Genomic DNA, 54443 nt, shown 5'->3' with positions numbered 1-54443 from the left:
CGCCCAGGGGCAGGTCTTGCCCGTCGTCATCGCGGATGGTGATCTCGGTGGACGGGATGGGCAGGCCGATGCTGCCGTTGAAGACGCGCAGGTCCAGCGGGTTGATGGTGGCAGCCGGTGCGGTCTCGGACAGGCCGTAGCCCTCTACCACCGGGCAACCTGTGACCTTGAGCCACTTCTCGGCCGTGGCCTGCTGCACGGCCATGCCGCCACCGTTGGAGATGACGAGCTCGGAGAAGTCCAGCCGTGAGAAGCCCGGCTCGGCGGCCAATGCATTGAACAGCGTGTTGACGGCCGGGAAGATGTGGATCTTGTGGCCGCGCAGCGTCTCGATGAAGCCGGGGATGTCGCGCGGGTTGGGCACCAGCACGTTGAGGTGGCCCATGCGCGCGCCGAGCATGAAGCAGGCCGTCAGCGCGTAGATGTGATACAGCGGCAGCGCGCAGACGTTGGTGAACTGCACGTTGCCGTCGTGATAGCCAGGCACCTTGGCCAGCATCGGCTGGAACCAGGTCTCGACCTGCAGGATGTTGGCGACGATGTTCCGGTGCAGCAGCGTGGCGCCCTTGGACACGCCGGTCGTGCCGCCGGTGTACTGCAGGAAGGCGACGTCTTCCGGGCCCAGCTCGGGCTTCTTCAGGTGCAGGCGGTCGCCGTGGCTCAACGCCTCGTTGAAACGCACGACGGTGCGGCCTTCGCCGCCCTTGGTCATCAGCTGCAGGCGGAACTCCGGCACCATCTTCTTTAGGTGGCGCACGGCGAAGTTGATCAGCGGGCCCTTCCACCAGTTCAGCAGGTCGCCCATGGACGCAAGGATGACGTGGTGCACGTCGGTCGCGTCGATGACCTCCGCCAGCGTGTGCGCGAAGTTCTCCAGCACGATGATGGCGCGCGCGCCGGAGTCCTTGAGCTGGTGCTCCAGCTCGCGCGGCGTGTACAGCGGGTTCACGTTCACGACGACGAAGCCCGCGCGCAGGATGGCCGCAATGGCCACGCCGTACTGCAGCAGGTTGGGCATCATGATGGCGACGCGGTCGCCCGGTTTCAGCCCCTGCGCCTGCAGCCAGGCGCCGAGCTGCGTCGAGAGCTGGTCCATCTCGTCGAAGCGCATGCGCTGGCCCATGCAGATGGCCGCGTCGCGCCGGGCATGGGTGCGGAAGGCTTCGTTGAGCAGGTCCACCAGCGAGCGGTAGGCGCCCGTGTCGATCTGCGCCGGCACACCGGCCGGATAGCTGGCCAGCCAGGGCTTGGCGCGGGATGTCACTTGGGGGACTTCAGCAAGAACGGCGGTCATCGGCGGGCCCTTTATCGGCTTTTGGCTGCTTCGCGTGAAGCCAGCGATGGTGGGACTGCCGGTTACATCAAGCTAGGGGAGTTGCCCTAGCACGGAGGCATCTCCTCGAAACAAAGCGCTTGCGAGTGTGTCCTCGCGGTGTCGCACAGTGGACAGGAACTCGGCCGCGCCGCGCATCGCGCGGAAGGTGTCGAAGCCGGTTTCAAGAAAGCTCTGCAGCGCACCCAGGCCCGCCATCTGCGCCGGGCCGCGCATCAGCCGCAGCGATTGGCGCAGCAGCGGCCGGCGCGTGAGCTTGTCGAGGGATTCGCCAACGGCCATCGTCAGCTCGACCTGCAGCCGGCGTGCGTCCGGGCCGTCGCAGGCGCGCCAGGCGATGGCGTATTCCGCGGCCGTGATGCCGGCCGACATCAGGTGCTCGCCCATGCGCGTGTCCAGCCGTTCAGACAACGCATGCAGCCGCGCCAGTTTGGCGACGGTGTCGACCACCTCTTGCGGGAAAAGCCGGGTCAGCGCCGGCACGACGCGGGCGAACTGGGCGTCGCGCTGGCGGTAGTCGCCGGGGCCGTAGAGCTCGTGCAGGAAGAAGCGCGTGGCCGCCTCGTAGCGTGGGTTGGCGAGCAGGTCGGCATAGGTCGCGGCGAAGCGCCGCTGCTGGTAGGCCTTGAGGGCCTGCACGCGCGCCGCCAGTTCGGGATCGGCGGCGCGGCGGGCGCGCTCGGCGTCCACGGCACGCAGTTCGGTCAGCAGGGATTCGGCGCTGAGGGCATCCATTGGTCGTGCCGATTTTGCCTTCCTACACTCAGCCCATGAATGCGCGATTGCAGAGGATCTGGGTGTTGCTGCGGCTGGCGGTGGCGCTGCTCGTCGGCTGGCGCTTCGGCTGGGGCTGGGGCCTGTTGACGCTGGGCGCGCACGCCGCCGTGCTGGCGCTGGGCTTTGTGCAGCTCCGCTGGGTCAACCGGCCGGCGCCGGGCTGGGGTCAGCTCTTGCGTGCCTGGGGCCATGAGGTCGTCGCCAGCGAACTGGCGTTCTCGTGGCGCCAGCCCTGGCGCGAGTGGGCTGAGGCCGATCACCTGCCGGCGGGCGCGCAGACCGGCGTGCTGCTCGTGCACGGCTTCGGTTGCAACCGCGGGCGTTGGAACGGCTGGATGAAAAAGCTGCGCGCGCAGGGCACGGCTTTTGTCGCGCCGTCCATGGAGCCGGCCTTCGGCAGCATCGATGCCTATGCCGACGAGATCGAGGCCGGCGTGCGCAAGCTGGAGGCGCTAACCGGCCGCACGCCGGTGCTGTGCGCGCACAGCATGGGTGGCCTCGCGCTGCGGGCCTGGTGGCGCAAGTACGGCACCGGGCATGCGGCGCCGCCGCGCGTCATCACGCTGGGCTCGCCGCACGGTGGCACGCGCATGGCGCGCTTCGGGCAGGGGCGCAACGCGAAGCAGATGCGCCTGCGCAGCCCCTGGCTGGCGGAGTTGCCGGCGGTGACGGATGTCGACTGCTTCTGGACGCCGTGTGACCAGATCGTCAACCCGGCCGAGACGGCCATCCTGCCGGGATCACGCGCGCACCGCGTGGATGGCGTGGGCCACATGGGCCTTGTCCACTCGGACGCGGCGTGGCGGTGTCTTCAGACGGCCCTGACGGATTCGTCCTTCAGCACGCCGCGCCGGATCTGATCCAGCTCGATGCTCTCGAACAGCGCCTTGAAGTTGCCTTCGCCGAAGCCCTCGTTGCCCTTGCGCTGAATCAGCTCGAAGAAGATCGGGCCGATCACTTCCTTCGTGAAGATCTGCAGCAGCAGTTCGTCGTCCACACCCATGTGCGTGGCGCCGTCGATGAGGATGCGCAAGCGGCGCAGTTCGGCGAGGTTCTCCCCGTGGCCCGGCAGGCGCTTGTCGATCAGGTCGAAGTAGGTCTCGATGGTGTCCTGGAAGGCCACGCCCGTGCCCTTCATGCCCTCGACGGAGCGGTAGATGTCCGTCGTGCCCAGCGCCACGTGCTGGATGCCCTCGCCGTGATACAGGTCCAGGTACTCGGCGATCTGGCTCTTGTCGTCGCTGCTCTCGTTGATCGGGATGCGGATCTTGCCGCAGGGGCTGGTCATGGCCTTGGACTTGAGGCCGGTCAGCTTGCCTTCGATGTCGAAGTAGCGCACCTCGCGGAAGTCGAAGAAGCGCTCGTAGAACTCCGACCATTCCTTCATGCGGCCACGGAAGACGTTGTGCGTCAGGTGGTCGATCTCGGTCAGGCCGTGGCCCACCGGGTTGGAGTCGACCGGCTGTCCTTGCGCGTCCAGCACGGGCACGAAGTCGACGTCGTAGATGCTGATGTTGCCGATGGCGCCGGAGGTCGCGCCGCCCTTGCCCTGCCAGCGGTCGACGAAATAGATCAGCGAGTCGCCGATGCCCTTGATGGCCGGGATGTTCAGCTCCATCGGGCCGGCCTTGTTGTCGAAGCCCCAGGCGCCCAGTTCGAGCGCGCGCTTGTAGGCGTGGCCGGCGTCCTGCACGCGGAAGGCGATGGCGCAGATCGACGGGCCATGCAGGCGCGCGAAGCGCTGCGCGAACGAGTCGCTCTCGGCGTTGATGATGAAGTTGACGCCGCCCTGGCGGTAGAGCGTCACGTTCTTGTGCCGATGGCGGGCCACGGCCGCAAAGCCCATCGTCCTGAACAGCGCGCCGAGGCCCGCCGGGTCAGGCGCCGCGAACTCGATGAACTCGAAACCGTCGGTTCCCATCGGGTTGTCCCATGGAGTGAACTTGGCCATGCTTGCCTCGCGAAAAATGCGTTTGAGGCCGAAAATTTTGCGGCGCAAGGCGCGCATGTTTCATGCAATGTCAGGCGCCGGGAGAGAATTCGGCGCATGAAAACTGCGTGAGGCTGGGAATGGACGCCGCCATCGATCTGGATGCCATCGACCGCCGCATCCTGCGGGCCCTGCAGGCCGATGGCCGCTTGACCTACGACGCGCTCGCCGCTGAAGCTGGCCTGTCGTCGTCCGCCGTGCTGCGACGGGTGCGCCGGCTGGAGGAGGTTGGCGTCATCGCCAGCTACGTCGCGCTGGTGGCACCGGAGCGCATCGGCCTGGGCCTGACGGCCTACCTCAACGTGAGGCTGGAGAAGCAGACCGAGAGCCCGCTGCGCAACCCGCGCGACCTCTTTCGCGCCGCCGTGCAGACCTGGCCAGAGGTCGTCGAATGCGCCGCGCTGACCGGCGAGATGGACTACCTGCTGCGCGTGCTGGTGCAGGACATGCAGCACTACGCCCGCTTCATCAGCGACACGCTGTTGATGCACCCCAGCGTGCAGGATTGCAAGACCAGCTTCGTGCTGGAGCGTCTGAAGAACACGACCGCGGTTCCCGTCTAGCGGTTTGAACCTCAGCGGGGCCGGCCGGGATTCACCGGCCATGGCCACCGCCCCGCTGCTGCACCGGACCCGCGCCACTTCGCCCGACCCCGGCGAGGTGCTTGGCTTGCTGGGCTGGATGCCGCGCCTGAACCGCTATGCCCGCGCGCTGCACCGCAACCGCGAGGACGCCGACGACCTCGTGCAAGACACGCTGGAGCGCGCCTGGACGCGCGCCGGGCTGTGGCGGGGCGTGGGCGACATGCGCGGCTGGCTGTTCAGCATCATGCACAACCTGCACGTCGACGCGCTGCGCCGTGGCCGCCTCGATCTGGTCGACCTGGAGCAGCCGCCCGACATCCCCGTCGCCGCCTCCCAGGCCGAGCGCCTGGCGCTGCGCGACCTCGACGCCGCCCTGGCCGCGCTGCCCCATGAGCAGTGCCAGGTGCTGCTGCTCGTCGCCCTCGAAGGCATGGCCTACGCCGAGATCGCCGAGGCGCTGGACATCCCCATCGGCACGGTCATGTCGCGCTTGTCGCGGGGCCGCGAACGCCTGCGTGGCCTGGTGAACGGACGCGCCTCGACTTCTAGGGGGTGGCTGGAATAGCCGCCGCCGTCACTCGTCAACCCCACCGTGGCCTTCCGGCCTCTTCTTTCGACCTCACCAGGAGTTCTGCATGCGTCTTCTTGCCTCTACCGTCGCCGCTCTCGCCCTCGGCCTGCCACTGGCCAGCCATGCGCTGGACGGCATCACCGACCCCAAGGGTGACTTTCTCGCCACCTTTGCCGGCAGCAGCGCCAGCGCCGACCTCGACGTGGTCGCCGCCACCGTCCTCTACAACGCAAGCCTCGATACCTTCTTTCTGAAGGCGACGCTGGACGGCAACGTCGGCAGCACGGCCACCGGCGTCTATGTCTGGGGCGTGAACCGCGGCGCGGGCACGGCCGGCTTCGGCGCCAGTCTCGGCCTCGACGGCGTGCGATTTGACCGCGTCATCCTCGTGCGCCCGGACGGTACCGGCTCGGTGGCCGGCACCAACCTGGCACCCGGCGCCGTCACCATCAGCGGCAAGACCATCACCGCCGCTGTGAGCGGCAGCCTGCTGCCGAGCACCGGCTTCGCCAACAAGCTGGACTACACCTTCAACCTGTGGCCGCGCGACCTCGCCTTTGCCAGTGCAGGCGTCGGCGCCATCTCGGACTTCGCGCCCAACAACGCCAACTTCACCGCCACGATCACGACCGTGCCGGAGCCGGCGAGCGCCGCACTGCTGCTCGGCGGGCTCGGCCTGGTGGCGGTCTACCGCCGCCGTCAGTCGAATTCGTGAAGTAGCTTGAGGGCGTGGGCTTGGCTGAGGTTCAACAGTTCAGCGATGTCGTGCAGGTCGTCCGGCACGGCCGCGTCGTCCCAGCCCCGGGCCGTGTGCCGCGCCAGCCGCACGGCCAGGTGCACGCAGCGCACCTGCGGGTCGCGCTCGTGTTTGTTCCCGGTGATGCGCATCAGCAGCTCGGGCAGCTGCCAGCGCTTCATCAGCGCCTGCTCCAGGTCGGCCAGCTCAATGCCCAGCACCTGGCGTTGCGCCACACTGCTGCGCAGCGCACGGTCGGCCTCCTGCAGCGTGGTGATCTGCAAGGCCAGGTCGGGTGCGTGCGCCCAGAGCAGCATCTCGGCAAAGTCGTGGAGCAGCGCGGCGCTGTGGATGACGGCGGCGTCCGGGTCGGCCCGGTGGGCCGCGAACGCCAGCGCGTAGCGTGATGCACGTTCGGCGCGCTGCATGACGCGCGACAGGCCTAGCAGCGCCTCGTCGTGACCAGCCAGCACCTCCTCCATCGTCGGCTGCGGGCCGAAGGCGCGGAAGAAGGGCGTGATGCCCATCAGCACCAACGCCGCCGTCACCGTCTCGGGCGCGGCCCGCAAGCCGGCGCTGCGGCTGCGTTTGAGCTCGCTGGCCAGCGCCAGCACCTTCAGCGACATCAGCGGGTCCGTGGCGATCATTTCGCCCAGGCCGTTGGCATCCACGTCGTCTTCCGTCGCGCGCATCTGCTCCAACGCCTCGGCCGTCTCGGTCAGCACGGGAATCTCGGCCTTCGCAAAGGCTTCCACCCAGGCATCGAGGCTGGGCAGCGGGGCGTTCAAGCGCAGGCGGTCAGACATCGTTCGATGCTAGGCCTGGGAGGGGTCGCATGGTCTGTCCATGCGACCCCGTTTTGAGCCTCAATTCACAGCCTGCGGATGCCGTCCAGCTGGGCCGTCAACACGCCATCGACGTAAAGCGCCCCTTCGGGTGCACCGGCTTCGGCGTAGAACTCCAGGTGCTTGTGACGGGCCCGGCGCCGGCGATAGGCGGGTGAGAACACCAGCCGGATGGCGCGGGCCGCGCGCCGGATGCGAACCCAGCGGCGGGCCCAGGCATCGTGGGTTTCGGCGGCGTCGGGGCCGCTCAGCTCGATCAATCTCATGAGGGTCTCCTTGTGGCCCCGGCCCTCATGACATGGATGAGAGGGCGTGCGGGCCGGGGGTGTCAGGGGCTTTCGTCCGGGTAGCGGTCGCGCAGCAGGCTGCGCAGTTCAAGCCGGGCTTGCTGGCGTTGCGCGTGGGCGTCGTTGGGGCTTTGATGTCGGCCGGCCTGGCGTTTGTGGGCCGGGGCGACGAGCGGATTGCGCGGTTTGGGCGTGTTGATCCGCATGGGGCGCGGCGAGGTGAACTGGGGCATGGTGGGCTCCGGTGGGTGCCGCGGTGAGCGGCGGGCAATGCAGCGGCTCGCCCGGGATGGGCCAGCATTTGCAAACAAGGTTTGGGGTGCTCGGGGCTTGCGCTCGAGGCAAGCGGGGCCGGGCGGTCAGGGGGCTTGGGGTGGTGCGACCTCGCCGTGTGCGCTGGACTTCAGCAGCACGACTTGCGCAAATGATAAACAAACGTTGCTCTTGCGCAAGCAGCTTTTATCCAACACCCCTAACGTGGAGGGTGGCCGCCGTCCAATGACGACGGCGCATGTCGATCAGCGTTTCTTGGGTTTGAGTGGCGCGATGCGCGACTGCAGCTTGCGCCACTCGTCCAGCTCGGCCTGCGCGCTGGGCGCAGGCTTGGCCACCGGCGCCGGTGCCGGCGTGGCGGTGGGTGTCAGCACTTCGCCGAGCAGGTCCAGCAGCCGCGTGCGAGCGCGCTGCGGGTGGCGGCGGTAGTAGGTCAGCACCAGGCCGACGATGAAGCGTTCGTCGTCGTCCTGAGGCAAGCTGGAGGACACCTCTGCAGGCGCGGGCGCCGCAGTGGCCGGTGCTGCGGCGGACACGGCGCCGTGCTCGATGTCCATCCAGCCCGGTGGCTTGTGGCAAAGCTGCTCGAACTGGCGCGCCAGGCGCTCGCCGATCTGGCGCGAGCGGCCCTTGATCTGGCTCCAGTAGCTGGGCTGGATCTGCAGCCGCTCGGCAAAGCGCCCCTCCAGGCCACGCAGGGTGGCGGCGTCGGGGTGTTTGATGGTGGCGCTGACGAACTCTTCGAACAGGCGCAGCGCGTTGTCCAAACGGATCTGCGCGACGTCGCGATTGGCGCTGGGCATGGTCGGCCATGATAAATGAGTCTTCACCTTTGGGCCGGCCGTAGGAGTGCGCCGACCGGGCTGGGCTGCGACCTCCTACTGACCTCGCTGCGGTCGGCGCCCATAGTCAATCTTTGACCTCTGAAGGAGATCGACATGAGTACCGCAGACAGCACCCTCATCGCCCTGGAAAAGAAGTTCTGGCAGTCCATGGTGGACGAGGACACCGACACCGCGTTGGCCATGCTGGCCGAGCCGTCCGTGATGGTCAGCTCGCACGGCGCGATGGAGTTCAACCACGAGCAGTACCGCGAGATGGCCGAGAAGGGCAGCATGGTGATCAAGTCGTTCAAGCTCAGCGACATGCACGTCACGCACCCCAATGCCGACACCGCCGTGTTGACCTACCGCGTCAAGCAGGCGATGGCGCAGCGCGGCAAGTCCGAAGAAATCGAGCAGGAGATGGCGGACTCGTCCGTCTGGCTGCGCAAGGACGGCGAGTGGCTGTGCGTGATGCACACCGAGACCGAGGTCGAGGCCAAGGCGGCGAAGCCTGCAGCCAAGAAGACCACCGCCAAGCACTGACTCTCAGTCGTTCTCGTCGTGCCCTTTGTAGGCGCCGACGAGGGCAGCCTGGGTGTTCGGCGGTACGGCCTCGTAGTGCGACAGCACGAGCGTGTAGCGCCCCTCGCCAGCGGTGATCGCGTTCAGCCGCGTCTGGTAGCTGGCCAGCTCAGCCAGCGGCGCCAGGCCTTGCACGATGAGGCTGCCCGGCACGGCGGCGCGCGTGCCGTTGACCTGGCCGCGGCGTGAGGCGAGGTCACCGGTGATGTCGCCGATGCCGTGCTCGGGCGCGGTGATCTCGACCTGCACGATGGGCTCCAGCACAAGCGGCCTGCCCTCGCGCACGGCCTCGATCAGCGCGCGGCGGCCGGCGGTGACGAAGGCGATCTCCTTGCTGTCCACCGAGTGGTGCTTGCCGTCGTAGACGACGACGCGCAGGTCGACGAGCGGGTAGCCGGCGACGACGCCGGTGGCAAGGGCCGACCGCACGCCCTTCTCGACGGCGGGCATGAACTGGCCGGGAATCGTGCCGCCCTTCACCGCGTCTACGAACTCGAAGCCCGCGCCGCGTTCCAGCGGCTCCACGCGCAGATAAACCTCGCCGAACTGGCCCGCGCCGCCGCTCTGCTTCTTGTGGCGGAAATGGCCCTCGGCCGCTTGAGAAACCGTCTCGCGGTAGGCGATGCGCGGCGGCTCGGTCAGCACCTCGCCCTTGTAGAGGTCGTGCAGCCGATCCAGCAGCAGACGCAGGTGCAGCTCGCCCAGGCCGTAGACCAACGTCTGGTGCGTTTCACCGGCCTGCTCGATGCGCAGGCAGGGGTCTTCGTCCACCAGCCGCGCCAGCACCTCCCACAGCTTCTGCTCGTCACCGCGCCGCGCGGGGCTGATGGCCAGACCGTGCACGGGCGTCGGAAAGTCCAACGGCTTCAGGTAGATGTGCTCGTCCTCCTGCGCGTCGTGCAGCACGGCGTCGAAGGCCAGGTCGTCCACCTTGGCAATGGCGCAGAGGTCGCCCGGCAGCGCCTCGTCGATCTCCACGTGCTTCGCGCCCTGCAGCATGAAGAGATGGCCCACGCGAATCGGCTTGCGCGCATGGCCGACGAAGATCAGGCCACCCTTGGCGACGCGGCCCTGGTGCACGCGCATGACGCCCATCTTGCCGAGATAGGGATCGGCCACGATCTTGAAGACGTGGGCCAGCACGTGCGCCGCCGGGTCGGGCCGGGCGGGATAGGGCTGTGGCTCGGTGCCCTTGCCTTCAAGAAAGGGTGGCGGGTTGCCTTCGGCCGGGTTGGGCATCAGCAGCTCGATGGCGTTCAGCAGTTCGCCGATGCCCGCGCCGGTCTTGGCCGAGCAGAAGCAGACCGGGATGAGGTGGCCCTCGCGCAGCGCCTGCTCCAGCGGCGCGTGCAGCTCGCGCGGGTCGACGTCGCCGTCGGTCAGGTAGCGGTCGACGAAGGCCGCGTCGACCTCCACGACCTGCTCCACCAGCGCGCGGTGCGCGTCGGCCACTGACGAAAAATCGGCTTCCCCTGACGCCGCGAAGAAGCAATCGGCAACGCGCTGGCTGCCGTCGGCGGGCAGGTTGAGCGGCAGGCACTCCTTGCCGAAGACCTCGCGGATCTGGGCCAGCAGCGCGGGCAGGTCCACTTCCGGGCAGTCGATCTTGTTGACGACGATGAGCCGCGCCAGCCCGCGCTCGCCGGCGGTGGTCAGCAGGCGCTGGGCCATCAGCTCGATGCCGTTCTGCGCATTGATGACGACGATGGCCGTGTCCGCCGCCTCCAGTGCGGGCAGGGCCTGGCCGAAGAAGTCCGGCGCGCCGGGCGTGTCGATGGCGTGGACGCGAATGCCGCCGTGCGTGAAGTGGGCGAGGCTGGACTGCAGGGAATGGCCCAGGCGCTTTTCCAGCGGATCGTGGTCTGAGACGGTGCTGCCGCGCTCGATGCTGCCGGCCTGCGGGATGACGCCGGCATGCGCCAGCAGCGCGTCCAGCAGCAGCGTCTTGCCGGCCGCTGCGGGGCCGACCAGCGCGACCGTTCGGATCGTGCTCACTCGTGGATCCAGGCTCGCGCTCATCGGACTCTCCTCGGTGGTGGGCCAGCGTAGAAGAAGCCGGCCGGCGCGGCAAGTGCAGAATCTTCGCCATGCAAGCTCCACTCGCCGCTCTCATCCTTGCCCTGCTGGCCACCACGGCCCACGCACAAACCCCGCCTGGCGATGAACTGCAGGCCATGCTGGCCGAGGTCAGCCCCGCCCGCATCGAGGCGCGCATTCGCAAGTTGGTCGGCTTCGGCACCCGGCACACGCTGTCGGACATCGCGTCCGACACGCGCGGCATCGGCGCGGCACGGCGCTGGATCACGGCCGAGCTTTCCGCCTGTTCCAAGGCCGCAGGCGGGCGGCTGCAGGTGGAGGAGCAGAGCTTCATCGAACCTGCCGGCAACCGCGTGCCGCAGGCGACCGAGCTGGTCAACATCGTCGCCACGCTGCCCGGGCGGGGTGCCAGCAAGGGCCGCACGCTGGTCGTCAGCGGCCACTACGACTCGCGCAACAGCGACGTGATGGACGTGCTGGGCGAATCGCCCGGCGCCAACGACGACGCGTCCGGCACGGCGGCCGTCATGGAGCTGGCCTGCGTGATGGCCAGCCACTCCTTCGATGCGACCCTCGTGTTCATGGCCGTGCCCGGCGAGGAGCAGGGGCTGCTGGGTGCGGCTCAGTGGGCGCGCGAGGCGCGTGCGGCCGGCCTCAACGTGGAGGCCATGATCACCAACGACATCGTCGGCAGTTCGCGTGGTGATGCCGGGCAATCCGACCCCAAGCGCCTGCGCTTGTTTGCCAACGGGCTGGACCCGCTGATGCGCCTGCTGACCGCCGCCAACGCGAACCGCCTGCCCAGCGATGCCGACGCCAAGTCCATTGCGGCGATGCAAGCCGAACTGCTGCCGCTGCTGCAAGCCGGTGGCGGTGAAGACCTGCCCACCGACCAGCTCGGCCGCCACCTCAAGGCCGCCGCCGAGGCCGCGATGCCCGGCTTCACGGTGCAGCTGATCCAGCGCCGCGACCGCTACCTGCGCGGCGGCGACCACATCCCCTTCCTGGAGCGCGGCTACGCGGCCGTGCGCTTCAGCGAGCCTTTCGAGAACTTCGCGCACCAGCACCAGAACCCGAGGACCGAAAACGGTGTCGTTTACGGCGACCTGCCCGAGTTCGTCGACTTCGCCTACGTCGGCGACGTCGCCCGCGCCAACCTCGCCGGCCTGGCCACGCTGGCCTGGGCGCCAGCGCCGCCCAAGGCCGTCAGGCTGGATGCCAGCGGGCTGACCAACGACACCACGTTGGCGTGGGCGGCCAGCGCCGACCCCGAGGTGGCCGGCTATCGCATCGTCTGGCGCGACACCGACGCAGCGGCCTGGCAGCAGTTCAAGGATGTCGGCCAGACGACACGAGTGACGTTGCCAGTGTCCAAGGACAACGTCGTCTTCGGCGTGCAGGCGGTGTCGAGAAAGGGTTTTGCCAGCCTCGCCAGCTACCCGTTGCCGAAGCGCTGACAGCCGCCTCCTAGCCGCCCAGCACCAGCGAACCTTCGGGGTAGCGAGCCGCCATGAAGTCCACGAACGCCTTCACCTTCGGGCTCGCCAGGCGCCGTGAGGTGTGCAGCACCCAGAGCTGCACAGCCTTGCCGCCCACGACGCCCCACTGCACCAGCGCGCCGCTGGCCAGTTGCTGCCAGACGATGGACTGAGGCACCAGCGTGACGCCGGCGCCGGCCATCGCCGCATCCCGGATCATCAACATCGACGACAACCGCAGCACGGGCACCGGCTCCACTGTGAGGCTGCCGTCGTCGAGGGCCCAGGTGTCGCCGTCGCGGAAGGCATTGACGACGGCATCCATGCGCACCGGCGTCGCGCCGGGTGGAGGCATCGCGATGGACGGCGCGGCCACGACCACCAGCCGGTCCTGCGCAAAGCAGCGCCCGACGAGCGTCGTGTCCGGGCGCGGGTTGGGGCGGATCGCCACGTCGAACTGCTCGTCCACCAGATTCACCACGCGGTCCTCGGCCACCACTTCGATGGTGACGTCGGGGTAGTGGCGCCGGAACTCGGCGGACAGCCTGCCCATCTCGAGCTGCGCGAACAGCACGGGCGCCGCGACGCGCAGCCTGCCGCTGACCTTGCCGGTGCCCTCGCGGGCCGAGGTGATGGCGTCTGCCACCTCGTGCATGGGGCCTTCGGTGCGGCTGAGCAGCAGCTGGCCGGCCGCCGTGAGTTCCAGCCCCTTGGCACTGCGCTCGATGAGCCGCACGCCCAGTTGCTCTTCCAGATCCGCCACGCGGCGGGACAGCGTGGCCTTGGAGCGCCGGCTGGCCCGGCTCGCGCGGCCGAAGCCGCCGTGGGTGGCCACCAGGTGGAAGTCGACCAGCGCATTCAGGTCCATGTGTTTTGAATTCAAGACAGTGAGTCTTGATTTTGGCGTCTGTGTTTATGAAGTGCAACGGCCTATCTTTCGCTCACTCCCCACCGGGAGCTACCCACAGTCTTCATCCACGGAGTTTCAAATGAGCATCCTCGTCATCGGTGCCACCGGCACCATCGGTTCCCTCGTCGTCGAACGTTTGGCCCAGCAGGGGGCAGACGTCACGGCCCTCGTTCGCCAGACCGGCACCCTGTCCCTGCCCGCTGGCGTCAAGGGCGTCGTGGGCGACCTCACCAACGTCGCCTCCATGCGCCAGGCCCTCTCGGGCATCCGCACGCTGTTCCTGTTGAACGCACTGGCGGCCGACGAAGTGACCCAGTCGCTGCAGGCGCTGAACGTGGCCCGCGAGGCCGGCATCCAGCGCATCGTCTACCTGTCGGTCATCAACGCCGATCTGTACACCGACGTGCCCCACTTCACCGGTAAGTACACCGTGGAACGCATGATTGAAAGCCTGGACCTGCCGGCCACCATCCTGCGTCCGGCCTACTTCATGCAGAACGACATCCAGATCCAGCCGCTTGTCCAGAGCTACGGCGTGTTCCCGATGCCCATCGGCGCCAAGGGCTGTGCCATGGTGGACGTGCGAGACATCGCCGACATCGCCGTGGCGGAACTGCTGCGCCGCGACCGCGCCCCGCAGCCGCTGCCCCGCCTGCCGCTGGAAGTGGTGGGCCCCGAAGTCATCAACGGCCCGGCCGCAGCGGCCATCTGGGGCCAGGCGCTGGGCCGCGAGATCCACTATGGCGGTGACGACGTGCAGGCCTTCGAGGCGCAGCTGGCGCAGAACGCGCCAGGCTGGATGGCCTACGACCTGCGCCTGATGATGAGCCGCATCCAGCAGCTCGGTCAGATCGCGGCCGACGGCGCCGCGCAGCAATTGGCGCAGTTGCTCGGCCGCCCGCTGCGTACCTACCAGGCCTTCGTGGCTGAACGCGTCAAGGCGAGCTGACCCAAGCCGGCCGCCTGGGTCGTGCAGGCTGCGCTGTCCGGCCCCAGACGCATAGTGGCTTGTCGCCCGCCCGATCAGTCGCGATGACCATGACCGCGACCGCGACCGCGGTCATGGTCGTGAGGGTGGTGATGCTTCTGCTCGCCATGCCACTCACCGCCGTCGCGGCGCCAGGCACGGTCGTCGTTGCGCTGCACGACGACCGTGCGGCGGTACCAGCCGTCGTCCACGAAGTACACCGGCGCGCCGCAGGCGCCGTATTGGCTGCAGTGGTGCCGCCAGTCACGGCGGTGCTCGGGCGGTGCCCACAGGTAGACCGGCTGCACATCGGCGTAGCGGCCGATGACCACGGGGCGCGGCGCCACCAGCACCGGCTGCGGGTAGCGGCCGATGTCGACGCGGCCATAGACGCCGGGCTGGCTGAAGCCGATGGACACGCCCACGTCGGTGGCGCTCGCGGGCAGGGCGGCCAGCGCGGCCAGACCGAACACGGCCGGGGCGAGACAGCGGGTGAGGGAGGGGTGGGGGTGAGTCATGAGGGGCTCCTTGCTTGTACGTAGCTTGTACGTATTGAACGATTGAACGCGAGCGACCGCCCCACCGTTGGCCGTGCCGCAGTAACAAAGGGCAGACAGGACTTTGTCCTACAAGGCTGCCCCCGTGCCGCCGACGCGGCAGGTGCGGCGTTGGCATCAAGCTTGCCCGTCCTTTGCTTGGAGCAATGATTGATGAGCGACTCCCAGCCCCCGGCTGCCGTCGAGCAGGCGCTGGCGCAGAACGCACGTTTCCTGGAGCGCTGCAGCCGGCTGGCCGGCGTGGGCGCCTGGGAATGGCAGGCCGACACCGAGGCCCTGGTGCTGTCCGACTCCGCCTGCGACCTGCTGGGCCTGCACGCCGGCCGGGTGCCGACGCTGGGCGGCCTGCTGGCCCGCTTCGGGCCCGACGGCGCCGCGATGCTGGACGCCGCGCTGCGCCGGGCGGCGGCCGAGGGCCTGGGCTGGGACATCGAATTGCCTTGCGACGCCGGCGAACGCGGCCCGCGCGTGCTGCGTGTGGTGGGCGGGCTGGACAGCGGGCCGGCCGGCGAGCGCGCGCGCGTGGGCGTCGTCATGCAGGACGTGACAGAGCCGGCCGGCGTGCGCGCGGAACTGGAGCGCACGCTGGAGCGCCTGGACTTGGCCACGCACGGCGGCGGCATCGGCGTGTGGGAGCTGGATTTGCAGCGATCTCGCCACGGCGAGCTGACCTGGGACGACGCCATGTGGCGGCTGCACGGCGAAGCGCCGCACGGCCAACGCATCACGGCCGTCGCCTGGCAGCGGCGCGTGCACCCGCAGGACCGTCGCACCGCGCTGCAGTCGCTGCGCGATGCCCGGGATGGCAATCCGCAGTTCGACGGCGAATGGCGGGTCCTCTGGCCGGATGGCAGCACCCATGTGCTGCGCGGCTCGGGCCGCTTGCTGCGCGACGCCAGCGGCCAGGCGCTGCGCCTGTCGGGCGTCTGCTGGGACGTCAGCGAGGAGCGCGAACTGCAGCAGCAGCTCGAAGAGCAGCACGAGTTGCTGGAGGTGACGCTGCAGTCCATTGCCGATGCGGTGCTGACGACCGACGCCCACGGCCGCGTGACCTGGCTCAACCCCGTGGCGCAGCGGCTGACGGGCTGGACGGCCGAGGAGGCGCGCGGCCAGCCGGCCAGCCGCGTCTTCCAGGCGCGGCGCGAGGACGGCGTCGAACCGCTGCCCGATCCGGTTCAGCAATGCCTGGCGAGCGGCCTGCCGACGCAGCTGCCGCCGGGCACCGTGCTGCAGGGGCGGGACGGCGAGCAACGCGCCGTGGACGACTCGGTCGCGCCCATACGCGGCAAGGGCGGCCGGGTGCTGGGCGCGGTGCTGGTCTTCCGTGACGTGACGCAGCAGCGCCGGCAGTTCGACGAGATCCGCTGGCGCGCCAGCCACGACGGCCTGACCGGTCTCGTCAACCGCGCGGAGTTCGGCCAGCGGCTGGCGCGTGCCTTCGAGCGCGCCAGTCGAGACGGTAGCCAGCACGCGCTGCTGGCGCTGGACCTGGACCGCTTCAAGCTCATCAACGACCACTGCGGCCACGCCGACGGTGACGAGGTGCTGCGCCAGGTTGCCCAGTGCCTGGAGGCTGGTGTGCGCAGCCGCGACACCGTCGCCCGCCTGGGCGGGGACGAGTTCGCGGCCATTCTGGAGAACTGCTCGCTGGAAGAGGCCTTGCACGTCGCGCAGAAGCTCTGCGACACGCTGGACCAGTTCCGCCATGTGCACGGCGAGCAGAGCTTTCGCATCGGCGCCAGCATCGGCGTGGCACCGCTGGACGGCCGCTGGCCCAACGCCGAGGCGGCGCTGCGCGAGGCGGATGCCTGCTGCATGATCGCCAAGGAGCAGGGCCGCAACCGCGTGCAGGTCTGGTCGCCCAACGATGCGACGCTGCGCGCCCACCAGAGCGAGCACCGCTGGGCCACGCGGCTGCAGCAGGCGCTGGACGAGGAGCGCTTCGAGCTCGACCTGCAGCGCGTGCTGCCGGCCCAGGGTGACGAAGACGACGGCCTGCTGCGGGGCGAGTTGCTGCTGCGCCTGCGCGAGCGCGACGGCAGCCGCGTGCCGCCAACGGCCTTCATGCCGGCCGCCGAGCGCTTCCACATTGCCCCGCGCATCGACCGCTGGGTGCTGCGCCAAGCCGTGGCCCTGCTGCAGCGCGAAGGGCCGCCGCAGATTGCCTCGCTGTCGGTCAACCTGTCGGGCCTGACGCTGCAGGACACGGTCTTCCATCAGGAGGCGCGGGCGCTGCTGCTGGAGCTAGGCCCTGAGCGCGCGCGGGCCCTGTGCCTGGAGATCACCGAAACGGCCGTCATCACGCGGCTGACCGACGCGGCGCGCTTCATCACGCAGATGCGGGCGCTCGGCGCGCGCATCGCGCTGGACGACTTCGGCGCGGGTGCGTCGTCGTACAGCTACCTGAAGGCGCTGCCGGTGGACGTGCTCAAGATCGACGGCCAGTTCATCCGCTCGCTGATGAGCGACCCGCTCGACCAGGTGGCCGTGCGCAGCTTCGTCGACGTGGCCCGCACGCTGGGCCTGACGACGGTGGCCGAGTGCGTAGAGACGCCGGAGGTGCTGCTGGAGCTGGTGCGCCTGGGCGTGGGCGAAGTGCAGGGCTTCCTGCTGCACCGGCCCGAGCCGATCGCCGGGCTGCTGGCGGCGGCGCAGGAGCCGGTGACGGTTTAGGGCCTGGCGGGCGCCAACTGGGCGCTGGCCGGCTTGGGTTTCAAGGCGGGTGCTTCCCTGCCGTCGGCCACGGCGCGCAGCGAGACCTGCAGGCCGCGCGACAGCTGCTGTTCCCAGGCTTTCAGCGTCGTACCGGCCTCTCGCATGGCGCTGGCGAGCTGCACGTCGAGCGGGCGGGGATCGTCGGCCATGGCCAGCGCGCTGCTGGCGAGCAGGCCACCGACGACCGCGATGGCGATCAGCACGTTCAGGCCGCGGCGTTCGCGTGACGTGGACAAATGGCTGTCATGCGACCCGAAGTGCAGCTGATGAAGATGGGTGTGCCAGCCCTCGGAATGCGTGGATGTCGGGAACCGCATGGGGGCCTCCTTGCTGAAAGACTCGAGGCCAGTGTGGCGGGCGGCTCTTCGCCGCCCTGTCGGCGCGCGCAGGCTTGGCCTGTAGGACTTCAGGCGGCCGGTTCGGCGGCCGGCTCGATATCCACTTCGGGCTCGGCGCGGCGTGGCAGGCGCGCCAGCACCAGCGTGCCGCGGCCGGGCGCGGACAGCAGCTGCAGCGTGCCGCCCAGGCTCTCGATGCGGTAGCGCATGCCCAGCAGGCCATGGTGGCCGGCGCCCACAGCGTCGGGGTTGAAGCCCTGGCCGTCGTCGCGGATCTGCAGCTGCAGCCAGCCATCGGCCTCGCCGAGCGACACGCGCACGTGCTTGGCCTTGGCATGGCGCAGCACATTGGTCAGCGCCTCCTGCACCAGGCGGTACAGGGCCAGGCGGTCGCCGTCGTCGGTGGGGGGTTCATCCAGCTCCAGGCTGAGCTGCAGGCCGGAGCGTTGGGCGAACTCCTGCGTCAGGATCTCCAGCGCCGGCGTCAGGCCGAGGTTGGACAGCGCCGACGGCCGCAGGTCTTCGATGATGCGGCGCTTCAGCGAAATGCCCTGGTCGAGCAGGGAACTCATGTGCTTGAGGCGTTCGTCGATGTCGGGCGCCGTCTTGGTCATGCGGCGGATGCGGGCGACGTCGAGCTTGGCGGCCGTGAGCAGCGCACCGAGCTCGTCGTGCAGCTCGCGGGCCAGATGGGCGCGCTCGTCCTCGCGCACGGTCTGCAGGTGGCGGGCCAGCTCGGTCAGCTCGGCGGTGCGGCGGGCCACTTCGCCGTCCAGCCGGTCGCGCTCCTGAGCCAACTCGTTGGAGTGTTGCCGGCGCGCCTTGTGCAAGGCCTCGTTGCGGCGCAGGAAGATGGCCAGGCCGAAGAGGCTGAGCACCGTCAGCCCGTGCACGCCGAGGCGCCCGTAGGTCAGGGAGCGGTAGACGGCGTCGCGTTCGAGGGCGATCTGCCCGAGTTCGTGGCGGTCGAGCTGGCTGACGGCATCGCGCACGGCCTGCATCTTTTCGCGGCCGATGTCGGACTCCACCAGCCCCTGCCAGGCCGGCATGTTGCCGTCGCGGTAGAGCTTGATGACCAGCTGCAGCTCGGACAGCTTCTCGTTGGCGCGCCGGCTGGCGTCGGCCACGAGGGCCGCCCAGTCGGAGCTTTCGTACTGGCCGCGCAGCCGCTGCAGCACGGCGGGCAACTCGCGCTCGGCCAGTTGCACGGGGGCCAGGTAGTCGTCCCGGCCGGTCAGCAAGAAACCGCGCTGGGCGGTCTCGGCACTGGTCAGCAGTTCGCGCAAACGCAGGCTGTTGTCGCGCGCGATATGGCGGGCCTGGGACTGCGCGAGGGCTTGATCAGCGCCCCAGTAGGCGGCTTCGCTGACACCCATGACTGCCGCTGCGGCGAGCGCCGCGCACAGTACGGCGATGCCACGGTTGCGGGGCGCGCTTTCCAGCCAGGGGTCGAGATGACGCAGCACCGGGATCAACTGGCTGCGGCAGCGGGGCGTGGGTCCGTGCCTTCGGCCAGCTCGGCGCAGTAGGCGATGAGGTCATCCAGCTCACGGCTCTTGTCGAACACGCGCTCGGCGCCGAGGCTGACGCAGCGCCGCCGCATTTCATCGGTGGCGTAGTTGGTGAGCACCACACGCCGCGCACGCAAACCCAACTTCTGCGCCGCCTGCAGCACGCCCAGGCCGGTGCCGGAGCGCAGGAAGATGTCAACGATGAAGAGATCCGCACTGGCGTCCGGGTCCCGGCTCATCCAGCGAACGGCGCCTGCCTCGTCGGCGACCGACCCGACTACCTCCACCTGGGCCAGCTCTTCGAGCGTGGCGACCAGGTTCTCCAGGATGACCGGGCTGTCTTCGACGATGAAGGCTCTGAGTGCTGGCATGGCCCGACGGCAGCGGTGTGGCGTGAATGGGGTCAAGTATGAACTGCGTGAGCACCGGGCCGGTGGCGCCAGCAGCCCGTCGCGCCGTAGGACTTGTCCTAGCCGCGCGACGGCTTCCTGCTTACTGCTTGACGGCGATGTCGTTGCGCACAGCGACGACCCCCGAGGTCTCCCGCGCCAACTTCTCAGCCATCGACCGTTCATCGGTGCTCTTGGCAAAACCCGACAGCTGCACGGTGCCCTTCATCGTCTCGACGCTGATGGACATGGCGCTGACGGTGGGGTCAGCGGCGAACTTGGCCTTGACGCGCGTCGTCAGGGCGGCATCGTCGACGTAGGCGCCGACGGTTTCCTGATTGCGGGACACGGCACAGCCGCTGGTGGCGCCCAGCGTGGCAACGAGGGCGGCGGCGAGGGCCAGGGTCAGGACGGGTTTCTTAAGCATTTGGAACTCCTTGTGTTGCTGATGGCGGCGCTGGGGCCGTGAAGCGACTATCGGAGCAGCGGCCCTGCGGTGGGATAGTCCCGTGGCGGGGCGGCGTGTAGGACTCGGCTGGCGTCGTTGTAGGACGCCCGCCTCTGCCGCTCGGCCGGGCGCGCTGCTACGCTGACTCACCACCTCCAACAACAGGCCCACCATGATCCGCATCGGCATCGTTGACGACCACGCCATCGTGCGCACCGGACTGCGCCAATTCCTGTCCGACCATGTGGATCTGCGCGTCACCGGCGAAGGCGCCAGCGGCCACGAGGCCCTGGAGATGGCGCGCCGCGGCGATGTCGACGTGCTGTTGCTGGACATCTCCATGCCCGACCAGAGCGGTGTGGACGCACTGGCGGCCATTAAGGCGCGTTTCCCCGAGCTGCCCGTGCTCATCCTCAGCGGCTTCCCGGAGGCGCACTACGCCACGACGCTGCTGCGCCAGGGCGCCAGCGGCTACCTGAACAAGGAATGCGACCCGGACGAGATCGCCAACGCGATCCGGCTCGTGTCACGCGGGCGGCGCTACATCAGCCCGGCCGTGGCCGAGCAACTGGCCGACAGCGTCGTCGGTGGCGCCGCGGGCGGCAGCGGTGCCGACAAGGCGTTGCACGAACTGTTGTCGGAGCGCGAGTTCCAGGTCTTCCTGCGCCTGGCCCAGGGCGAGACCGTGGGCCACATCGCCGAGGCGCTGTTCCTCAGCGTCAAGACCGTCAGCACCTACCGCACCCGCGTGCTGGAGAAGCTCAAGCTGGCCACCAACAGCGACCTGACCTACTACGCGCTGAAGAACGGGTTGATCCAGTAAACACAACGCCCGCGCCGGTCAAGCCGGGGCGGGCGCTTGTGCAGCGTGAGGGCCGATGGCCCGACGGTTGAGCGGCTCAGTCGTAGGCGTTGCCGTCCGGTGCGTCCATCGTCCACGGCAGAGCCGACTCATAGCCCAGCTCCGGGTCGACGGAAGACGACGTTTCGGCGGGTGACCACCAGCGCGTGAGCGACGACAGCAGCATGCGGTTCGTCTGGGTGGCCGTCGTAGCGGTCTCGGAATGGGTGCTCAGCTCGGCCATCGGGTGCTCCAGTAGGTGATGTCGCACCCCGAGGATCGGCGAGCAGCCCTTTGTTTCGCATCGGCGATCAACGCCTCGGCGTGTCGGAGAAGGCCGACACAGCGTCAGCAAACCCTAGCGAAGACTCCGCCGCCGGCCGCGCTGATCAGTCCGCCACACCCGGCTCGGCCATCAATTGCCCGCGCCCGGCGCGCTGGGCTTCGTAGAGCGCCGTCTCGGCGCGGCGCTGCAGGTCGGGCAGGCCGCGGTCGCCGGGGCGCAGCTTGGCCCAGCCGGCACTGAAGGAGAGGTTCATGCCCAGTTCGGCCGGTGCCCGGTCCGCCAGGGCCTTGCGCAGGCGTTGGTCCAGCGCCTGTGGGCCTTCGGGCAGGCAGCGCGCCATCAGCACGCCGAACTGCTCGCCCGCCAGGCGGCCGGCCAGGTCGCCCAGGCGCATCTGGGCCTGCACGCAGGCCGCGAACAGCGCCAGGGCGCGGTCGGCGAAGTCCACGCCGTGTTCGGACTGCAGCGTGGCGAAGTTGTCCAGGTCCAGCGCGACCAGCGCGAGCGGTTCGTCGAAGCGCCGCGCCATGGAGATCATGTCAACCGAGCGTGTCGTGAAGGCGGCGCGGTCGGTGAGGCCGGTCAGGCCGTCGGTCTGGGCCAGGCGGGCCAGCTCGGCCTCGGTCTGGCCGCGCCAGGCCAGCAGCAGCATGGGCAGGGCCAGCAGCAGCGCGAGCTGGCCGGCCAGCGCCAGCAGCAGGTCGGGCCAGGGCGAGGCGTCACCCGGCAGCGCCTGCAGCGTGGCGGCGGCGCGGAAGAGCATGGCCGCCAGCAGCGGCAGCACGGCCGCCAGGCCCAGCAGGCGCCAACGCCGGCTGTTCAGGCCCTGCAGCACGGCGGTGCGGCCGGGCAGGGTCAGCGCCACGCCGAGCCAGACGAGCTGGGCGCCGAGCACGAGGTCCGCCAACGTCTGCGCCGCCGTGCGGTCGGCCCACAGCAGGGCATGGCCGAGCGTCAATGCTGCGGGCACCGCCGCCATGGCCCATAGCCCGGCGCGCGGCGTGAGCCACAGGCCCAGCGCCCACCACAGCGCCGACAGGCCCAGGCTGGTGAGGCCCAGGCCAAGGCTGCGCACGCCATGCGGCACCGTGAAGTGTTGGCCCAGCGCGGGGCTGGACAGCGCCAGACCCAGGCCCAGCGCCACCATGCCCACTTGCGCCCAGCGCCCGCCCGCATTGGCGCCACGCCAGCCCACCAGCGTGATGAGCACCAGCGCGGCGGCCAGCGCCTGCACGGGCATCAGCGCGAACAGGGCGTCGGCGAAGCTCATGCTTGTGGCTCCTGGGTTCCGGGCCGAGCGCCGGGCCTCTCCCAAGCCGGACCGCGCTGGCGATGTGCTCGCGGCTCAATGCTGCGAGCATTGCCGTCCCCCCGGGGGCTGAGGCCGGACACATTGCGCCCAGTGGGCGCGAAGTGCCTGCCGAAGGGCTGTGGCGAGAGCCGCAGCGCGGCCTGCAAGGCCGGCCAAGGTACGCCTTGGGCGAGGGGCTTCATTTCCTGACGGGGATGAGCGTCTCGCGGCCGACCGGCACGGCGGTGACGCTGTTCTTGGGCGAGCCGTCGATGAGGCGGTCGGAGTAGGTCAGGTAGACCAGCGTGTTGCGCGGCGCGTCCACCATGCGCACGATGCGCAGCTTCTTGAACACCAGCGAGATGCGCTCGTTGAAGACCTCTTCCTGCCGAGGCAGCGGCTGGGTGATGACGATGGGGCCGACCTGGCGGCAGGCGATGGAGGCCTCGGCCTTGTCTTCGGCCAGGCCGATGGCGCCGCTGATGCCGCCCGTCTTGGCCCGCGACACATAGCAGGCCACGCCCTGTACCTTGGGGTCGTCGTAGGCGTCGACAACGATCTTGTGATCGGGGCCGATGAGCTTGAAGGCCGTGTCGACGGAGCCGATGGGCTCGGCGGTGGCAACCGCCGTTGTGGCGAGCAGGAGGAGGGCGGGTAGGGCGGCGAGCTTCATCGCCTCAGTCTAGAGCGAACAGGCCCCCGCCGGGCTGGGCACCGCCGTCTGCCGGCCGGTGAAGCGCGGCGCCTCGGGTCGGCTCAGGTCGAAGTGGCTGAGCTGGTCGCTGCGCTGGTTGCACACGTAGAGGTGGGCACCTGCGATGCAGGCGCTGCGCGGGTAGCTGCCGTGCACCCAGTGGTGGTCCAGCAGTCTTGGGCTGCGCGCCTCAGCCAGGGCGATGACGGCCAGGCTGTCGTGCAGGCGGTTGAACGCGTAGAGGTGCCAGCCGCCGGGCGCGACGAGCAGGTCGGAGGCGTAGCTGGTGCCGGCAAAGCCGCTCGGCAGCACGCTGATCTCGTCGACGAGGCGCGGGCCGTCGGGCGTCAGCGCGACGGTGGTCAGCGTCGACGACTCCTCCTGCAGCACATAGACGAGGCCGGCGTCCTGCGGGTGGAAGACAAAGTGGCGCGGGCCCGAGCCGGGGCTGAGGGCCAGTTCGTGCGTTGCGGCGCCCGGCGTGGCGGCGGTGAGCGGCCAGACGAGCAGGCGGTCGCGGCCGAGGTCGGTGCCGAGCAGCCAGCGGCCGTCGGGGCTGGCCTGGATCATGTGCGCGTGCGGCGCGTCGTGGCCGCTGCTGGCCTGGCTGCCGGGCGGGGCCTTGGCGGCGCGCTGCGGGCCGGGCCGGCAATCCGGGCCGACGCAACTGGGCCAGCTCTGCGCAGCGCCGAGGCGGCCGTCGGCCCCCAGCGGCAGCGCGGCGAAGCGGGCGTCGGCGTAGTGCGCCACCCAGACGCGGCCCGCGCTGAGGGACAGCTGCGCGGGGCTGTGGCCGCCGCTGGGTTCGCGCTGCAGCAGGCTCAGACGGCCGGCGTCGTCCTGCGCGTAGACGGCAACGTGGTGGGCGCCTTCCTCGGCGGCGTAGACGCGGCCATTGGCGGCCAGCAGCCAGCTGGGGCTGCCGGCGTTGGCCGTGACGCAGAGGGGCTTCAAGGCGCCGTCGGCGGCGATGGCGAAGCTGTAGACGCCCTGGCCCAGCGGCGCGTAGGTGCCGACGTGCAGGAAGCGCGGCGGCGCGGCGGCAAAGGCGGGCATCGCGGGCATCAGTGTCAAGGCGGGCAGGGTGAGCAGGTTGCGCCGGTTCATCATCACAGGCGCAACCTTAGCCCAGCGCGCAAGACGAGCTTGAGCAGTGGCAGCATCCAGGCGATAAGGAGCAGGGATGCCAACCTACGACCGCGTGCTGGCGGGCGCCGGTGCGGTCCGCTCTTGACCCGCTCGGCCCGCTCCGCGCAAGACCTGGCGCCGTTGCCCGCCCCGCCTGACGTGGGGCCGGCGCCGCTCGTCTACGCCGTCAACTCGCTGATGAAGACGATGCGAGGACTGCTCGGGTGCCCCGGCGCAACGCGCTCACCGAACAGTGGCGATGCCGAGCGAGAGCCCGAGGCTCCCGTCCAGCTCAGCGCATCACGATCAGCTGAACACGCCGGTTCGTGCTGCGGCCATCGCGGGTGTTGTTGTCGGCCAGCGGCGCAGATTCGCCGTAGCTGATCGTTGCCATGCGCGCCAGCGGCAGGCCGGCACGGGCCAGGTGCATGCGCACGGCTTCGGCTCGCTTGAGGCCCAGTTGCTGGTTGATCGCGTCGCTGCCGGTCGCGTCGGTGTGGCCCTGAATTTCGACGAACACCGGCTTGTCGTCGGCCTTGAGCTTGGCGACGAGTTGATCGAGTTCCTGGCCGGCCTGCTCGGTGAGCTGGGCGCGGCCCGAGCTGAACTTGATCTTGTCGTCGGTCAGCACGGTGCTCATCAGCAGGCCGGGAGGCGCGGGCAGATTCATGGCGGCCTGGGCGCGCGCCGCAGCCTCCTGCTCCAGCGTCTGAATGCGCGCGTCGCTGCCTTGCAGCCGGCGATCCACAGCCTTGAGGCTATCGTCATGCGCCTGCACACGGGTGCCGAGGCTGTCCACACTGGTCTGCACCGGAGCGACGGTCTCTCTGACGAAATCCTTGGTGGCGCAAGCGCTCAGCAACAGGACACTGCTGGCGACGATCAGGGGCGAAAGTCTCGACATTGGTGGACTCGTGGAGAAGAAGGAGCCGCGACTTTAGGCAGTCCTTCCAGAGCAAACGTAGCGAGCTGTGAGCAATCCTTGCGCCGTTAACCAGGCTGAACAAAGCCTTACCGTTCTGCGCTTCGGCGCGACGGGCGCTGAGCGGCAAATGCAATGGCACAGATCCGAGGAGCGCTGGGGCAGGAATCCAACGCCTTGACCCGCAAGGCGCGAAGCGGCATTGCAGGCCTGCCCGACTTACTCGCGTCGCTGGAGAAATAGGCCGGCCCCGCTAGCGTTAGCCTCGCTCAGCCGCCCGCGAGGCCGTCGGGCTGAGCCCTTGCGCTGACACGCCTCAAACCGCGACCGGATGAATCTCCCCGGCTCCGCCTGCGCGTCTGCCGGCCTGGGCACCGCCTGCACAAGCCTCGCGGATAGCCAGTTATGACTGCGGCTTGCGCCTTGCAGTTCATCCCAAACCAGGGCGTTCTGCATCACGGGGACTTCTTCGGCGTCGCCTTAGCAACTCTCGTACTTCCAGTTCCGCGACTTGCCCTCGGCCAGCCACGCCACGGCTTGCGCGATGCGCTTGGCGCGCGTGTCCTCGCGCTTGGCCTCCAGCACCCACTCCAGGTAGTCGCGCTGCTTGCTCGGCGCGAAGGCGTCGTAGTGCTGCTGGGCCGCCTTGACCTGGGCGAGCGCGGCGGCGAAATCGGCCGGCATGTCCAGCTGCGCACGCGGCTCGCGGTTGGGCTTTTGCGCGCGCGGTGCGCCGGCCTGTAGTAGCGCGGCGGCTGCCTTGATCTGCTTGCGGAGCTCAGTGCGCGAGGGCAGGTCGGTCGCGCTCTCGATGCGGCCGAAATCGCCCATCGCGCCGGCCTTGCCTTCGGGTGCGCCCTCGCGCTCCCAGAGGCTGAAGGTGCAGTGCGCCTTGAAGGCCGACATGCCGCACAGCAGCTTGTCGTTGAGCATGAAATGAGGCCGGCTCCACTTGATCGTCTCGACGACATCGGGGCAGGCCGCGTGCACGTCCTCGCGCAGGCATTGCAGGATGGGCAACGCGAATGCCGGCACGCCGGCGAGATAGCTGTCGATGCGTGGGTCGAGCGTGGGCATGGGCACTCGCGGCAAAGGGGTGGGTCGCCAGTCTAGACTTTCGGCCCCCGCCTGACCCCTCCGGACCGACCCTTGCGACGCCTGCTGCTGCCCCTGTTTCTTGCCGGCTCTTCGGCCATAGCGCAGCTGCCGCAGCTGACGCTGGAGCAACTGCCCCGCCCCACCATGCCGCCCGGCGAGCGTGGGCCGGTGGTGCCCGCCCAGGTGGAGCGTTGGCGCCACGAGGCCAAGGCGCTGGAGTATGGCGACGGCATGAAGCGCGACGAGGTGGCCGCCGCCAAGCTCTATTGCCGAGCCTCGCGCTACGGCGACGCCGAGGCGCAGTACAGCCTGGGCTGGATGCTGACCAACGCACGCGGCATCCAGCGCAACGATGCCGAGGCGGCCCACATGTTCGCGGCTGCGGCCGAGCAGGGCATGGACCAAGCGCAGAACATGCTCGCCCGCATGGGCGGCACGCCGCTGGGCGACCCGCCGCCCTGCCTGCGCCCACCCGAGACCGACCCGCTGCCCGTCGCTCCGCCGCAGCCCGCGCGCGGCGCCAAGCCCATCTCGTTGTGGGCCACGCTGCCGCTGCCGCCGCAGGCGCCACCGGCCATCGTCAACTACGTGAAGCTGCTGGCGCCCGAGTACCAGCTCGCACCCGCGCTGGTGCTCGCATTGATGGCGCAGGAATCCAACTTCGACCCGCTGGCCGAGTCGCCCAAGAAGGCGCAGGGCCTGATGCAGCTGATGCCCGGCACCGCCGCGCGATTTCGCGTCACGCGCCTCAGCGATCCCGCGCAGAACATACGCGGCGGCATGGCCTATCTGCGCTGGCTGCTGGCCTATTTCGAGGGCGATGTGATGCTGGCGCTGGCCGCGTACAACGCCGGCGAGGGCGCGGTGGACCGCTACCTCGGCGTGCCGCCGTATGCCGAGACGCGGCTGTACGTGCGCAAGATCATGGCGGCGACCGGTGGCCAGCGACTGCATCCCTTCGACGCCAGCGTGGTGGGCGCGTCGCCCATGCTGCTGCGCGTGAAGGCGGCGATGCAGGTGATCCAGTCGCGTTGATGTTCAACCAGCCAGCCAGTCGACAAGCTCGCGAACCGGCAGCACGTCAACGCCGTTCTTGAGTGGGTAGCGCCTGGCCACCGGCGCAACGACCGCCGCGCGCTCGGGCTGCAGGTCGGTCAGCGCCTGCCAGAAGCCCTTGCCCACCTTGGGTGCGGCCGAGAACTTGATCTCCAGCCCCAGCCGGCGACTGCCTTGCTCGATGACGACGTCCAGCTCCGTGCCGGCGGCCGTGCGGTAGTAGCCGAGTTGCGCTTCCGGCATCACCTCGGCAACGGCAGCGGCCACCTGCTCGATGACGAAGCCCTCCCAGGACGCGCCGACGATGGGGTGACCCTGCAGCGCGTCCAGGTCCTGCACGCCCAGCAGCGCATGCACGAGGCCGCTGTCGCGCACATAGACCTTGGGCGACTTGATGAGCCGCTTGCCGAGGTTGGGTAGCACGGGTTCCAGGCGACGCAGCATCAGCGCGTCCACCAGCGTGTCCAGGTAGCGCGCCACCGTCGTGTGCGCCAGCCCGCCGAGCGACGCGCCCAGCGCCGATGCGTTGAATTGCTGCCCCTGCAGATGGGCCTGCATGCGCCAGAAGCGGTGCAGGCTCTCGGCCGCCACCTTGACGCCCATCTGCGCCAGGTCGCGCAGCAGGAAGCTCTCGATGAAGTCCTGCCGCCAGCCGAACGACGCCGCCTCGTCGGGCGCCAGCAGGCTGAGCGGGAAGCCACCACGCAGCCACAGCTGCTGCAGTGCGCCCAAGGAGTCGGGCTGCTCCAGCGCCAGCACCGGCGGCAGCTCCAGGTAGCTGATGCGGCCGGCCAGGCTCTCGCTTTTTTGACGCAGCAGTTCACCGGAGGCCGAGCCCAGCATCAGGAAGCGCCCGGGCCGGCGCAGGGCGTCGATCTCGGGGCGCAGCACGCTGAACAGCTCGGGCATGAGCTGCACCTCGTCGAGCACGACGAGATGGTCGCGGTGGCGGGCGAAGAACAGCTCGGGCTCGGCCAGCTGGGCGCGGTCCGAGGCGCGCTCCAGGTCCAGCATCACCGCGCCGGGCTGGCTGGCCGCCACGGTTTGAGCCAGCGTGCTCTTGCCCACCTGGCGCGGCCCGAGCAGCAGCACGGCCGGCGAGCGCGCCATGCGTTCGGCCAAACGAGCTTCGGTGCGGCGATCAATCATCATTGCATTTTGAGCGACAAGTGCTCAATTAGCAAGGAAGATATCTTGTTCACATGCTGCGCCGGTACTGCCCGCCCACCTCGAACAGCGCGCCGGTGATCTGGCCGAGCGAGCACACGCGCACGGCGTCCATCAGCACGTCGAAGACATTGCGGTTCTCGATGACGGCCTGCTGCAGCCGCGCCAGCATGGCCGGTGCCTCAGCCGCATGGCGGGCCTGGAACTCGGCCAGCCGCGCCAGCTGCGACTGCTTCTCTTCATCCGTCGAGCGTGCCAGCTCGATGTGCTCCGGCACGGTCTCGCCATGCGGGTTGCGGAAGGTGTTGACGCCGATGATGGGGTATTCGCCGGTGTGCTTGAGCATCTCGTAGTGCATCGACTCTTCCTGGATGCGGCCGCGCTGGTAGCCGGTTTCCATCGCGCCGAGCACGCCGCCGCGTTCGCTGATGCGCTCGAACTCTTGCAGCACCGCCTCTTCGACCAGCTCGGTCAGCTCGTCGATGATGAAGGCGCCTTGGCTCGGGTTCTCGTTCTTGGCCAGGCCCCACTCGCGGTTGATGACGAGCTGGATGGCCATCGCGCGGCGCACGCTCTCGTCGGTGGGCGTCGTGATCGCCTCGTCGTAGGCGTTGGTGTGCAGCGAGTTGCAGTTGTCGTAAACGGCGATCAGCGCCTGCAGCGTCGTGCGGATGTCGTTGAAGGCGATCTCCTGCGCGTGCAGGCTGCGGCCCGAGGTTTGCACGTGGTATTTGAGTTTTTGACTCCGCTCATTCGCGCCGTAACGGTCGCGCATGGCGATGGCCCAGATGCGGCGGGCGACGCGGCCGAGCACGGTGTATTCCGGGTCCATTCCGTTGCTGAAGAAGAAGCTCAGGTTGGGCGCGAAGTCGTCGATGTGCATGCCGCGCGCCAGGTAGGCCTCCACGAAGGTGAAGCCGTTCGACAGCGTCAGGGCGAGTTGGCTGATCGGGTTCGCACCCGCCTCGGCGATGTGATACCCCGAGATGCTCACCGAGTAGAAGTTGCGCACGTTGTGATGCACGAAGTACTCGGCGATGTCGCCCATGACCTTCAATGAGAACTCGGTCGAGAAGATGCAGGTGTTCTGGCCCTGGTCTTCCTTCAGGATGTCGGCCTGCACGGTGCCGCGCACATTGGCCAGCACCCAGTCCTTGATCTTGGCGGCTTCGTCTGCGGTGGGCTCACGGCCGTTGTCGGCGCGGAACTTGGCGAGGTTCTGGTCGATGGCGGTGTTCATGAACATCGCCAGGATCGACGGCGCCGGGCCGTTGATCGTCATCGACACCGACGTGGTCGGGCTGCAAAGGTCGAAGCCGTCGTACAGCACCTTCATGTCGTCCAGCGTCGCGATGCTCACGCCGGAGTTGCCCACCTTGCCGTAGATGTCGGGCCGCGGCGCGGGGTCGGCGCCGTACAGCGTGACCGAGTCGAAGGCGGTGGACAGGCGCTTGGCGGGCAGGCCTTCGCTGACCAGCTTGAAGCGGCGGTTGGTGCGGAAGGCATCGCCTTCGCCGGCGAACATGCGGGTCGGGTCCTCGCCCTCGCGCTTGAACGCGAACACGCCGGCCGCGTAGGGGAAGCTGCCAGGCACGTTCTCCAGCATCAGCCACTTCAGCAGCTCGCCGTGGCATTCGTAGCCCGGCAGCACGACCTTGCGGATCTTGGTGCCCGAGAGGCTTTGCGTAACGAGCGCGGTGCGCAGCTCCTTGTCGCGGATCTTCACGACGTACTCGTCGCCCGCGTAGGCCTTCACCATGTCGGGCCACTGTTGAAGCAGCTGGCGCGCGTCGCCGTCCAGCTTGCTGCGGCGCTGCTCGGCCAGGTCACCCAAAGCAGCCCGGGCGCCTTGCTTGTCGGGGTTGGCGGCCTGCAGCATTGCGCGGCTGGCTTCCAGCTGCTGGACCTCGCGGGCCAGCGCGGCCTGCTTGCGCGCACGGGCCTTGTAGCCGCGCACGGTCTCGCAGATGTCGGCCAGGTAGCGCACGCGGTTGGCCGGCACGATGGGGGTCTGGTGGGTGCTGTGGCGGGTGTTGACGAGCGGCAGGCGGCCTTCGGTGATGGGCAGGCCGAGGCCGGCGAGGCGGGCCTTCAGCGCTTGATACAGCGCCGTCACGCCGTCGTCGTTGAAGCGGCTCGCCATGGTGCCGAACACCGGCATCGTGTCCGGCATCACCGTGAACGCCTCGCGGTTGCGCTGCACTTGCTTGGCGACGTCGCGCAGTGCGTCCAGCGAGCCCTTGCGATCGAACTTGTTGATGGCGACGAACTCGGCGAAGTCCAGCATGTCGATCTTCTCGAGCTGGCTGGCGGCGCCGAACTCGGGCGTCATCACATACATCGGCACGTTGACCAGCGGCACGATGGCCGCGTCGCCCTGGCCGATGCCGGAGGTCTCGACGATGACGAGATCGAAGCCGGCGACCTTGGCGGCGGCGATGACGTCTGGGAGGGCGGGGGAGATTTCGCTGCCGAAGTCGCGCGTGGCGAGGCTGCGCATGAACACCCGCTGGCCTTGCGACCACGGGCTGATCGCATTCATTCGGATGCGGTCGCCCAGCAGCGCGCCACCGCTCTTGCGGCGTGACGGGTCGATGGAGATCAGCGCCACGCGCAGCGCGTCACCCTGGTCCAGGCGCAGGCGGCGGATCAGCTCATCGGTCAGGCTGGACTTGCCGGCGCCGCCGGTGCCGGTGATGCCGAGCACGGGCGTCTTGATCGCCTTGGCCTGCGAACGCAGCGCGTCGACGATTGATTCCTCGGCCTTGCCGTTCTCCAGCGCCGTCAGCAGCTGCGCCAACGAACGCCACGCAGATTCGGAGTGACCAGTGATTGAAGACAGGCTCTTCGGCGCATGCACGCTGAAGTCCTGGTCGGCCTTCATGACCATCTCGCCGATCATTCCCTGCAGCCCCATGCGCTGGCCGTCCTCGGGGCTGAAGATGCGCACGCCGTGCTCGGCCAGTTCGCGGATCTCGGCCGGCACGATGACGCCGCCGCCGCCGCCGAACACCTGGATGCGCTCGCCGCCGCGTTCCTTCAGCAGCTGCGTCATGTACTTGAAGTACTCGACGTGCCCGCCCTGGTAGGAAGAGATGGCGATGCCTTGCGCATCCTCCTGCAACGCTGCCGTGACGACCTCGTCCACCGAGCGGTTATGGCCGAGGTGGATGACCTCTGCCCCCATGCCCTGCAGGATGCGCCGCATGATGTTGATGGCGGCGTCATGCCCGTCGAACAGGCTGGCGGCGGTGACGAATCGGACCTTGTGGGTCGGGCGGTACTCGGCCAGTGCCTTGTAGTCGGCGGCGAGATCGGTCATGGCTTGTCTCCTTGATCGGAGACGGATTCTAGGCCGCTCAATTGACGTTAACGTCAACCAAAAAGGCGCGCCCCACCGAGGTGGGGCGCGCCTGTCAACGGGGGCTACCGAACGTCAGTCGTCCGAACCCATGAAGCCGAACAGATGCAGCAGGCTCGTGAACAGGTTGAAGATGGACACGAACAGGCTGACGGTCGCCAGCACGTAGTTGGTTTCGCCGCCGTCCACGATCTGCTTGGTCTCGAACAGGATCAGGCCGGCCGACAGCAGGGCGACGACGGCGGAGACGGTCAGCGACAGCGCCGGGATCTGCAGGAAGACCGCTGCTAGGCTGGCCAGCACCGCAACGATCATGCCGGCGAACAGGAAGCCGCCCATCCAGGACAGGTCACGCTTGGTGGTCGTGGCATAGGCCGACAGCGCGAAGAACACGGCACCCGTGGCGCCCAGCGCCAGCATCACGGCCTGGCCACCGGAGGGCAGCGACAGCGTGCGGGTCAGCAGGGGGCCGAGCGTCCAGCCCATGAAGCCGGTCAGCGCGAACACCAAGCCGACGGCCATGCCGCTGTTCTTCAGCTTGTGGATGCCGAAGAGCAGGCCGAAGTAGGCCACCAGCGTGATGATGAGGCCCGGCGCCGGCAGGCTGAAGGCCACGGCGGCCCAGGCGACGGCGGCGCTGAACAGCAGCGTTAGCGACAGCAGCGCGTAGGTGTTGCGCAGCACACGGTGGGTGGTGCCGCGGTCGACCGCGCTGCCGAAGGGCGTTGCGATCGCAAGGGTGCGGGGTTGGTTTTGCATGAGGGCCTCCTGAGCCGTCGACAAGGACCGCCAGACTAGGCTTTCATCGAATCAATAAAAAGCAGAGAACCGAGAAGAGATACTTCCGCATAACTTGCGATAACGACCCCATGAGCCTGAGCTTCAGCTACCGCCACCTGTACTACTTCTGGGCCGTGGCCAAGGAGGGCGGGCTCACGCGTGCGGCCGAGCGGCTGGGCTTGTCGGTGCAGACGGTGTCGACCCAGGTGCGCGAGCTGGAGCAGTCGCTCGGCGCCGCGCTGCTCAAGCCCGCCGGCCGGGGCCTGACGCTGACGGACGCCGGCCAGGCCGCGCTGGAGGTGGCCGAGCAGATCTTCTCGCTCGGCGAGACGCTGCCCGAGCGTGTGCGCGACGCCGCCACAGCGCCGGCCGTGCGGTTGGCCGTGGGCATTTCCGATGGCCTACCCAAGCTCGTCGTGCAAAGCCTGCTGCAGCCCATCATCGACACGCCCCACCTGCGCCTGCTCTGCCACGAGGACGAGTTCGACGACCTGCTCGGCGACCTGGCGCTGCACCGGCTGGACGTCGTGCTGGCCGACCGGCCGGCGCCGCCCAACCCCAACCTGCGCGTCTACAGCCATGCGCTCGGCAGCTCGCCGATGGCCTGGTTTGCGGCGCCGCGTTGGGCCGAAGCGGCGATGCGGGACTTCCCCGCGTCGCTGGCCGACGTGCCGCTGCTGCTGCCCACCGACCACGCCGCCGTGCGCCCGCGGCTGAACCAATGGCTGGAACGCCACGGCGTGCGCGGCAAGGTGGCCGGCGAGTTCGAGGACAGCGCGCTGCTGGCCACCTTCGGCGCGGCGGGCATGGGCGTGTTCCCGGCCGCGACCTTGATGAGCGACAAGCTCGTGCAGCGTGACGGCCTGGTGCGCGTGGGCGACTGCGATGGCGTCGAGGAAGTCTTCTACGCCGTCGGCACGGACAAGAAGATCGCCCACCCGCTCGTGCGCCGCCTGCTGCCCCAGCCTTCAGACGCAAGCGGTTGAATTGCTACAGTTGACGTTTACGTCAATTAAAGCGCCCGGCGGGCCTGGCACAACCGGGCTGAAGGGGGCGCACAGGAGACTCCGACCATGAATCTGCCCGGCCTCAATTTCCAGCTCGGTGAAGACATCGATGCGTTGCGCGACGCGGTGCGTGCCTTTGCCGATGAAGAGATCGCCCCGCGCGCGGCGGAGATCGACCGCAGCGACCAGTTTCCGATGGACCTGTGGCGCAAGATGGGCGAGTTAGGCGTGCTGGGCATCACCGTGCCGGAGCAGTACGGCGGCGCAGACATGGGCTACCTGGCCCACATGATCGCGATGGAAGAGATCAGCCGCGCCAGCGCCTCGGTCGGCCTCTCCTACGGCGCGCACAGCAACCTGTGCGTGAACCAAATCAAGCGCAACGGCAACGACGCGCAGCGCGCCAAATACCTGCCCAAGTTGATCAGCGGCGAGCATGTCGGCGCGCTGGCGATGAGCGAGCCGGGCGCGGGGTCTGACGTGTTGAGCATGAAGCTGCGCGCCGATGACAAAGGCGGCGTCTATGTGCTCAACGGCACCAAGATGTGGATCACCAACGGCCCCGACGCCGACACCCTCGTCGTGTATGCGAAGACCGACCCGGAGCTGGGCGCGCGTGGCGTGACGGCCTTCCTGATCGAGAAGGGGATGCCCGGCTTCAGCATCGCGCAGAAGCTCGACAAGCTCGGCATGCGAGGCTCGCACACCGGTGAGCTGGTGTTCAACAACGTCGAGGTGCCGGCCGAGAACGTGCTGGGTGCGGTGAACGGCGGTGCCAAGGTGCTGATGTCGGGCCTGGACTACGAGCGCGCCGTGTTGACCGGCGGGCCGCTGGGCATCATGCAGAGCGTCATGGACAACGTGGTGCCTTACATCCACGACCGCAAGCAGTTCGGCCAGAGCATCGGCGAGTTCCAGCTCATCCAGGGCAAGGTGGCGGACATGTACACCGTGCTGCAGGCCGCGCGCAGTTTTGCCTACACGGTGGCCAAGAACCTCGACATGCTGGGTGCCGAACATGTGCGCCAGGTGCGCAAGGACTGCGCGAGCGTCATCCTGTGGACGGCCGAGAAGGCGACGTGGATGGCCGGCGAGGGCGTGCAGATCTTCGGCGGCAATGGCTACATCAACGACTACCCGCTGGGCCGCCTGTGGCGTGACGCGAAGCTCTACGAGATTGGCGCCGGCACCAGTGAAATTCGCCGCATGCTGATCGGCCGCGAGCTGTTTGCCGAGACCATGTAATGGCCGAGGGGACGGACAACAAGCCGCACAGCGGCGCCGTTGCGGCGAAGGGTCATATCCGCAAAGCGGATGTGTGCCGTAGCCAAACGATGTAACTCGCCGCTGAGACAATCGCGGGCATGACGACGACCAACCGCGAACTGCAGGATCTCCTCGACAAGAACAAGCGCTGGGCCGCCGACACCGAGGCGCGCGAACCGGGCTTCTTCTCCGGCCTGCTCAAGCAGCAGACGCCGCAATACCTTTGGATCGGCTGCGCCGACAGCCGCGTGCCGGCCAACGAGTTGGTGGACCTGCTGCCGGGCGAGCTCTTCGTGCATCGCAACGTCGCCAACGTCGTCGTGCACTCCGACCTCAACTGCCTGTCCGTCATGCAGTTCGCGGTGGACCTGCTCAAGGTGCGCCACATCATCGTCGTCGGCCACAGCAACTGCGGCGGCGTGCGTGCGGCGCTCTACGACATCCGCGTCGGCCTGGCCGACAACTGGATCCGCCACGTGCAGGACGTGCGCAACGACCACCAGGCCTGGCTGGACACCGTGCCCGAGGCACGCCGCGTCGACGCGCTGTGCGAGCTGAACGTGCTGCAGCAGGCCCGCAATGCCTGCCAGACGACCGTGGTGCAGGACGCCTGGCAGCGCGGCCAGCAGATCGTCGTGCATGGCTTGGTCTACGGCCTGCACAACGGCCTGCTGGAAGACTTGCAACTGACGGCCGCGTGCGCCGAGGACGTCGAGCCCGCCTACCGCCGCGCGCTGGAGCGCGTCAAGGCGCGCTACGCGACGCCGGCCTGAGCGCTGGCGACACGCGCTGTGGGGTGAACCGAAGCGGCGCAGTCTGACAGACGCGGGGCCCGTCAGCCCTCCAGAATGACGACAGCACACCGCTGTCCCTGGAGACCCCCGCATGATCTTCGACGCCATCCGCGAAAGCCACGACCTGCAACGCGACCTGTGCCGCAAGCTCACGGCGTCGCGCGGCGATATGGCCGCGCGCCAGGTGCTGTTCCTGCAGCTGAAGGTTGAATTGATGGCGCACGCGGCGGCCGAGGAGCGCTTCCTCTACATCCCGTTGTTGATGGAAGACGGTGGCCTCGACGCGTCGCGACACGCGCTGCACGAGCATCACCAGGTGGATGAGTTGCTTGAAGACCTGTCGGTGCGCAACAAGCAGCAGGACGGCTGGATCGCCATCGCCAAGACGCTGAGCTTCAAGGTGCGCCACCACCTGAAGGAAGAAGAATCGAAGTTCTTCCACGTTGCCGGGCGCCTGTTGTCGGACACGAAGAAGCAGCAACTCGCCGGCAAGTACAAGCGCGAGATGGTGCGCATGCGCAAGCATTACGCCGCCGAGTACCAGACCGTCGCGGTGTCTGCGGCGACCGGCCTGGTCAAGCCCGCCAAGCCTGCGGCCGACAAGCCGGCGACGCGCGGCACCGCCAGTGCCGGCGCTCAGCTGCGTGGCAAGAGCAAGCCTCGGCGCACAAGCTGACGCGCCTTCGGCCTCAGCCCTGCGTCGGCCGGAACACGCGCACGCGGTGCCCGTCCGGGTCGGCCGTCACGGCCGTGTAGCCGAAGTCCAGCGCCGTCGGGGCCTGCAGCACCGGCCAGCCGGCGGCCTTCCAGACCGCGACCGCAGCATCCACTTCAGCCTCGCTGCCGACCGTGATGCCGATCTCCGCGCCGCCGCCGCGCAGGCTGCTGGCGGGCTGCACATCGTGCGCGGCCCAAAGGCCCAGCATGGTCTTGTCGTTGAGCATGAACATCGCGAAGTTCGGGCTCTGCTCGACGGCTTCGCGGCCCAGCAGCGCGCGGTAGAACAGCGCACTCTCGGCGGGGCTGTTGACGTAGAGGATGAGGCAGTCGGGTTGCATGGCGGTCTCCTTGTTGGGTGAGGCCGCCATGCTCGGCGCGGGCGCTGACAGCGGCTGTCAGCAGCCCGCCCGCTTCCTCGCTTCCTGCTACGGCTTGGCCGTCGTGAACGACGACCCCTCGGCTCCGGCCATTTGCGGTGAATAGTCACCCGAATGATCTTTCTCGTGATTGGTTTCCCGTCCTTGTTGACGAGGCCGGCATGTCGCTGTGCTTCCACTCTCAAGGAGATCACCATGTCTGCATTGCCCGTCACCATCGCGCTGAAGAAGATCAAGTGCCGCATCGAGACCGACGAGGTCGGCTCGGACGAGCCCTATGTGCTCATCACCGCCGTCGACCTGACCAACCCCATCCTGCCCAACGCCGAGGTCACGCTCTACGGCCCCTGGGGCGGCGTGGACGCGGGCGACACCTGCACCACGCACCCGCTGCAGCCCGGCCTCAACCCGAACGACTTTCCGTTCTTCGTGTGGCGCAGGAATGCCTGGGGCCCGTCGGGCAGCGCCAAGGCCATTGCCAACCCGGCCAACGCGGTCATCCTCGTGTCGATGATGGAGCACGACGACGGCAAGGCGTCGGCGGCACGCGAGCTGGTCAAGGCGGCCGTGGTCGGTGCGCTGGCCGCGTCGGCCGGCATGACGCGCGCCCAGCGCGTGAGCAAGCTGAAGACCGACATCAACGGTGCCCTCGCCATCCCGACCGGCGCGCCCAACTTCGACGACCGCGTCGGCTCGACGGTGGAAGTGGCCTTGAGCGCCAACCTGCTCAGCGTGGCCGCCGGCCCGAAGACCAAGACGATCACCATCGTCGGCGACGGCGGCAAGTACGACGTGACGCTGGTCGTGACGAAGGGCTGACGCCCGCTGCGCCTACTGCCCGACGGCTTTCACCTTCGGGCAGAGCGCCGCGCCATCCTGAGGGCACTTGGGTAACTTGGGCTTGACCTGTGTGCCGGTGTTGCTGCCATCGGTGGCGGCGCCGCCACCGCCGCCGCCGGCCACCGGCATCGCGTGCTTAGGTTTGGGCTTGGCGGCGGCCTGTGCCGTCGGCGTGCCGGAGGCCTTGGCTTGTGGGCTTGCGGTCGGGGCCATGTCGGCGGCATGAACCGCCAGCGCGGCGCTCAACAACGCCGTGACAAGAAGGGGAGAGGGTCGCGTCATCAAGTCCTCCGTCAGAAGTCCAGCAGAGCCAGCCCCGGCGGCGCCGGGTGGGATGTGGACGATAGCAATTGCGCCAGCCTTGCGCGCGTGGCCCCGGCGTCAGCGCGGTCGGCCAGCGCGTTGGCATAGGCGTCGAGCGCGGCCCGGGCATCCGGGCCGCCGAGGGCGGCGAGGGCCCGCAGTCGCCCGCGATCGGGGTGGCCGGGTGGCAGGCCGGCGTCTGCGAGGGCCAGCGCCTCGCGGTAGGCCGCATGGGCCTGCGCCGGGCGGCCGGCGGCTTCGTGTGTCAGGCCCAGCAAGGCCAGTGTGGGCCAGCGGTCGGTGTCGCGCGGGCCCAGCAGCTCGCGCTGGGCGGCGTCGGCCCGGCCCAGCAGCGCGCCAGCGTCGGCCACGTGCCCGCGGCGCAGCGCGGCCTCTCCCAGCAGGGCCCGGGCTCGTTCGGCGGCCGGGCTGCCGGCGGCCTGCAGTTCGGCCAGCAGGGCAGCCAGCCGCGCCTCGGCGGCGGCGGTGTCACCGCGCCGCAGCTGCTGGCGCGCGGCGACCAGGCCGATGATGGCGGCCGAGGTGGCGTCACCGCCGCGCCGGGCCTGTGCCCAGGCGGCTTCGGCCTCGCGGGCGGCCTCGTCGCGCTGGCCGTGGTGGAACAGCGCCGTCGCCAGCCATGAGCGAGTGGCGACGGTGTTCAAGTCGACCGGCCCCAGCACCTCGGTCAGTTCCTGCACGCTGGCACGCAACAGCGGCACGGCGGCGGCATGGTGGCCGAGTTCGACCTCCATCGTCGCCGCCGCCATGCGGGCCTGCGCCGCGATCAGCCGCCCGGAGCCGTCGCTGGCAGCGACGAGGGCTTGCAGCCAGCGTCTGGCCTCATCCCAGCGGCCCTGGGCACGGGCCAGGCTCGACAGCGCATCGGCCACGCGGCGGTAGCGTTCATGCGTCGTGCCGAAGCGCTCGCGCACCCCGCGCTCGGCGCGCGCCAGCAGGGTTTGCGCCGCGTCGAGCTGGCCTTCCTCCATCGCCATCTCCCCGAGGTGGGCGAGGGCGGACAGGGCGACCGCGTCGTCCTGGCTCGGCGTGGCGGGAACCAAGGCTTCGAGCAGCGGGCGAGCCTGATCGGCCTGGCCCAGCCGGCGCCGTGCATTGGCCAGCTCGAAGGCCACCTCGCGGCCGGTCTCGCCGCGGCCCTGCAACTGCGCGTGCGCCAGCCCCAAGGCCTCGGCGGCCAGCGCCATGTCGCCGGACTGGTTCAGCAGCAGCCCCAGCGGCCGGGCCACCTCGGCCAGCAGCGCCGGGTCGTCGCCTAAGCGCCGCTTCGCCTCGGCCCAGCTGCGCCGTAGCAGCTCGATCATGGGCACGGTCGCGCTGCCCGACGCATCGGGGCTGAGGCCGGCCAGCAGCTCCGTCAGCACGCTCTGCACACGCCGCGTGCGCTCGGCCTCGCGGCGGGCCTCCTGCCATTGCCAGGTCGCCGCCGTCACGCCGACGATCAAGCTCGCCATCACCAGGCCGAGTGCCGCCAGTTGCAGCCGGTAGCGGCGCGCGAACTTGGCGCTGCGGTAGGCCAGCGAGTCGGGCCGGGCGGTGATGGGTCGATGGTCGAGATAGCGGCGCACGTCTTCGGCCAGCGCGCTCGCGCCGGCATAGCGTTCCTCCGGCTTCTCCTTCACTGCACGCGCCACGATCAGCGCCAGCTCGCCGCGCAGCTTGGGGCCGGGCTCGCGCTGGCCGGTCAGCAGCAGGCACAGCAGGCGGCCCAGCGCGTAGACGTCGGTGGCCGTGCTGACCGGCTCGCCGCGCAGCTGCTCGGGCGCAGCGTACTCGGGCGTCATGCCAGCGGCGGCTTGTCGCGTCAGCTCGGGGCCGGTGTCATCCGCCAGCAGCTTGGCGACACCGAAGTCCAGCAGCTTCACCTGGCCCGCCGCCGTGACGAGGATGTTGCTGGGCTTGAGATCGCGATGCACGACGAGCCTGGCGTGGGCATGGGCCACGGCGTCGCAGACCTGCAGGAAGAGCCGCAACCGCGCGTCGACGTTCGCGCTCTGCGCATCGCACCAGGTGTCAACGCGCTCGCCGTCCACCAGCTCCAGCACCAGGTAGCGCGTGGGCAGGCCGCCGAGCTGCGCCTCGCCAATGTCCAGCAGTTGGGCGATGTGCGGGTGGGTCAGCCGCGCCAGCAGCTCGCCCTCGCGGCGAAAGCGTGCCCGTGCGGATTCGCCGCGCCAGGGGCTGTGCAGCAGCTTGATGGCCGCCTCGCCCTGGTGGGCGCCGTCGCTACGCCGTGCCCGCCACACCTCGCCCATGCCGCCGCTGCCGAGCGGCGCCACCAAGGTCCACGCGCCCAGCACCTGGCCGGCCAGCTCGGGCGCGGTGGGCAACTGCGCGGGCTGGGCCAGAAAATCCTGCGCCTCGGCCCGGCGGTCGGCGGCGATGAGGGCTTGCAGCCGCTCGCGCTGTGCGGCCGGCAGCTTCGCCAGCAGCGCCTCGCGTTCGGCCGGGCTCGCGTCCTGCCAGGCGTCGAAGGCGGCCAGCACCGCAGCCTGATCGATGGTATTCACCTCAGCGCCCCGTTGATTCCGGGTCGAGCGCCGGGCCGCTCCCAAGCCGGCCCGCCATGGCGACGTGCTTGCGGCTCGATGCCGCGAGCATCGCCGTCCCCTCGGGGGACCGACCAGGCTCGCCCGCGTCCAGCGGCGCGAGATTGGGCGAGGGGCTCGTCACGCCTGCAATGCGTCGAACAGGAAGGCTCGCGCCTTGCGCCAGTCGCGCTTCACGGTCGGCACCGACACGCCCAGCACCTCGGCAATCTCCTCCATCTCCAGCCCGCCGAAAAAGCGCATCTGCACCACCTGGTGCGCCCGGTCGTCGGCGCGTTCCAGCGTCTGCAGCACCTCGTCGAGCTTGAGGACATCGGGGGCGCCTAGCTGCTCCAACGCGGCGGTGGACAGCGTCACGCTCGCCACCCCGCCGCCGCGCTTGTCGGCATGGCGCTCGCGCACGTGGTCGACGATGACGCTGCGCATGACCTTGCTGGCGTGCGCGAAGAACTGGCCGCGATGCAACGCGCCTTCGCGGCCTGCGCTTTTCAGCCAAACCTCGTGGATCAGCGCCGCCGGTTCCAGCGTCATCGGCGCCTGGCCGGCGAGATGGCTGCGCGCCAGGCGCTTGAGTTCGGGGTAGAGCAGGGTGTAGAGGCGGTCGCGCGCATCGGCATCGCCGCTCGCCAGGGCCGTCAGCAGCAGGGTGATTTCGGTCATGTCGCCATGCTCGGGCGCGCGGGCTGCGAGGGGTATCCCCAGCTCGGTGAGGCCTGGCCATAGCCGCCTGGCTGAGTTGTGACTGAGCCGATAGCAAGAAGAAGTTGTATCAAGGTTGCATTTCGTGACTTCTGACGTTGGCGGGCGCAAGTGCCGCAGGCACGGCCGGGTGCGTTTCCATACATTCAAGTCACTTGATGACAAAGGCACACCCGAGCGAAAGCCGGGGTCGCAAAGCTTCCGGTCTACAGCCTTCGGGCCACGACAGCGGGGTTGCCATAGAGATGGAGCGGCACCGCGAGGTGCTGCGTCCATCGTCCTTCGATGCCCGATGCGGGGTCGAAGGCGGCAGCTCCGCCACTGCGGCAGTTCAGCGGCTCCTCTTGCCCGTATGGCCGGCGTCTCATGCAGCCCGCACAGGAGTCCTCATGCGCATTACTTCACCACTCCCCTTCATCGTCCTCGTCGAGTTCCGCGCGGCACGCGGCCTGCTCGGCGCCTTTCTGGCCGCAGTCCTGCTGGGCCTGTTGTTCGGCCCGCTGCCAGCGCGAGCGCAGGCCGGCGCATCGGACAAGATCGCGCCGGACCTGCGGCAGGCGCTCGATGTGCGCGCCCCCATCCGCCACCCCTGGGCGCGTGAAGCAGCCGGCACGCGCTACGTCAAGGCCTTGATCGTCAGCAGCTCGGCCGACCCCGAGCTGGCCGAGCTGCGCGCCCATGTGCTGGCCGCGGGCGGCTCGGTCTACCACCGCTATGTGTCGGTGCGGGCGCTGTCCGTGATGCTGCCCGCCAGCCGCCTAACCGAGATCGCCGCGCGGGCCGACGTGCAGAGCGTCTCGCCCAACCGGCCCGCCGCCCGCACCGCCAGCGCGCTGGAGCTGGCGACGGGCGCTGCCACTGTTCGTGGCAGCGGTAGTGGCATCGGCTCGGCGCCGGGCCTGGACGGCAGCGGTATCGGCATCGCGGTGCTGGATTCGGGCATCGACCCCGATCACGACAACCTGCGCGGCACGGGCCCGCAACGCTCGCGCGTGCTGCGCGCGGTCGACTTCCTGAAGGTGGGCGACGCCGGTGTCGGCCGCCTGCGTGACTGGACGGCCGGCATTGACCTTTCCACCTCCACCTTAGCGGGTGGGCAAGGCAGCCAGGCGATGTCCGCCTTCGAAAGGAGGATCGCTGCCGACGGCGCCGCTGAGGTTGACAGTTATGGCCATGGCAGCCACGTCGCCGGCGTGGCGGCGGGGCGCGGCGCCTACCAGGCGGTGGATTCGACCGGCATCGCGCCGAACGCGAACCTGTTCGACGTGAAGGTGCTCGACGACGCCGGCACCGGCCAGCTCAGCGACGTGCTGGCAGGCATCGACTGGGTCATCCAGCATGCGCGGGAATACAACATCCGCGTCCTCAACGTCAGCCTGGCCGCTGATTCCAGCGAGTCCTATCTCACCGACCCGCTGTGCCGCGCGGTACGCAGCGCGGTGGCGGCCGGCATCACGGTGGTGGTGGCCGCCGGCAACTACGGCCAGACGGCCGCTGGCGCCGAGCAGTACGGTGGCATCAGCGCGCCGGGCAACGAGCCGTCGGTCATCACCGTCGGCGCGGCCAACACGCACGCCACGGCGCGGCGCGACGACGACAGCGTCAACTTCTTCAGCTCGCGCGGCCCGACGCGCGGCGTCCGCATCGCCAGCGACGGCATGCGCCGCGTCGACAACCTGCTCAAGCCCGACCTGGTGGCCCCCGGCAACAAGGTGGTCAGCATGCTGGCCAGCGGGCCGGGCCGCGGCGGCGACTGGAGCTACCTGCCTAGCACCTATCCCGAGCTGTCGGCGCCCTTTGGCGGCACGGCGCAGCTGCGCCAGCAGCAGCTGATGAACCTGAGTGGCACGTCGGTGGCGGCGCCGGTCGTGGCTGGCACGGTGGCGCTGATGCTGCAGGCCAACCCCGGGCTCACGCCGCCGCTGATCAAGGCGATGCTGCAGTACGCCGCACAGCCGATAGCCGGCGCCAACCTGCTGCAGCAGGGCGCGGGCCTGCTCAACATCGATGGTGCCGTGCGCCTGGCCAGCGCGCTGCGCACCGACGTGGCCAGCGCCATCGACGCGGGCACCCTGCAGCCGGGCGCGCCCCTGCTGGCGCCCGGCAAGGCCATGCCGGCGCCGGTGTCGGTCATCAATGGCGCCCAGGTGGCCTGGGGCCGCATCGTCTTCGCCGGTGGCTCGCACCTGCTGAGCGGCGCCGCGCTGTTCACGCAGTTCCAGCCGATCTACGACCCGCGCCTGGTCTGGGTGCGCAACTCGGCGCAGCGCCTCACGGTGGTCTACGCACCCGCACGCGCCGGGGAAGCCGCCGGCCAGTGGGTGCGGGCGATCACGGTGGCCCGCGCGCCCAACCAGCGCTTCGTCACTGCCGGCGTCGTCTGGGCGAGCCCGCTGGCTGGCGGCAGCTCGCTGCGCGCACGCACCGGGCTGTTCATGCCGGTCGCCACGCTGTCGGGCTGGCTGGCCTCGGGCAGCGGCATCGTCATGAGCGAAGGCATCGTCATGAGCGAGGGCATCGTGATGAGCGAAGGCATCGTCATGAGTGAGGGCATTGTCATGAGCGAGGGTATCGTCATGAGTGAAGGCATCGTCATGAGCGAGGGACTGGTCATGAGTGAAGGCGTCGTCATGAGTGAAACCAACCATCGCGGCGAGCCGTGAGGCCGTGATGAACCCGGCGGCCATGGTGGCAACGAACCCGCAACGGCAGGCATGGTGGTTGCGTCTGCACGAGCGGCTCATGCCCGACTACAACCGCCGGGCCACGGTGTACTGGTGGTCCATGGTCGTGTTCGGTCTGGCCGTGCTGGCGCACGCCGTGCAGCATGTCGCCGGGCTGCCGCCGCAGGCCTGGCTGCACCTCGCCGGCGGCACGGTGCTGGCGATGCTGGCGGGGCTGGTGCCGGTGCGCATCCCGCGCTCGACCAACTCCTTCACTGCGGGCGAGATCTTCATCTTCCTGCTGCTGCTGCTGGACGGGCCGGAGGCGGCCGCGATCGCCTCCGCCTGCGAGGCGGCGGTGGGCTCCTACCGCACCTCCCGGCGCTGGACGAGCCGCATCGCCAGCCCGGCGATGGCGGCCGTCGCGATGTTCAGTGCCGGCTCGCTGCTGCATGCGGCGCTCGACGCCCTGCGGCGCCACGGGCTGGACAACGACGGCCTGCTGCTGGCCGGCGCCATCTGCTTCGCGCTGGCCTACTTCGTCATCAACACCGTCATGGTGACGATGGTCGCGCGCCTGAAGAGCAACGAGCCGTTGCGCCTGCGCAGCTTCATCGACTCGTTCGGCTGGCTCGGCGTGGCCTATGCGGGCAATGCCTCGGTCGCCAGCTTCCTGTACCTGAGCTTTCGCAGCTCGGGGATTGTTGTGGTGGTGGCGGCCGTGCCGATCATCGTCATCCTGCTGACCACCGGGCACTACTTTTTCCGCCGCGAGGAGGCCGAGGAGGCGGTGCGCAAGGCGCGCGAGCAGCAGGCCGCGCAGCGCCAGATGCTGGAGAACGCCCGCCATGCCGGCATGGCCGAGATCGCCACCAACGTGCTGCACAACGTGGGCAATGTGCTCAACAGCGTCAACGTGTCGGCCGAGCTGATCGGCGCCAAGGTGCGTGATTCGGAATCGAGCGGCCTGGCGCGTGCCGTCGCACTGATGGACGCGCATGCCCATGACTTGGGCGACTACCTCACGAGCGACCCGCGTGGCCGCCTGTTGCCGGGCTACCTGAAGCAGCTGGCCGAGGCGCTGGCCGAGGAGCGCCAGGGCATTGCCGCCGAGCTCGCCGCGCTGACCAAGAGCGTCAAGCACATCAAGGAAATCGTGGCGACGCAGCAGTCCTATGCCGGGGCGTCCAGCGTCGTGGAGGAGGTCCAGATCATCGACCTGGTCGAGGACGCGCTGCGCATCGACACCGGCGGCCTGGCCGACCACCAGGTCAGTGTGGTCAGGGAGTTCGCGGCGGTGCCGCTGCTGATGCTCGACAAGCACCGCGTGCTGCTGATCCTGGTCAACCTGATCGGCAACGCGCGCTTCGCCATGAAGGGTGGGGCCGATGCCGGCCACCGGCTCACGTTGGGCGTGCAGGTGGCGCCGGACGGCACGCTGCAGGTCGGCGTCAGCGACACCGGCGAGGGCATTCCGGCGGACAACCTGACGCGCATCTTTGCGCACGGCTTCACCACCAAGAAGGATGGGCATGGCTTCGGCCTGCACAGCTGCGTGCTGGCCGCGCGCGAGATGGGTGGCACGCTCGTTGCCCATAGCGAAGGCGCCGGCCTCGGCGCCACCTTCACCCTCAAGCTGCCGCTGCAGCCACCCACAGGGAGCTCGGCCTCATGAACCCGATCCAGAACCGACGCATCCTGCTCGTGGACGACATGCCCACCATCCACGAGGACTTCCGCAAGATCCTGCTGCCGCCGTCGGCGGCCAAGTCGGCGCTCGACGCTGCCAAGGCCGCGCTGTTCGACGACGAGGTCAAGTCGGTCGAGGTGCCGTTCGAGCTCGACTCGGCCTACCAGGGAGAAGAGGGTCTCGCCAAGGTGCAAGCGTCGCTGGGCGCCGGCCGCCCCTATGCGATGGCCTTCGTCGACATGCGCATGCCCCCGGGCTGGGACGGCGTCGAGACCATCGAGCACCTGTGGCGGGTTGACCCGCGCCTGCAGGTCGTCATCTGCACTGCCTATTCGGACACGTCGTGGGAAGAGGTGCTGACCCGCCTGGACGCGCGCGACCGGCTGCTGATCCTGAAAAAGCCGTTCGACAACATCGAGGTGCGCCAACTGGCCAGCGCGCTGACCGCCAAATGGGAGTCGACCCAGCAGGCCGGCCTGCAGATCGACCAGCTCGAGGCGGCGGTCGAGGAGCGCACCGTCAAGCTGGTGCACGCCAACGAAGCCCTGCAGGCGGAAATGTCCGAGCGCCTGCGCCGGGAGAGCCAGCTGGTGCAATCGGAGAAGCTGGCCTCCATCGGCCAGCTCGCCGCCGGCGTCGCGCATGAGATCAACAACCCCATCGGCTTCGTCTGCTCCAACTTCGGCGCGATGCAGGGCTACTTCGACAACCTGATGCAGTTGCTCGGCGCCTACGAGCGCGCGGCCGCCCAGCTGAACTCGCCCGCCACCACCAGCGGCCTGGCACGCCTGCGCGAGGACCTGCAGCTCGACTACCTGAAGGAAGACATGCCCGGGCTGATGCGCGAGTCCAGGGAAGGCATCGAGCGGGTGCGCGCCATCGTCCAAGACCTGAGGGAGTTCTCGCAGGTCGACTCGGCGCAGGAATGGCGCTTGGCCAACCTGCATCAGGGCATCAACTCGACGCTGAACATCGTCGCCAGCGAAGTGCGCCAGATGGCCGACATCGTCAAGACCTACGGGCAGATCCCGGAGATCGAGTGCCTGGCCTCGCAGATCAACCAGGTGGTGATGAATCTGGTGGTCAACGCCGCGCACGCCATGGGGTCGGAGCGCGGGTGCATCACCGTGAGCACGGGGACCGAAGACGACCACGTATGGATCGAAGTGGCCGACACCGGCTGCGGCATCGCGGCGCAGCACCTGTCGCGCATCTTTGATCCCTTCTTCACCACCAAGCCGGTCGGCAAGGGCACGGGGCTAGGTTTGTCGCTCTCTTACGGCATCGTGCAAAGGCACCACGGGCGCATCGAGGTGCAAAGCCGGGTCGGCGAGGGGACCACCTTCCGCATCGTGCTGCCGGTGCGGCAACCCTCTCATTGAGGGGCGGCGACAATGCCGGCCTCGCTCCATTGCCGCCCAGCTCCATGTCCGACGTCACCCGCCCCGAACTGCCCGATCACCTCAGCGTCGACCCGCGCAGCCCCCACCACGTCGCCGCCGTCTTCGAGCACGACATCGGCATCCGCTTCAACGGCAAGGACCGCCAGGACGTGGAGGAATACTGCATCAGCGAAGGCTGGGTCAAGGTGCCCGCCGGCAAGACGCTGGACCGCAAGGGCCGGCCGCTGTGCATCAAACTCAAGGGCGCGGTCGAAGCGTTTTATCGCTAATCCCGTTTCGTCAGCCGCAGCGTCAGCCCGCCGTCGGGCCGCAGCGTGACGGCCATGCGCGGCTTGGGCGCCTCGGTGCCGACGGGTGCCAGCTCGAAGCGCTGCAGCAGCAAGGCCGCGATCAGCGTCATCTCCAACACCGCGAAATGCTGGCCCAGGCAGACGCGCGGGCCAATGCCGAAGGGGATGTAGGCGCCGCGCGGGATCTCGTCCGGTGCGCCGGGCAGGAAGCGCTCGGGCTTGAAGGCGAGTGCGTCCGGCCACCAGCGTGGGTCGCGGTGCAGCAGCCAGGGTGTCACGCGCACGAGGGTGCGGGCCGGCAGCTTCACGCCGCCAACGGTGATGTCGCGCGTCAGCCGTCGCGTCATCAAGGCAGCGACCGGCGGGTACAGCCGCATGGCCTCCTTCAGCGTGGCCGCCAGCCAGGGCAGGGCGCTGGCGTCCTCAGGCGTGGGCACGCGGCCGGCGAGCACCTCGTCCACCTCGGCGCGCACCCGGGCCTGGGCCTTGGGGTGGGCGGCCAGCAGCCAGCTCCACCACAGCAGCGCCGTCGCGCTGGTCTCGTGACCGGCCTGGAAGCTGACCATGCACTGGTCGTACACCTCCTGCGGCGACAGCGCCTCGCCGGTGGCGTCATCGCGCAGCAGCATCAGCCTGCCCAGCAGGTCCTCCTTGACGGCGCCGCTGGCCCGTCGGGCGGCGATGTGCCGGCCCAGCAGGCCGTGGATCAGCCGCGCCGCGCGGCGCTTGGCGGCCTTGCCGGGCAGGGGCAGCCAGTTGGGCAGCGTGACCGGCCAGAACATCTCGGCCAGCGCCGTCTCGCTGAGCACCTGCACCGCCTCGGCCGCCGCGCCCGTGTCGCCGCCGATGGGCGTGCTGAACAGCGTGCGCGAGATGACGTCCATGGTCAGGTGGCTGAAGAGGGCGTCCATCGCCACCTCGCCCGGGCGAACGGCGTCCAGCCCCTGCACGGCGGCCTCGGTCATCAGCGCCGCGTAGCCGGCCACGCGCTTGGGTGTGAAGGCCGGCATCAGCATGCGGCGTTGGCGCTGCCAGGTGGCACCTTCGGTGACGAGCACCGACTGGCCCATCAGCTCGGCGAACACCTCGGGCCCGCGCTGCCAGCGCACCAGCGCGTCGGCGTGGTCCACCATGATGGCGCGCAGCAGTTCGGGGTCGAACACGTCCACGCCGCGCTCGCCCAGGATGGTCTGGGCCACCAGGTCGCCGAGCGGGCGCTGCGCGGAGATCACGGCGAGATAGTCGCGCCGCATGGCCATCAGCACGGGGAAGCCCCACCAGCGGACGGGGTGGCTCGGGAGGTCGTTCCAGGTCAGGCTTGTCATGGGGCGGATGCTGCGCTTCAAGGGGGCAACGGGTCTTGAACGAATGCGACACTGAACTCATGGATGCCGCAACCCGCCTCTGGCTGCCGCCGCTGACCCTGGCCGGCTGCGTGCGCGGCGTCATGCTGCGCGACACGCGCGGCCGAGGCTTGAGCGCCGTTGAGCGCGAGAACTACTTCCCCGCCACGCCGCTGGTGCAGCTGTTCTGGTGGGCCGAGGGCAGCAGCGAATGGCTGGCCACGCCGGGCTTCTCGGTGCCGCCGCCCGAACGCCGCCACGTGCCGGCGCTGTTCGGCGGGCCTTTCACGCTGCCCACCCACACGCGCAACCCCGGCGAGATGTGGGCCTTCAAGCTGCTGATGCTGCCTGACGCGTTCACTGCGCTGACCGGTATCGCGCTGGACCGCCACGTCAACCGCGTCGTCGATGTGCGCGAGGCGCTGCCCGCCGACTGGTGCGACTGGGCCGAGGCCATGTCCGCCGCGCCTGACGACGCCGCGCGGCTGCGGCTGCTCGAAGCCTTCCTGCTGCCGCGCTGGCAGGCGCTGGGCGCCCAGCAGCCGGGCCACCGCTACGCCGCCTGGACCGAGGCGCTGGCCGTGCGCGCGGCCACCAGCGCCACCGGCCGCAGCTTGCGCCAGCTGGAGCGCCGCATCAAGGCCTGGGCGGGGTTGCCGCTGCGCGAACTCCGCGCCGTGTCACGCGCCGAGAGCGCCTTCTACTCAGTGGCCGCAGCCGAGGGCGCCGGCGCCGTGAACTGGGCCGACATCGCTGCCGACAACGACTACGCCGACCAGTCCCACTTGTGCCGCGAGACCCGCCGCCTCACCGGCTTCAGCCCCGAGGACCTGCGCCGCCGCATCCAGGCGGAAGAGGCCTTCTGGGCTTACCGGTTGTGGCAGTGAGCCGCAGGCGGTCACGCCTGCTGGATCAGGCTTGGCAGAGGGTCCGCCGCGCTTCGTCGGACAGGTTGTTGAGCCAACGCTTGTCCAGGCCCTTCAGCGCCGCAGCGGCCTGCACCCTGTCATGCGATTCAGCGCAGGACTGTGCCGCGTTGTCGAGTTTCTGAGCCCAGTCGGCCTTGATCTTCGGCCTACCCTTCGCCGGGCCGAAGAAGTTCAGCAACTCCATGTTGACCGCCTCCATTGGCACCTGAATGGCCTGAGAACCGGGCTTCAGGTCCAGGTTGAAAACGGTGCTGCGATAGCCAATATGACTGATCTCGAACTGGTAGCTGCCGGCCGGCAGCGATAACTGGAAGGCCGGGCTCGCCGGTGCGTTCAACACAGTGGCGTGGGTCCGCAGCGAGAACACGAGCACGCGGGTCTCGCGCGGCTGTAGGCGCTGCGGCCCGTCAAGGAAGACCCAGATGCCGGCGGTCCGCAGGTCGTCGGCGCGGCTCTGTTCCGCAGCCGGCGTGGGCTGCGCGTGTGCGCTGGAGATCCAGCTGAACTCGCTCACATGGACGGGCGCCAGTGGCGCCGTCGGCGCCGCGTGCAGCGTGGTCTGTTCCGGCGGCGCGATGGCCATGCCCATGGCCGCCAGCACGCCCAGCCCCAGCACGAAGGCCTCCTTTTGTTCGCGCGGGCTGTAGACGAAGACCATCAGCGCCGTGACGAGGCAGAAGATCAACAGCGCCAGCATGCTGGCATTGCCGCTTGTGAAGTCGTTCGAGCCGATCATCTCGCGCAGCGCGATGCCAGTCTTGCGCAGCGCCGAGACTTCGCCGTTGCGAACCCGGTCGAAGAAGGTCGTTGCGGCTGCGGCGCCGACGCCGGCGAGGTAGACGCCCCAGCCGGCGCCTTGTGTTGACGTGTTCTTAGGCATGCCTGTTCTCCCGGACCGCTGACTGCAGTGCAGTCGATGTTAGGCAGGGAAGGGCTCGATGGCCTCCTCACAAATGAGGGCCGCAGCGTTGCCTGGTTCGCAGGTGCGCCCTCGGTGTCGGCCTGGCCCGCCAGCGGTATTTCATGCCTGCCTCGCCGGCCTTCCTTCGCGTAGCGACCCGCCGTTCGGCGGCCGGATCCGAACGGACGTCCGCCCGGCCGGGTGCGGCATCGTCCCTCCGACAGCGCTGCGCTGAGCCGGCGCGAGAATGACGGCTTCGTTCATCAAAACGGAGTCCTGAAATGTCCGATGCCATCGTCATCGTGTCCGCCGCCCGCACCCCCATCGGCGGCCTGCTGGGTGATTTCGCCGGCCTTGCCGGCTGGGAACTGGGCGCTGTCGCCATCAAAGCGGCCGTCGAACGCGCCGGCGTGCCGGGCGACGCCGTCGACGAAGTGCTGATGGGCAACTGCCTGATGGCTGGCCAGGGCCAGGCGCCCGCGCGCCAGGCCATGCGCAAGGCCGGCCTGCCCGATTCGGCCGGCGCCGTGACGTTGAGCAAGATGTGTGGCTCCGGCATGCGCGCCATGATGTTCGGCCACGACATGCTGGCCGCCGGCTCGGCCGAGGTCGTCGTCGCCGGGGGCATGGAGAGCATGACCAACGCGCCCCACCTGATGTTCGCGCGCAAGGGCGTCAAGTACGGCGCGGCGCAGATGTATGACCACATGGCCATCGACGGCCTGGAAGACGCCTACGAACGAGGCAAGGCCATGGGCGTTTTTGCCGAGCAGTGCGTGGCCCGGTACAGCTTCAGCCGCGAGGCGATGGACCAGTTCGCCATCGCGTCCACGCAGCGCGCCAAGGCCGCCAACGAGAGCGGCGCGTTCGACTGGGAGATCGCGCCCGTCACGCTGAGCTCACCGAAGGGTGACACCGTCATCAAGTTCGACGAGCAGCCCTTCAAGGCCAAGCTCGACAAGATCCCCACGCTCAAGCCCGCCTTCAAGAAGGACGGCGCCATCACGGCCGCCACGTCGTCCAGCATCTCCGACGGCGCCGCCGCGCTGGTGCTGATGCGCGAGAGCACGGCCAAGGCGCGCGGCCTGACGCCGCTGGCCCGCATCGTCAGCCACTCGGTGCACGCGCAGGCGCCCGACTGGTTCACGACGGCCCCGGTTGGCGCCATCAACAAGGCGCTGGCCAAGGCCGGCTGGCAGGCGTCTGACGTGGACCTGTGGGAAGTGAATGAAGCGTTTGCGGCCGTCACGATGGCGGCCATGGCCGAGTTCAAGCTGCCGCACGAGATCGTCAACGTCAACGGCGGCGCCGTGGCGCTGGGCCACCCCATCGGCGCCAGCGGCGCGCGCATCGTCGTCACGCTGCTGGGCGCGCTGAAGGCACGCGGTTTGAAGCGGGGGCTGGCGGCGCTGTGCATCGGCGGCGGTGAGGCGACGGCGATGGCGGTGGAGCTGCTTTGATGCTCGGCACCCACGACCTGGCCCTTTTCGCGGCCACCGTCTTCGTCCTCAACGCCACGCCCGGCGTCGACATGGCCTACACCGTCGCCAGCACGTTGCGCGGCGGCTGGCGCCAGGGCGTGGCGGCGGCGGTCGGCATCATGGCTGGCTGCGTGCTGCACACGCTGGCCGCGGCCTTCGGGCTGGCGGCGCTGCTGGCCACGTCGGCCGAGGCGTTTGCCGTCGTCAAGTACGTCGGCGCCGCCTACCTGCTCTACGTGGCCTGGGGCATGGCGCGGGCCGGGCTGAAGCCTGCGGTCGCCGCCGAGGTGGCCGCACCGACCTCGCTGTGGCGCACGGCGCGCCAGGGCTTCTTCACGAATGCGCTCAACCCCAAGGTGGCGCTGTTCTTCCTCGCGCTGCTGCCGCAGTTCATCGCGGCTGACTCGCCCGACAAGACGCTGGCCTTCCTGTTCCTGGGCGCCTGGTTCATCGTGCAGGGCCTGCTGTTTCTGCTCGCGCTGATCGCCCTCGTCACGCCGCTGCGCCGCGCCAAGCCGCAACCCTGGCTGGGGCGCGGCCTCAACCTCGGCGGCGCTGGCCTCTTCACTCTGCTTGCCGCCAAATTGGCGTTGACCAAACCATGAACGTCTTGATCATCGGCGCGTCGCGCGGCCTCGGCTTCGAGTTCGTCCGCCAGTACCGCGCGGCCGGCGCGCGCATCACCGCCACGGCGCGGGACGACGCGGCGCTGGAGCGGCTGCGCGGGCATGGCGCCCGCGCACTCAAGCTGGATGTGGCCGATGCGGCCAGCGTGTCGGGCCTGGCTTGGCTGATCGACGGCGAGCGCTTTGATGTCGTCGTCATCAACGCCGGCGTCTACGGCCCCGCGACTTCGGGCATGGACACGCCCACGGCGGCCGACTTCGACGCCGTCATGCACACCAATGTGCTGGGCCCCATGCGGCTGCTGCCGCAGGTCGCCGAGGCCCTCGCGCCGGGCGCGCGCGTCGCCATCATGTCGTCCCGCATGGGCTCCATCGGCTTGCGCAATGAACCTCGCGCCTGGCTGTATGCAGCGTCCAAGGCGGCGGTGAACTCGGTCATGAAGGACGCCTCGCTCGCGCTTGCCGGCAAGGCCACCGTCATCAGCTTCCACCCCGGCTGGGTGCGCACTGACATGGGCGGCGCTGGCGCCGACATCGACGCGAGCACCAGCGTTGCCGGCATGCGCACCGTGCTGGCCAGCGTGAAACCAGCGGACACGGGTGGTTACTTCAACTACGACGGGCAGCGCCTGGATTGGTAGTTACGTCGCAGTACGTGAGCTAACGTCCAGGGCATTGGCACTCCGATTGCTAGCTCTATAGGGAGCGCAGCCGGTCTGCCGTTGACATGCCCCATTGCAGGGCGCTTCCCTCGGAGAAAGCAGTATGGACACCGCCCTCGTCGAAATCGAATCACCCCCCCTCGTGCGCGTTGGCGAAACCTGCGAGCGCATCGTGCGCTTCACGCGGGAAGACATCGCCACCTTTGCCCGCGTGACCGGCGACACCAATCCCCTTCACTACGACGTACAGGCCGCTCAGCGCGCCCGCCACGGCGAGATCATCGCCAGCGGCCAGCAGACGACGGCCATGATGATCGGCCTCGCGGCCAGCCATTTCTCGCGCAGCGACGACGGCCAGGAGCGCGAGCTGCTGTGCCTGAACTTCAATTTCTCATTCAAGGCGCCGGTGTTTGCCGAGCAGGATTTGGTGCTGCACTGGCACGTGGCCAGCGTCGAGTGGAACGCCACGCTGGGCGGCTGGCTCTTCCACGTCGACGGCCGCGCCATGGTGCGCCACGCCCACCCCTGCGTCATCGGCCGCGGCACGCTGCTGGTGAAGACCAGCCAGGACTGAAGCGCCCCTCGCCTGGTCCCGCCGCGCTGAACGCGGGCTTGCCCAGTCGGTCCCCCAAGGGGACGGCGATGCTTGCGGCGTTGAGCCGCAAGCACATCGCCAAGGCGGGCCGGCTTGGGAGCGGCCCGGCGCTCGGCCCGAAAGCAGCGGCGCGCGGCCGGGCGAGGGGCCTCATTCACTCCACCCAGGCCCTGACCTGCGCCGCCAGCGTGGTCACGTCGATGGGCTTGCCGATGTGGGCCGCGCAGCCGGCGGCCAAGGCGCGGGTGATCTCGTCCGGCAGGGCCTCGGCGCTCATCGCGAGCACCGGCACGCTGCACAGCGCGGGGTCGGCCTTGAGCCGGCGCGTGGCCTCATAGCCGTCGAGCACCGGCATGCGCAGGTCCATCAGGATGATGTCGGGCCGGCGCGCGGCGGCGGCGTCAAGGGCCAGCTGGCCGTTGACCACCCATTCGACCTCAAAGCCGCCGGCCTCCAGCACATAGCGCGCGATGTAGGCATTGAGGTCGTTGTCTTCCACCAGCAGCAC

54 protein-coding genes and 1 riboswitch (1 of these 55 running past the window's edge) are annotated in these 54443 nt (G+C 69.2%); of the genes, 24 read left to right on the top strand and 30 right to left on the bottom strand.

The features are described from left to right. Together ABIS05_RS21435 and ABIS05_RS21430 are read right to left on the bottom strand one after the other, a co-directional pair. Positions 1-1294, bottom strand: the 5' portion of a protein-coding gene (locus tag ABIS05_RS21435; protein ID WP_348014121.1) for a long-chain-fatty-acid--CoA ligase. It extends 461 nt beyond the left edge of the window; only the first 1294 of its 1755 coding nucleotides appear in the window; the start codon lies at positions 1292-1294; its stop codon lies off the left edge, out of view. Between the two features lie 72 nt (positions 1295-1366). Then, positions 1367-2068, bottom strand: a complete 702-nt coding sequence (locus ABIS05_RS21430; RefSeq protein ID WP_348014120.1) for an FFLEELY motif protein — start codon at positions 2066-2068, stop codon at positions 1367-1369. A 35-nt stretch (positions 2069-2103) separates the two neighbouring features. Between ABIS05_RS21430 and ABIS05_RS21425 the strand changes: the two genes are divergently transcribed. Next, positions 2104-2970: an alpha/beta fold hydrolase gene (locus tag ABIS05_RS21425; protein ID WP_348014119.1), complete on the top strand. Its 867-nt coding sequence runs from the start codon at positions 2104-2106 to the stop codon at positions 2968-2970. Here ABIS05_RS21425 and hppD read toward each other — a convergent pair. After that, positions 2922-4061: a 4-hydroxyphenylpyruvate dioxygenase gene (hppD, locus tag ABIS05_RS21420; RefSeq protein WP_348014118.1), complete on the bottom strand. Its 1140-nt coding sequence runs from the start codon at positions 4059-4061 to the stop codon at positions 2922-2924. The two genes, ABIS05_RS21425 and hppD, sit on opposite strands and share 49 nt — an antisense overlap. Positions 4062-4180: 119 nt before the next feature. Between hppD and ABIS05_RS21415 the strand changes: the two genes are divergently transcribed. From ABIS05_RS21415 to ABIS05_RS21405, 3 genes are all read left to right on the top strand, one after another. Next, positions 4181-4663, top strand: coding sequence for an Lrp/AsnC family transcriptional regulator (locus ABIS05_RS21415; protein ID WP_348014117.1), 483 nt, complete (start codon positions 4181-4183; stop codon positions 4661-4663). A gap of 118 nt (positions 4664-4781) precedes the next feature. Further along, complete coding sequence (locus tag ABIS05_RS21410) at positions 4782-5249, top strand: sigma-70 family RNA polymerase sigma factor (RefSeq protein WP_348014145.1); 468 nt, start codon at positions 4782-4784, stop codon at positions 5247-5249. A 70-nt stretch (positions 5250-5319) separates the two neighbouring features. Further along, positions 5320-5970, top strand: a complete 651-nt coding sequence (locus tag ABIS05_RS21405; protein ID WP_348014116.1) for a PEP-CTERM sorting domain-containing protein — start codon at positions 5320-5322, stop codon at positions 5968-5970. Here ABIS05_RS21405 and ABIS05_RS21400 read toward each other — a convergent pair. The 4 genes from ABIS05_RS21400 to ABIS05_RS21385 form a co-directional block, all read right to left on the bottom strand. After that, positions 5955-6797: an HDOD domain-containing protein gene (locus tag ABIS05_RS21400; RefSeq protein WP_348014115.1), complete on the bottom strand. Its 843-nt coding sequence runs from the start codon at positions 6795-6797 to the stop codon at positions 5955-5957. The two genes, ABIS05_RS21405 and ABIS05_RS21400, sit on opposite strands and share 16 nt — an antisense overlap. A 65-nt stretch (positions 6798-6862) precedes the next feature. Then, complete coding sequence (locus ABIS05_RS21395) at positions 6863-7102, bottom strand: hypothetical protein (protein ID WP_348014114.1); 240 nt, start codon at positions 7100-7102, stop codon at positions 6863-6865. A 62-nt stretch (positions 7103-7164) separates the two neighbouring features. Beyond that, entirely contained in the window at positions 7165-7356 is a 192-nt protein-coding gene (locus ABIS05_RS21390; RefSeq protein ID WP_348014113.1) for a hypothetical protein, read from the bottom strand. Between the two features lie 285 nt (positions 7357-7641). Further along, the gene (locus ABIS05_RS21385; RefSeq protein WP_348014112.1) at positions 7642-8199 is read right to left on the bottom strand and encodes a hypothetical protein; all 558 of its coding nucleotides are present in this window, start codon (positions 8197-8199) and stop codon (positions 7642-7644) included. Between the two features lie 135 nt (positions 8200-8334). On the opposite strand from ABIS05_RS21385, the gene ABIS05_RS21380 reads away from it, so the two are divergent. Next, positions 8335-8763: a nuclear transport factor 2 family protein gene (locus ABIS05_RS21380; RefSeq protein WP_348014111.1), complete on the top strand. Its 429-nt coding sequence runs from the start codon at positions 8335-8337 to the stop codon at positions 8761-8763. 3 nt (positions 8764-8766) lie between these two features. Here ABIS05_RS21380 and fusA read toward each other — a convergent pair whose 3' ends face one another. Next, positions 8767-10821, bottom strand: a complete 2055-nt coding sequence (gene fusA / locus ABIS05_RS21375; protein ID WP_348014110.1) for an elongation factor G — start codon at positions 10819-10821, stop codon at positions 8767-8769. A gap of 68 nt (positions 10822-10889) precedes the next feature. On the opposite strand from fusA, the gene ABIS05_RS21370 reads away from it, so the two are divergent. After that, positions 10890-12296, top strand: coding sequence for a M28 family metallopeptidase (locus ABIS05_RS21370; protein WP_348014109.1), 1407 nt, complete (start codon positions 10890-10892; stop codon positions 12294-12296). A gap of 10 nt (positions 12297-12306) precedes the next feature. Here ABIS05_RS21370 and ABIS05_RS21365 read toward each other — a convergent pair whose 3' ends face one another. Next, positions 12307-13185, bottom strand: a complete 879-nt coding sequence (locus tag ABIS05_RS21365; protein WP_348014144.1) for a LysR family transcriptional regulator — start codon at positions 13183-13185, stop codon at positions 12307-12309. Positions 13186-13306: 121 nt separating this feature from the next. Between ABIS05_RS21365 and ABIS05_RS21360 the strand changes: the two genes are divergently transcribed. Next, positions 13307-14176, top strand: coding sequence for an NmrA family NAD(P)-binding protein (locus tag ABIS05_RS21360; protein ID WP_348014108.1), 870 nt, complete (start codon positions 13307-13309; stop codon positions 14174-14176). Between the two features lie 74 nt (positions 14177-14250). Here ABIS05_RS21360 and ABIS05_RS21355 read toward each other — a convergent pair whose 3' ends face one another. Further along, entirely contained in the window at positions 14251-14712 is a 462-nt protein-coding gene (locus tag ABIS05_RS21355; protein WP_348014107.1) for a hypothetical protein, read from the bottom strand. A gap of 192 nt (positions 14713-14904) precedes the next feature. On the opposite strand from ABIS05_RS21355, the gene ABIS05_RS21350 reads away from it, so the two are divergent. After that, positions 14905-17424 carry an EAL domain-containing protein gene (locus ABIS05_RS21350; RefSeq protein WP_348014106.1) on the top strand — a complete coding sequence of 840 codons (2520 nt, stop codon included), beginning with the start codon at positions 14905-14907 and terminating at the stop codon, positions 17422-17424. On the opposite strand, the gene ABIS05_RS21345 is transcribed toward ABIS05_RS21350, so the two are convergent. The 4 genes from ABIS05_RS21345 to ABIS05_RS21330 all read right to left on the bottom strand — a co-directional run bounded on the left by ABIS05_RS21345 (position 17421) and on the right by ABIS05_RS21330 (position 20131). Continuing rightward, the gene (locus ABIS05_RS21345) at positions 17421-17783 is read right to left on the bottom strand and encodes a hypothetical protein (protein WP_348014105.1); all 363 of its coding nucleotides are present in this window, start codon (positions 17781-17783) and stop codon (positions 17421-17423) included. The two genes, ABIS05_RS21350 and ABIS05_RS21345, sit on opposite strands and share 4 nt — an antisense overlap. Before the next feature lie 89 nt (positions 17784-17872). Further along, positions 17873-19270 (bottom strand): CHASE3 domain-containing protein, encoded by a 1398-nt coding sequence (locus tag ABIS05_RS21340; protein WP_348014104.1) that lies wholly within the window; start codon positions 19268-19270, stop codon positions 17873-17875. A 5-nt stretch (positions 19271-19275) separates the two neighbouring features. Next, the gene (locus tag ABIS05_RS21335; RefSeq protein ID WP_348014103.1) at positions 19276-19686 is read right to left on the bottom strand and encodes a response regulator; all 411 of its coding nucleotides are present in this window, start codon (positions 19684-19686) and stop codon (positions 19276-19278) included. A gap of 121 nt (positions 19687-19807) precedes the next feature. After that, positions 19808-20131, bottom strand: coding sequence for a BON domain-containing protein (locus ABIS05_RS21330; RefSeq protein WP_348014102.1), 324 nt, complete (start codon positions 20129-20131; stop codon positions 19808-19810). Positions 20132-20324: 193 nt separating this feature from the next. Here ABIS05_RS21330 and ABIS05_RS21325 point away from each other — a divergent pair, with 193 nt between their 5' ends. Next, a complete protein-coding gene (locus ABIS05_RS21325; RefSeq protein WP_348014101.1) occupies positions 20325-20975 on the top strand; it encodes a response regulator transcription factor in 651 nt (216 codons plus the stop codon). Positions 20976-21051: 76 nt separating this feature from the next. Here ABIS05_RS21325 and ABIS05_RS21320 read toward each other — a convergent pair whose 3' ends face one another. The 6 genes from ABIS05_RS21320 to ABIS05_RS21295 form a co-directional block, all read right to left on the bottom strand. Continuing rightward, positions 21052-21264 carry a hypothetical protein gene (locus tag ABIS05_RS21320; RefSeq protein ID WP_348014100.1) on the bottom strand — a complete coding sequence of 71 codons (213 nt, stop codon included), beginning with the start codon at positions 21262-21264 and terminating at the stop codon, positions 21052-21054. A gap of 118 nt (positions 21265-21382) precedes the next feature. Next, positions 21383-22549, bottom strand: coding sequence for a GGDEF domain-containing protein (locus ABIS05_RS21315; protein ID WP_348014099.1), 1167 nt, complete (start codon positions 22547-22549; stop codon positions 21383-21385). Positions 22550-22769: 220 nt separating this feature from the next. Next, on the bottom strand, positions 22770-23243 hold the full coding sequence (locus tag ABIS05_RS21310) for a CreA family protein (RefSeq protein WP_348014098.1): 474 nt from the start codon (positions 23241-23243) through the stop codon (positions 22770-22772). Between the two features lie 9 nt (positions 23244-23252). Continuing rightward, positions 23253-24371 (bottom strand): beta-propeller fold lactonase family protein, encoded by a 1119-nt coding sequence (locus ABIS05_RS21305; protein ID WP_348014097.1) that lies wholly within the window; start codon positions 24369-24371, stop codon positions 23253-23255. A 313-nt stretch (positions 24372-24684) separates the two neighbouring features. Continuing rightward, the gene (locus ABIS05_RS21300) at positions 24685-25296 is read right to left on the bottom strand and encodes an OmpA family protein (RefSeq protein ID WP_348014096.1); all 612 of its coding nucleotides are present in this window, start codon (positions 25294-25296) and stop codon (positions 24685-24687) included. 498 nt (positions 25297-25794) lie between these two features. After that, positions 25795-26391 (bottom strand): YdeI/OmpD-associated family protein, encoded by a 597-nt coding sequence (locus ABIS05_RS21295; protein WP_348014095.1) that lies wholly within the window; start codon positions 26389-26391, stop codon positions 25795-25797. A gap of 72 nt (positions 26392-26463) precedes the next feature. On the opposite strand from ABIS05_RS21295, the gene ABIS05_RS21290 reads away from it, so the two are divergent. Continuing rightward, positions 26464-27447: a transglycosylase SLT domain-containing protein gene (locus ABIS05_RS21290; RefSeq protein ID WP_348014094.1), complete on the top strand. Its 984-nt coding sequence runs from the start codon at positions 26464-26466 to the stop codon at positions 27445-27447. A gap of 3 nt (positions 27448-27450) precedes the next feature. Here ABIS05_RS21290 and ABIS05_RS21285 read toward each other — a convergent pair whose 3' ends face one another. The 3 genes from ABIS05_RS21285 to ABIS05_RS21275 form a co-directional block, all read right to left on the bottom strand. Beyond that, positions 27451-28617 (bottom strand): ATP-binding protein, encoded by a 1167-nt coding sequence (locus ABIS05_RS21285; protein ID WP_348014093.1) that lies wholly within the window; start codon positions 28615-28617, stop codon positions 27451-27453. Between the two features lie 49 nt (positions 28618-28666). Beyond that, complete coding sequence (gene icmF, locus ABIS05_RS21280) at positions 28667-31957, bottom strand: fused isobutyryl-CoA mutase/GTPase IcmF (RefSeq protein ID WP_348014092.1); 3291 nt, start codon at positions 31955-31957, stop codon at positions 28667-28669. Positions 31958-32071: 114 nt separating this feature from the next. Next, a complete protein-coding gene (locus ABIS05_RS21275; RefSeq protein WP_348014091.1) occupies positions 32072-32755 on the bottom strand; it encodes a Bax inhibitor-1/YccA family protein in 684 nt (227 codons plus the stop codon). 110 nt (positions 32756-32865) lie between these two features. Between ABIS05_RS21275 and ABIS05_RS21270 the strand changes: the two genes are divergently transcribed. From ABIS05_RS21270 to ABIS05_RS21255, 4 genes are all read left to right on the top strand, one after another. Next, positions 32866-33762 (top strand): LysR family transcriptional regulator, encoded by an 897-nt coding sequence (locus ABIS05_RS21270; RefSeq protein WP_348014090.1) that lies wholly within the window; start codon positions 32866-32868, stop codon positions 33760-33762. A gap of 87 nt (positions 33763-33849) precedes the next feature. After that, positions 33850-35028 carry an isovaleryl-CoA dehydrogenase gene (locus ABIS05_RS21265; RefSeq protein WP_348014089.1) on the top strand — a complete coding sequence of 393 codons (1179 nt, stop codon included), beginning with the start codon at positions 33850-33852 and terminating at the stop codon, positions 35026-35028. A gap of 119 nt (positions 35029-35147) precedes the next feature. Next, positions 35148-35822 (top strand): carbonate dehydratase, encoded by a 675-nt coding sequence (gene can / locus ABIS05_RS21260; protein ID WP_348014088.1) that lies wholly within the window; start codon positions 35148-35150, stop codon positions 35820-35822. Between the two features lie 112 nt (positions 35823-35934). Next, complete coding sequence (locus tag ABIS05_RS21255; RefSeq protein WP_407074906.1) at positions 35935-36519, top strand: hemerythrin domain-containing protein; 585 nt, start codon at positions 35935-35937, stop codon at positions 36517-36519. Positions 36520-36532: 13 nt separating this feature from the next. Here ABIS05_RS21255 and ABIS05_RS21250 read toward each other — a convergent pair whose 3' ends face one another. Next, positions 36533-36901, bottom strand: coding sequence for a VOC family protein (locus ABIS05_RS21250; RefSeq protein ID WP_348014087.1), 369 nt, complete (start codon positions 36899-36901; stop codon positions 36533-36535). Between the two features lie 234 nt (positions 36902-37135). Between ABIS05_RS21250 and ABIS05_RS21245 the strand changes: the two genes are divergently transcribed. Continuing rightward, positions 37136-37759, top strand: coding sequence for a hypothetical protein (locus ABIS05_RS21245; protein ID WP_348014086.1), 624 nt, complete (start codon positions 37136-37138; stop codon positions 37757-37759). Between the two features lie 12 nt (positions 37760-37771). Here ABIS05_RS21245 and ABIS05_RS21240 read toward each other — a convergent pair whose 3' ends face one another. From ABIS05_RS21240 to ABIS05_RS21230, 3 genes are all read right to left on the bottom strand, one after another. Continuing rightward, complete coding sequence (locus ABIS05_RS21240; RefSeq protein ID WP_348014085.1) at positions 37772-38062, bottom strand: hypothetical protein; 291 nt, start codon at positions 38060-38062, stop codon at positions 37772-37774. Positions 38063-38073: 11 nt separating this feature from the next. Further along, entirely contained in the window at positions 38074-40614 is a 2541-nt protein-coding gene (locus ABIS05_RS21235; protein WP_348014084.1) for a serine/threonine-protein kinase, read from the bottom strand. A 159-nt stretch (positions 40615-40773) separates the two neighbouring features. Then, positions 40774-41313: an ECF-type sigma factor gene (locus ABIS05_RS21230; RefSeq protein WP_348014083.1), complete on the bottom strand. Its 540-nt coding sequence runs from the start codon at positions 41311-41313 to the stop codon at positions 40774-40776. A gap of 195 nt (positions 41314-41508) precedes the next feature. Then, positions 41509-41594: riboswitch (cyclic di-GMP riboswitch) on the top strand. A 147-nt stretch (positions 41595-41741) separates the two neighbouring features. Here ABIS05_RS21230 and ABIS05_RS21225 point away from each other — a divergent pair. Genes ABIS05_RS21225 through ABIS05_RS21210 form a run of 4 tightly spaced genes read left to right on the top strand, consistent with a single transcriptional unit; the run spans position 41742 to position 47377 of the window. Continuing rightward, entirely contained in the window at positions 41742-44015 is a 2274-nt protein-coding gene (locus ABIS05_RS21225; protein ID WP_348014082.1) for a S8 family serine peptidase, read from the top strand. Beyond that, positions 43987-45690 (top strand): HAMP domain-containing sensor histidine kinase, encoded by a 1704-nt coding sequence (locus tag ABIS05_RS21220; protein WP_348063326.1) that lies wholly within the window; start codon positions 43987-43989, stop codon positions 45688-45690. The genes ABIS05_RS21225 and ABIS05_RS21220 overlap by 29 nt, the downstream gene beginning before the upstream one ends. Continuing rightward, entirely contained in the window at positions 45687-47087 is a 1401-nt protein-coding gene (locus ABIS05_RS21215) for an ATP-binding protein (RefSeq protein WP_348014080.1), read from the top strand. The genes ABIS05_RS21220 and ABIS05_RS21215 overlap by 4 nt, the downstream gene beginning before the upstream one ends. A gap of 44 nt (positions 47088-47131) precedes the next feature. Further along, complete coding sequence (locus ABIS05_RS21210) at positions 47132-47377, top strand: DUF3297 family protein (RefSeq protein ID WP_348014079.1); 246 nt, start codon at positions 47132-47134, stop codon at positions 47375-47377. On the opposite strand, the gene ABIS05_RS21205 is transcribed toward ABIS05_RS21210, so the two are convergent. Further along, positions 47374-48723: a cytochrome P450 gene (locus ABIS05_RS21205; RefSeq protein ID WP_348014078.1), complete on the bottom strand. Its 1350-nt coding sequence runs from the start codon at positions 48721-48723 to the stop codon at positions 47374-47376. The two genes, ABIS05_RS21210 and ABIS05_RS21205, sit on opposite strands and share 4 nt — an antisense overlap. A gap of 59 nt (positions 48724-48782) precedes the next feature. Here ABIS05_RS21205 and ABIS05_RS21200 point away from each other — a divergent pair, with 59 nt between their 5' ends. Next, positions 48783-49628 carry a helix-turn-helix domain-containing protein gene (locus ABIS05_RS21200; RefSeq protein WP_348014077.1) on the top strand — a complete coding sequence of 282 codons (846 nt, stop codon included), beginning with the start codon at positions 48783-48785 and terminating at the stop codon, positions 49626-49628. Between the two features lie 25 nt (positions 49629-49653). Here the strand turns inward: ABIS05_RS21200 and ABIS05_RS21195 are convergent, their stop codons facing one another. Next, entirely contained in the window at positions 49654-50550 is an 897-nt protein-coding gene (locus tag ABIS05_RS21195) for a hypothetical protein (RefSeq protein WP_348014076.1), read from the bottom strand. 302 nt (positions 50551-50852) lie between these two features. Between ABIS05_RS21195 and ABIS05_RS21190 the strand changes: the two genes are divergently transcribed. The 4 genes from ABIS05_RS21190 to ABIS05_RS21175 all read left to right on the top strand — a co-directional run bounded on the left by ABIS05_RS21190 (position 50853) and on the right by ABIS05_RS21175 (position 53914). Beyond that, positions 50853-52031, top strand: a complete 1179-nt coding sequence (locus tag ABIS05_RS21190; RefSeq protein ID WP_348014075.1) for an acetyl-CoA C-acyltransferase — start codon at positions 50853-50855, stop codon at positions 52029-52031. Continuing rightward, the gene (locus ABIS05_RS21185; RefSeq protein WP_348014074.1) at positions 52031-52657 is read left to right on the top strand and encodes a LysE family translocator; all 627 of its coding nucleotides are present in this window, start codon (positions 52031-52033) and stop codon (positions 52655-52657) included. Before ABIS05_RS21190 ends, ABIS05_RS21185 begins: the two co-directional genes overlap by 1 nt. Beyond that, complete coding sequence (locus ABIS05_RS21180) at positions 52654-53319, top strand: SDR family oxidoreductase (protein ID WP_348014073.1); 666 nt, start codon at positions 52654-52656, stop codon at positions 53317-53319. Before ABIS05_RS21185 ends, ABIS05_RS21180 begins: the two co-directional genes overlap by 4 nt. Before the next feature lie 124 nt (positions 53320-53443). Continuing rightward, on the top strand, positions 53444-53914 hold the full coding sequence (locus ABIS05_RS21175; protein WP_348014072.1) for a MaoC family dehydratase: 471 nt from the start codon (positions 53444-53446) through the stop codon (positions 53912-53914). A 175-nt stretch (positions 53915-54089) separates the two neighbouring features. Here the strand turns inward: ABIS05_RS21175 and ABIS05_RS21170 are convergent. Continuing rightward, on the bottom strand, positions 54090-54443 hold a 354-nt coding region (locus ABIS05_RS21170; protein ID WP_348014071.1), incomplete at its 5' end, for a response regulator.

It is taken from the genome of Roseateles sp. (assembly GCF_039929605.1).
Lineage (GTDB): Bacteria > Pseudomonadota > Gammaproteobacteria > Burkholderiales > Burkholderiaceae_C > Pelomonas.
This window is presented reverse-complemented; position numbering and strand designations above follow the sequence as displayed.

What these genes read in the sequence shown, in the direction of transcription:
- ABIS05_RS21195 (WP_348014076.1), bottom strand. Translation starts at nt 50,550, where the DNA reads ATGCCTAAGAACACGTCAACACAAGGCGCCGGCTGGGGCGTCTACCTC.
- fusA (WP_348014110.1), bottom strand. Translation starts at nt 10,821, where the DNA reads ATGAGCGCGAGCCTGGATCCACGAGTGAGCACGATCCGAACGGTCGCG.
- ABIS05_RS21410 (WP_348014145.1), top strand. Translation starts at nt 4,782, where the DNA reads ATGCCGCGCCTGAACCGCTATGCCCGCGCGCTGCACCGCAACCGCGAG.
- ABIS05_RS21315 (WP_348014099.1), bottom strand. Translation starts at nt 22,549, where the DNA reads ATGAGCTTCGCCGACGCCCTGTTCGCGCTGATGCCCGTGCAGGCGCTG.
- ABIS05_RS21275 (WP_348014091.1), bottom strand. Translation starts at nt 32,755, where the DNA reads ATGCAAAACCAACCCCGCACCCTTGCGATCGCAACGCCCTTCGGCAGC.
- ABIS05_RS21205 (WP_348014078.1), bottom strand. Translation starts at nt 48,723, where the DNA reads ATGACAAGCCTGACCTGGAACGACCTCCCGAGCCACCCCGTCCGCTGG.
- ABIS05_RS21180 (WP_348014073.1), top strand. Translation starts at nt 52,654, where the DNA reads ATGAACGTCTTGATCATCGGCGCGTCGCGCGGCCTCGGCTTCGAGTTC.
- ABIS05_RS21215 (WP_348014080.1), top strand. Translation starts at nt 45,687, where the DNA reads ATGAACCCGATCCAGAACCGACGCATCCTGCTCGTGGACGACATGCCC.
- ABIS05_RS21405 (WP_348014116.1), top strand. Translation starts at nt 5,320, where the DNA reads ATGCGTCTTCTTGCCTCTACCGTCGCCGCTCTCGCCCTCGGCCTGCCA.
- ABIS05_RS21240 (WP_348014085.1), bottom strand. Translation starts at nt 38,062, where the DNA reads ATGACGCGACCCTCTCCCCTTCTTGTCACGGCGTTGTTGAGCGCCGCG.
- ABIS05_RS21255 (WP_407074906.1), top strand. Translation starts at nt 35,935, where the DNA reads ATGATCTTCGACGCCATCCGCGAAAGCCACGACCTGCAACGCGACCTG.
- ABIS05_RS21270 (WP_348014090.1), top strand. Translation starts at nt 32,866, where the DNA reads ATGAGCCTGAGCTTCAGCTACCGCCACCTGTACTACTTCTGGGCCGTG.
- ABIS05_RS21355 (WP_348014107.1), bottom strand. Translation starts at nt 14,712, where the DNA reads ATGACTCACCCCCACCCCTCCCTCACCCGCTGTCTCGCCCCGGCCGTG.
- ABIS05_RS21430 (WP_348014120.1), bottom strand. Translation starts at nt 2,068, where the DNA reads ATGGATGCCCTCAGCGCCGAATCCCTGCTGACCGAACTGCGTGCCGTG.
- ABIS05_RS21185 (WP_348014074.1), top strand. Translation starts at nt 52,031, where the DNA reads ATGCTCGGCACCCACGACCTGGCCCTTTTCGCGGCCACCGTCTTCGTC.
- ABIS05_RS21330 (WP_348014102.1), bottom strand. Translation starts at nt 20,131, where the DNA reads ATGCTTAAGAAACCCGTCCTGACCCTGGCCCTCGCCGCCGCCCTCGTT.
- ABIS05_RS21415 (WP_348014117.1), top strand. Translation starts at nt 4,181, where the DNA reads ATGGACGCCGCCATCGATCTGGATGCCATCGACCGCCGCATCCTGCGG.
- ABIS05_RS21390 (WP_348014113.1), bottom strand. Translation starts at nt 7,356, where the DNA reads ATGCCCCAGTTCACCTCGCCGCGCCCCATGCGGATCAACACGCCCAAA.
- ABIS05_RS21350 (WP_348014106.1), top strand. Translation starts at nt 14,905, where the DNA reads ATGAGCGACTCCCAGCCCCCGGCTGCCGTCGAGCAGGCGCTGGCGCAG.
- ABIS05_RS21380 (WP_348014111.1), top strand. Translation starts at nt 8,335, where the DNA reads ATGAGTACCGCAGACAGCACCCTCATCGCCCTGGAAAAGAAGTTCTGG.
- ABIS05_RS21285 (WP_348014093.1), bottom strand. Translation starts at nt 28,617, where the DNA reads ATGATTGATCGCCGCACCGAAGCTCGTTTGGCCGAACGCATGGCGCGC.
- can (WP_348014088.1), top strand. Translation starts at nt 35,148, where the DNA reads ATGACGACGACCAACCGCGAACTGCAGGATCTCCTCGACAAGAACAAG.
- ABIS05_RS21265 (WP_348014089.1), top strand. Translation starts at nt 33,850, where the DNA reads ATGAATCTGCCCGGCCTCAATTTCCAGCTCGGTGAAGACATCGATGCG.
- ABIS05_RS21345 (WP_348014105.1), bottom strand. Translation starts at nt 17,783, where the DNA reads ATGCGGTTCCCGACATCCACGCATTCCGAGGGCTGGCACACCCATCTT.
- ABIS05_RS21385 (WP_348014112.1), bottom strand. Translation starts at nt 8,199, where the DNA reads ATGCCCAGCGCCAATCGCGACGTCGCGCAGATCCGTTTGGACAACGCG.
- ABIS05_RS21300 (WP_348014096.1), bottom strand. Translation starts at nt 25,296, where the DNA reads ATGTCGAGACTTTCGCCCCTGATCGTCGCCAGCAGTGTCCTGTTGCTG.
- ABIS05_RS21370 (WP_348014109.1), top strand. Translation starts at nt 10,890, where the DNA reads ATGCAAGCTCCACTCGCCGCTCTCATCCTTGCCCTGCTGGCCACCACG.
- ABIS05_RS21395 (WP_348014114.1), bottom strand. Translation starts at nt 7,102, where the DNA reads ATGAGATTGATCGAGCTGAGCGGCCCCGACGCCGCCGAAACCCACGAT.
- ABIS05_RS21295 (WP_348014095.1), bottom strand. Translation starts at nt 26,391, where the DNA reads ATGCCCACGCTCGACCCACGCATCGACAGCTATCTCGCCGGCGTGCCG.
- ABIS05_RS21225 (WP_348014082.1), top strand. Translation starts at nt 41,742, where the DNA reads ATGCGCATTACTTCACCACTCCCCTTCATCGTCCTCGTCGAGTTCCGC.
- icmF (WP_348014092.1), bottom strand. Translation starts at nt 31,957, where the DNA reads ATGACCGATCTCGCCGCCGACTACAAGGCACTGGCCGAGTACCGCCCG.
- ABIS05_RS21365 (WP_348014144.1), bottom strand. Translation starts at nt 13,185, where the DNA reads ATGGACCTGAATGCGCTGGTCGACTTCCACCTGGTGGCCACCCACGGC.
- ABIS05_RS21305 (WP_348014097.1), bottom strand. Translation starts at nt 24,371, where the DNA reads ATGAACCGGCGCAACCTGCTCACCCTGCCCGCCTTGACACTGATGCCC.
- ABIS05_RS21245 (WP_348014086.1), top strand. Translation starts at nt 37,136, where the DNA reads ATGTCTGCATTGCCCGTCACCATCGCGCTGAAGAAGATCAAGTGCCGC.
- ABIS05_RS21190 (WP_348014075.1), top strand. Translation starts at nt 50,853, where the DNA reads ATGTCCGATGCCATCGTCATCGTGTCCGCCGCCCGCACCCCCATCGGC.
- ABIS05_RS21400 (WP_348014115.1), bottom strand. Translation starts at nt 6,797, where the DNA reads ATGTCTGACCGCCTGCGCTTGAACGCCCCGCTGCCCAGCCTCGATGCC.
- ABIS05_RS21210 (WP_348014079.1), top strand. Translation starts at nt 47,132, where the DNA reads ATGTCCGACGTCACCCGCCCCGAACTGCCCGATCACCTCAGCGTCGAC.
- ABIS05_RS21230 (WP_348014083.1), bottom strand. Translation starts at nt 41,313, where the DNA reads ATGACCGAAATCACCCTGCTGCTGACGGCCCTGGCGAGCGGCGATGCC.
- ABIS05_RS21325 (WP_348014101.1), top strand. Translation starts at nt 20,325, where the DNA reads ATGATCCGCATCGGCATCGTTGACGACCACGCCATCGTGCGCACCGGA.
- hppD (WP_348014118.1), bottom strand. Translation starts at nt 4,061, where the DNA reads ATGGCCAAGTTCACTCCATGGGACAACCCGATGGGAACCGACGGTTTC.
- ABIS05_RS21250 (WP_348014087.1), bottom strand. Translation starts at nt 36,901, where the DNA reads ATGCAACCCGACTGCCTCATCCTCTACGTCAACAGCCCCGCCGAGAGT.
- ABIS05_RS21200 (WP_348014077.1), top strand. Translation starts at nt 48,783, where the DNA reads ATGGATGCCGCAACCCGCCTCTGGCTGCCGCCGCTGACCCTGGCCGGC.
- ABIS05_RS21175 (WP_348014072.1), top strand. Translation starts at nt 53,444, where the DNA reads ATGGACACCGCCCTCGTCGAAATCGAATCACCCCCCCTCGTGCGCGTT.
- ABIS05_RS21310 (WP_348014098.1), bottom strand. Translation starts at nt 23,243, where the DNA reads ATGAAGCTCGCCGCCCTACCCGCCCTCCTCCTGCTCGCCACAACGGCG.
- ABIS05_RS21360 (WP_348014108.1), top strand. Translation starts at nt 13,307, where the DNA reads ATGAGCATCCTCGTCATCGGTGCCACCGGCACCATCGGTTCCCTCGTC.
- ABIS05_RS21425 (WP_348014119.1), top strand. Translation starts at nt 2,104, where the DNA reads ATGAATGCGCGATTGCAGAGGATCTGGGTGTTGCTGCGGCTGGCGGTG.
- ABIS05_RS21335 (WP_348014103.1), bottom strand. Translation starts at nt 19,686, where the DNA reads ATGCCAGCACTCAGAGCCTTCATCGTCGAAGACAGCCCGGTCATCCTG.